The following is a 57,671-nucleotide window of genomic DNA, read 5'->3' as shown; positions in this document are numbered from 1 at the left end:
TTACGCATGGATTCTCCCTTGTGGTTATACGCTGTATTTTTTGTTTAGCTTTATTACAGTCGTAGTAAACCGATGATTGACGCCATACCTTACCAAGCGAATGTGACTTACATCAATTAGTAATTTTAAGTTTCAATTAATAATTGTTTATCTTGTGGCAAATCCTCCAAATGAAACATGATAATTGGCAAATTCGAATATTGAAGCCCAATTAACGGTATTAATATCTGGCAATGATTAAGTGAGATAATAATTTGGGCTTAAGATTGAATAGCGATTTAGCGAGTGGCTTAAATAAAAAAACCGCAAACGTTATCGGTTTGCGGTTCTTTATTTAGCCTTGCGAGGATTTATCCAACAATAAGTTGGTACTCATCGCGTAGAATATCGATCACTTCTTGACGTGGATTTTCACTGAGAGTCAATTTCTCACCAATAATGGTTTCTGCAATACCTACATAAGTATTTGAGATTTCCATCATTACTTCAGTAGGAAGTTGGTTGTCACGTGCCAGTGCAAAACGCTCAGGCATACGTTCTTTGTTCAGCAGAATATCGGGATCTGGGAAGTGGTTTAGTAGCCATTGTCTAAAGCCTTCTTTCGACTTCTCGATGATTTTACCGTTACGACGAGCTTCACCATCCCAAATACGAGATGAATCAGGCGTACCCACTTCATCCATATAGATCAGTTTCTCTTGGCCATTGGCATCTTTTACATAACCAAACTCGAACTTAGTATCGACGAAGATCTGGTCTTGTGCTTCAAGTGCTTCGCTGATCACGTTAAAGCCTTCTTTAAGCAGCTTTTCGTACAGATCGATGTCACTTGCATTATGGAAATTAAAACCTTCTAAGTGACGTTCAAGGTCGGCACGAGACACGTTTACATCATCGGCTTCAGGCACACCTTCCAGACCAGTTAAAACCCCTTTGGTCGATGGAGTGATTAACACTTCATCTAACTTTTGATCTTTTTCTAGGCCTTCAGGCAAGGTAATACCGCAGAAGTCACGTTCGCCTTTGCTGTATGCGCGCCACATTGAGCCAGTGATATATTGTCTCGCAATTGCCTCAACCATAACCGGTTGTGCTTTCTGTACGATCCACACGAATGGGTGGGGTACATCAAGAATATGGCTATCGGCTAAACCTTTCTCTTTGAAAAGCTTGAACCAATGGCTAGAGATAGCATTCAAAGCCGCACCTTTACCTGGTACACCATTTAAGCCATTTTCACCTTGCCAAATACAATCGAACGCAGAGATACGATCGCTGATGACCATGATGGCTAATGGGGTATCAGCAGGAACATCATATCCTTTCTGTTCAATAAGACGGGCACTGTCTTCGGCGGTTAACCAATATACGCTGCGAACTTTGCCTGAATGAACTGCTTTATCGGTACGGATCGGCAGATCATCGTTAACGGCTAAAACTTTGTTTGATTGATTCATAGGGTATTGTTTTTATCATCATGTTAGAGGGTGAAAACTACGGCGGATTTTAGCAGAACTTAAAATTTACAACAGCCTTTTAAGTGACAACTTATTATTAAACAAAGTGTTTCTAAAAAAAAACAATGGGCATTTAATGGGACTTAAGTCACAAAAGTATCTAAATATCAGTGGTTAATGGACAAGTTTTATGTTTAGTTGCTCCTGTTACTGATTGTTACCGATGTTGGCATTTTGTTGTTCATTATTGTAACTTTTCAGAGGGGATTTATGGCTATCTAAAAAAGCGATAAATGGATCTTATCTAAATACAATAATTATAATTAATTCAGCTATATAAATATATATGGAGAATATATGAACAAAAAATTACTGGCGCTACTCATCTCAGCTTCTTTATTTGGTTGTGGTGGAAGTGACGATAAAGATGAAGAAGTTGTAGACCCTATCGTCGTTAATCCTACACCAGAAGTAACCTATGAAACCGGTGTTTTTATCGATAGTGCCGTTGCGGGAATTGGTTATCGCACCACAACGCCTGATGGTGAAATAAGGGACGAAGGGGTCACTAATGAAAATGGTGAGTATGACTATGTCGAGGGTGACAGTGTTACTTTTTTCATTGGTGATCTTGAGTTCCCATCGACTACGGCTACCGGAGTCGTTACCCCGTTAGATATTGCAGGAACCGACAACGTGACCGACCAAAAGGTTGTAAACATGGTTCGTTTGCTGCAGACACTTGACCAAGATGGCGATCCTGAAAACGGTATTACTATTACTGAAACCGCTATCAGTGCTGCAGAGCCTGTGGATTTTAATGTGACTCCGGATGAGTTTGCTGCTTCTACTGCGGTACAGGCTGTGATTGAAAATGGTGGCCAAGATACGGCGGTAACTGAATTAGTTTCAGAGTCGGATGCCGTGGAGCATTTAACCGGTTCTATAGCCGATAATGGTGTTCAAATCGGTGTAGTTGGGGCGTGGGATCAAGCTGAAGTGAATACGGGTGAGCATCAAAATGACCTGTTAACTATCGTCTTTTTTAATAATGGTACATACGTGCAATTTGAAGGCGATATAGAAGCCGCTCCTGGTGATGATGAATATGCAGGTATGGAATGGGGTACATATATTCGTGATAGTGAAACCGGTCAGATTTCTCCTACGCAGATATTCGATGGTAACGATGATCGCGGCTTTACCGACTTTACCGGTGAATCAGGTGCGCCAGAGCTATTTGGTGAGGTCAATGACGGTGTGTTAACGCTTAACGTAGATGAAACTGGCAATGGTGAGATAGATGGCAATGTGACCTTCAACAGTCTACCAAGCGACGGCATCATAGGCGCATGGAAGATCATTGATGACAATGGTGAGTCGGATGCAGATGATTTAGTCATGCTAATCTTCTATAACGATGGCACTTATGTTCATGGAGAATATGATGCAGACGATAACGCAGAAGAGCATGGTATGGAGTGGGGTAACTACACCATAGATAGTGACACTCGTCGTTTAACTACGACACAAATCGCTGATAATAACAGTGATACTGGCTTAAGCGATTTTAGTGCTGATTCAACTGATGCAGAGCTTTATGTGTCTGTGGATGGAGATATCTTGACTCTTGAAGTTAAAGAGTCTGGTTCTACTGAAATAGAAACAGTGACTTTGGCTCGTCAGTAATCGTTAGCTAGTTAAAATAGCGCCTCAATTGAGGCGCTATTTTTGTTTTTAAAAATGTATAAAGCTTAAACTAATTGGCTGCGGCACTGTGGCGTGCTACTAAATTTGCGGTGATCTCTGAGAGGCTGAGATTTTGATCTTCTAGTAGCACCAAGAGGTGATAGATAAGATCTGAGGCTTCGTTAACCAACTCCTCTTTGTCATGGGTCGCAGCTGCTAAGGCAGTTTCTAAACCCTCTTCACCGACTTTTTGTGCGATACGTTTGGTGCCGCGCTCGAACAGCTGAGCCGTGTAGCTGCTCTTTGCATCTTGTCCCTTGCGGGATTTGATGAGTTTCGCCAAGTTGTCGATAAAGGGGTGGGCTTCACCATCGGGCCAGCAGCTTTCGCGTTCTAAGTGGCAAGTAGGGCCATTGGGGATAACCTGAACTAGTAAGCTGTCGTTATCGCAGTCGCTGTCGATGGCGACCAAGTCTAAGGTGTTGCCTGAAGTCTCGCCCTTAGTCCACAGGCGCTGCTTACTGCGACTGAAGAAGGTGACTTTACCGCTTGTTAGTGTTTGTGCCAGCGCGGCCTTGTCCATATAGCCTAACATCAGCACTTTACCACTGAGGTGATTTTGCACCACAGCGGGGATCAGACCCTGTTGTTTTTGCCAATCTAAACTGTCGAAATCTTCTAGGTTTTTCATCTTTAATCCTTGAATACGATAACGCCTATTACAGGCGCATCTGAATACCCTTGTCTTGTAGGTAACGTTTAAGCGCCTGAATGTCTATGATGCCTTTATGAAACACACTTGCCGCCAAGGCTGCATCGACCTTTGCCGCTGAAAACACATCATAAAAGTGTTCCATTGTGCCAGCTCCACCCGAGGCGATAAGCGGTACATCGCAGATGGCGCGCACTATGCTTAGCTGCTTGATGTCGTAGCCTTGGCGGACACCATCTTGATTCATCACATTAAGTACGATTTCACCACAGCCACGTTTTTGTACCTCTTCGACCCAGTCTTGGGTGTACCACTGTGTATCTTTGGTCGCCGCTTCATCACCGGTAAATTGTTTTACACGGTAACTATCACTATCAGCATCGTAGTAAGAGTCGATACCGATTACGATACATTGTCGGCCAAACTCATCCTGTAATCGGTCGATAAGACTGGGATCACTTAACGCTGGCGAGTTGATTGAGATTTTGTCGGCACCAAAAGCCAGCTTTTCTCGCGCCTGAGCGATAGTTTTAATACCACCGGCAACACAGAAGGGGATATCTATCTGCTCGGCAACGCGGCTGACCCAGCTTTTATCGACAACTCTGTCGTGGGCACTGGCGGTGATGTCGTAAAACACCAGCTCATCGGCACCCTCTTGAGCGTAACGTGCCGCCAAAGGTACTATGTCACCCACAATTTCATGGTTACGAAACTGTACGCCCTTAACCACTTTACCTTCGCGAACATCGAGACAGGGGACTATTCGTTTGGCCAGCATGTAATCGCCTCCGCAACGCTAAAGTTATCAATTAACAGGGCCTTACCGATAATAATACCCTTGGCGCCACTGTCACGTACTGCCACTACATCTTCTAAGCTGGCGATCCCACCAGAGGCTTGCCACTGAATATCGGGATATAGAGCAGCGATCTCTTGATATAGCTGAGTGTTACTGCCTTGCAAGGTGCCATCGCGGCTAATATCGGTAACTAGCGCATGTTTTAGCCCAAAAGGCTTGAATGATTCAACTAATGACTCGAGTGTTTTACCACCACCTGACTGCCAGCCCGATACTGCAACGATTTTCTCACCTTGCTCGTTGATATTGACATCTAAAGCTAAACAGATGGCTTCGCTGCCATATTTTTTAAACCAGCTTTGGACTAATTCAGGCTCTTTAACCGCTAGCGAACCAATAACCACTCGCTTAACGCCAATTTCCAGTAATTCTGAGAGTTGTGCTTCGCTGCGAATACCGCCGCCTACTTGAATATTGGCTTCGAGCCCATTAACCAGTTCGGTAATTAATCTGGTTTGACGTTGCTGTGGCTCTTTAGCGCCAGTTAAATCGACAATATGCAGCCATTTAGCTCCTTGAGCTTGATAGGATTGCAGTTGTGCCAAAGGACTTAAGGCGAATGTGGTTTGTTGATTGTAATCCCCTTGGAAGAGGCGAACGACTTGACCGTCGATAAGATCAATGGCTGGAATGATCATTGGTTAGCCTCCAAATTTTTTAGTGAAGAGGTTAGATTTTCGCGGGTCATCGTCATAAAGTTTTTCAAGATCTGCGCACCAATAGCGGCACTTTTTTCGGGGTGAAACTGTACGCCCATAAAGTTATCTTTGGCGATCGCGGCGCTAAATCCTTCTCCATATTCACTTTTGGCCAGAGTGTACTGGCTTAAGGGGGCACGATAACTATGAACAAAATAGACATAGCTTCCCGCTTCGATACCGTCAAAAAGGGGATGCGATGTTGGGGTGATCTGATTCCAGCCCATGTGAGGTAGAGGAAGTCCTTGACTGTCTAGCTCACTGATTTCGGTATCGATTAAGCCCAAACATGCACAAGTGCTGGTTTGAGCTTGATTACCTTGTTCGGTAGAAGAATTAGTCATCATCTGCATGCCGAGACAGACACCCAGCACAGGCTGAGTCAATGATTTAATGACATCGATGAGTTGCTTGGCTTTAAGCGATGGCATCGCCGCTTGAGCACTGCCAACACCGGGTAATACAACTCGAGTGGCGTGGGTGATTTTGTCTATATCATCACTCACTTCGACATCGGCACCAATGCGCTCGAACGCATAGCGCACCGAACTCAAATTGGCGCAACCCGTGTCTATGATCACCGTGGTGTCTTTATCTGTGTTTTTGTCACTACTCATAGCACACCTTTGCTTGAGGGAAGGGCATCCCCTTCAATTTTGACGGCTTGGCGCAGTGTTCTGCCAAGCACTTTAAACAAACTTTCTACTTTGTGGTGATCATTATCGCCGTCGGTACTCAGGTGCAAGGTGCAGCGTAGACCATCGGCAAACGAACGGAAGAAGTGTGGCACCATTTCGGTTGCCATTTCACCCACAGTCTCACGCTCAAACTGACCTTCAAACTTGATAAACGGGCGGCCTGAAAGGTCTAATAAACAACTCGCGCTGGCTTCATCCATGGGAATACTAAAACCAAAACGGGCGATGCCACGTTTGTCGCCTAAGGCCTGCCTAAGGGCATCACCAATGGCAAGTGCGGTATCTTCAACGCTGTGGTGATCATCAATTTCCAGATCGCCATCAACAGTAACATCCATCTTAAAGCTGCCATGTGTCGCAATTTGATCTAGCATGTGGTCGAAAAAGCCGATGCCAGTATTGATAATGCTTTTATCTTGGCTATCTAGATCGATACTGACGCGAATGTCGGTTTCTTTGGTGGTGCGCACCACAGACGCGGCACGGTTGCTACCGAGTAACTGTTTAGCAATGGTATCCCAGTTTAGGGTTTCACGATTGTATTGCAGACCTTGAATCCCCATAGCATCGGCAAGACCTAAGTCGGTTTCGCGATCGCCAATCACCGCTGAGGTGGTGAAATCGATTAAGCCTTTGGTCAAATAGTCTTTTACTAAACCTAACTTAGGCTTACGACAGCTACAGTTTTCATCATTAAAGTGAGGGCAGATCAACACATCGTCAAATTTAATTCCTTGACTGGTTAAGATCTGCATCATCATGTTTTGCGGCGCATCAAAATCATCTTTTGGAAAAGAGGGGGTGCCTAGACCATCTTGATTGCTCACCATGACCAAGCGGTAACCTGCCGTTTGTAGCTTCAATAGGGCGGGGATCACTTGGGGTTCAAATACCAATTTAGCCAGACTATCGACTTGCTTGTCGGTGATAGGTTCTTCGATGATGGTGCCATCTCTATCGATAAAAAGTATTTTCTGCTTCATTTGGTTCTACCTTCAATTCAAATCTTATGTCGCTACTTCAGCTTATAGCTGAGGAACAAAAATGGTTTATTGGTTGAAAAACACTATTGGCTCTTGATATCGATAAGTAGCTCGATGAGCGCATCTGTCTGTTCGTCGCTGGCAAAACTAAAGCGAATACTGCTAGCTAACACCGGGTCTTTATAAGCTCTCGCTACAACTCCTGATTTTTTAAGCCCTGCTTGCACCGTCGCTACATCATTAAAACTGGCTAAGATGAAATTGCCGTGAGCGGGTAATACTTCTGCGCCCATTCGCATTAAGGCTTCGGTTAATCTCAGCCCATTTTGTTTTAACTGACCCACCTGTTGTTTCATAGTGGCAATCCCAGATGAACTCAGTGCCTGACTAGCAAGCTCTGATACAGGTAAGGGCACAGGATAAGGCGCGATGACTCGCATTACCATGTCGATAATGGCTTGATTAGCTAGCATAAAGCCACAGCGAGCCCCTGCTAATGCGAAGGCTTTAGATAAGGTTCGTAACACCACTAAGTTATCATAGCGTTCTATCAGATTAGCCACGCTATAGCCGGGGCAAAATTCGATATAGGCCTCATCTACAACAACCAAACGATCTGGCAATTGCTCGATCACTTGTTCTATCACATCCGTTTCAATGACAGTACCCGTGGGGTTATTTGGATTACAAATAAACACTAACTTACTGTCGCCAACCTGAGACTTAATATCTGGGGGTAATTGATAGTCGCTGGTTAAACGCAGAGCATTAACCCCTACATTGAAGGTTTGTGCGCTGATGGCATACATCCCGTAAGTTGGGCCAAAACAGCTAATACTGTCAACGCCTGGGATACAGAAGGTGCGGATTAATAACTCAATGGCTTCATCGGCGCCACGACTGGTGATCACTTGATCGATTGTTACACCAGCATAATCGGCATAAGCCTTGATTAGTGTCGGAGGCTGACACTCTGGATAGCGATTAAGACCCGCTAGCTCACTATTATTAAAGGGGGATTCGTTAGCATTGATCCAAATTTGCCCCTCGCCACCAATACGTCGAGCCGATTGATATGGCTCTAAGGTCAATAATTCAGGGCGTGCAAGCCGCTTAGCAAGATTGAGATTTTGACTCATTTAAGCACCTTCAGAATTAGCAGAATCAGAGTTAGCAAAATTATCGATAGTGGCTAGACGAAGCGCCACAGCGTTTTTGTGCGCTTCAAGCTGCTCGGCGGCGGCTAACGTCATGACACTCTCGCCTAAACTCATTAAGCCTTGAGCCGAGAGTTCCTGTACCGTGAAGCGGCGGCTAAAATCGGCGAGAGATAGGCTGGAAACCGCGCGACTATATCCATAAGTTGGTAACACATGGTTAGTACCACTGGCGTAATCGCCGACAGATTCAGGGGTATAAGCGCCAAGAAAGACAGATCCCGCAGCACGAATCTGTGGCAACAGTTCACGAGGCGCTTGTGTTTGCACTATCAAGTGCTCTGGACCATAACGATTAGACACTTGTGCTGCTTGTGTCATGTTATTCACCAGCAATGTACGACTACAACTCAGCGCGGTAGTGGCAATATCGGCGCGGGGTAATAGCGCAAGTTGTTGTGCTAAGGCTGTATTTACCTTGTCAGCGAGCACTTGGCTGTCGGTGACTAACATCACCTGTGAGTCGGGGCCGTGTTCCGCCTGTGATAACAGATCGGCAGCCACAAAATCGGCATTTGCGGTGTCATCGGCGATCACTAAGACCTCAGATGGCCCCGCTGGCATATCGATGCACACCACGCAGCGACTGTCTTGAGACACTAAACGCTTGGCCTCGGTGACAAAACGATTACCGGGACCAAATATTTTATCCACAGCAGGGATTGATTCGGTACCGAGCGCGAGTGCCGCGATGGCTTGAGCGCCGCCTACCTGAAATATTTCGTTGATACCGCAAGCGTTAGCCGCATAAATAATGGCATCATCAATAGGCGGTGGACTTACCAAAACTCGCTGCTGACAACCGGCAATTTTTGCGGGTAGGGCAAGCATCATCACTGTGGAGATAAGCGGTGCACTGCCACCTGGGATATATAAACCCACTTTTTCAATGGCTTCACTGCGAAGCTCACAACGTATCCCAGGTTGTGTTTCCACATCAATCGGCTTGAATGCTTGCGCAGTGTGAAAGGCTTCTATGTTGGCCATGGCTTGGGCAATGGCTTGCTTAATTGTGTCATCGACACGTTCACATGCCGCAGCAATTTGCGTTGAACTTAGCGCTAGAGCATCGAGTGTGACACCATCAAAACGTTGAGAAAATGCTTTGAGGGCTTCGTCACCTTGCGCTGCCACGGTATCGATAATATTTTTAACGCTTTGCTCAAGCGCTTGGTCGCCAACTAGAGGCGAGCGTGATAATGCCTGCTTTTGCTCTGCTTGGCTTAACTTATCCCAGTTGAGCTGCTGCATCTGTACATTTGTTGTGCTATTGACTGTTGAGCTTGTCATAGTGTTAACCCATCATCTTCTCAATTGGCATCACCAGAATAGAACTGGCACCAAGTTTGGTGAGCTGCTCCATGGTATCCCAGAACAGATCTTCGGTACTGACGGCGTGGATTGCCACACGATTAGTATTGTCGTTAAGCGGCAATACCGTTGGGTTTTCTGCGCCCGGTAGCAAGGCAACAATTTGTTCTAAGGTGTCGGTTGGCGCGTGTAGCAAAATATATTTGCTTTCTTTGGCACGAACCACACCATTAATACGAGAAAGAATCTTATTGATCAGTGTCTGCTTAGCCGGTGTTTGTTCTTGGGTCGATTGAATTAGGCATGCCATAGAGCGATAGATCACCTCGGTTTCATATAAACCATTAGCTTCTAAGGTTGCACCGGTTGAAACCAGATCGCATATTCCATCAGCTAGTCCTGCTCGTGGCGCGACTTCTACTGAGCCTTTAAGCATACAATCGCGATAGTTTATTCCTTTTTGCTGCATAAAACGGCGTAACAGGTTAGGGTAAGAGGTTGCGATCCGTAGACCTTCCAATGAGCTTGCATCGAGATAATTAAATTCGGTTGGAACGGCTAATGATAAGCGGCAGCCGCCAAAATCAAGTTCTCTTAACTTGACACATTCAGCTGGTTTTCCAAGGGTTTGGCGCTCAATCTGTTCTTCTTCGAGGACATTTTCTCCAATGATCCCTAAATCAACCACACCGTCCATAACCAGGCCTGGAATATCATCATCGCGGACACGGAGTAAATCGATAGGCATGTTGTCAGAGTGGGCAATAAGACGTTGTTCGTTGATATTGAATTTAACCCCGCAGCTTTTTAATAGCTTTAGGGATTCCTTAGACAGGCGACCTGATTTCTGGATTGCAATTCTTAATCTGTTTGACTCTGACATAAGTGACTTCCTCTACATTGATTCAAAATTTATAAAATCTTTAAAAAACAGAATGTTGGTTTAAAAACTAAAAACCCCCGGAATTCCTTCCAGGGGTTTTGATATTCTTGAATCAACCGCCAGAAGGATATAAACCTCCGGCAGTAAGCGTCCGAAGGCTACCGCATATGATGATGACGATGGATAGTGTTCAAACGCTGTTTCATAATTCTTTACTCACAATATTGATATAAATTGGCGATATGTTCGCCTAAGTTGTAATCAAACTAATCAATATTGGATAGTTATGCAACCCTTAATTGTTAATTAAAGCTTAAAAAAATAAATTAAGGCGATTTATTCAATCATACCGTTAGCGAGGTCACATTCACTTGTGCTGAAGATATAAACACGGATAATGCCATCATCAGTTAAATAATAGACCTTGGATTGAGATTGACTAGCACCCGATTAACCCAAGAAGTGCAACGAGTCTTTGCCGATGACGGCCTTATCGCTCGAAGCGTCAATGGTTATAGTTGTCGCCCTCAGCAACACCAGATGGCCAGTGCAGTCAGTGAAGCACTGTGGTTTGGACAAAATTTGGTGGTTGAGGCGGGAACAGGTGTTGGTAAAACCTACGCCTATTTGATCCCTGCATTGCTCAGTGGCAAACAGATCATCGTCAGTACAGGCAGTAAAAACCTTCAAGAGCAGCTGTTTTATAAAGACCTACCAGCCTTGCTGGGCATGCTCGATATCAACAAAAAAGTGGCCTTACTCAAAGGTCGTAATAACTATTTGTGCCAGCGGAATATGGAGCGCCAGCTCAGTGGTGCAGAGGTGATGGACAGTCAAGTGCTTGACGACCTGCTGCGTATCAATCAATGGGCTGGCCAAACCGTGGATGGTGACATCGGTGGGCTCAATAGTGTGTCCGAGAACTCTGCAGCCTTACCATTAGTCGTCAGTTCGAAAGAGTCTTGTACAGGAAAGGCATGCGAACATTACGAGTCTTGCTTTACGCGTAAGGCTCGGCAAAAGGCGATGGATGCCAAAATTATAGTGGTTAATCATCATCTTTTTTTTGCCGATAGTGTGCTAAAAGAAACTGGCTTTGCCGAATTGCTGCCAGATCCCGATGGGGTTATTTTTGATGAAGCCCATCTATTACCTGATATTGCGGTGACCTATTTTGGTCAGCAGCTGAGTATCAAAAGCCTTCTTAACTTAATTGATAGCTTCGTACAGATCTATCGAGATGCCATGGCTGATTCGCCGCAAATTGCACAAATGAGTGCCCGTTGCAGCACTATGGTTGAGCAATGGCAGTCCCAAATGTTTGAAATTGAGCAAACAGATTGGCGCAATTTGCTGGGTAACAAACTCTTGATGCAAGTATCTTGGGCATTAATTGATGAGTTAACCGCCTTTAAAAACATGCTATTAGGCTATATCGGTCGCCATGCTGAATTCGATGATGCGGTTGAAAAGTTAATTGAGCTGCTGAGTAAACTACAGGTGTTTTTTCAATGTGATAACGGCAATAGCGCCTACAGTGTCGAATACGGATATCGTCATCTGATGCTACGAATAGCGCCGATAAATGTCGCTAAAGAATGTCAGGCCTTATTTCATAAAGACACCAGTTGGATTTTTACTTCTGCAACATTGCAAATCAATCGTGATGTCAGTTTGTTTACTCAAGCTTTGGGTCTGAAATCGGTCCATAGCTTGATTTTAGATAGTCCGTTTGACTATGGTCGCCAGGCACTATTTTGTGTGCCCAGACATTTGGCTAGTGTGGGTCATCAAGAAAATGCTACCAAGCAGTTAGTGGATGTTGCAGTGAAGGCGATTAATGCTGCCAAAGGACGAACTTTCATGTTGTTTACCAGCCATAGGATGCTTAATCAGGTCGCCAGTGCACTACAAAGCCGAGTGTCTTACCCGTTATTGGTACAGGGGCAAGCCGGTAAACAAACCTTGTTAAAAAAATATCGCCAATTGGGCAATGCGGTGTTACTCGGTACTGGCGCTTTTTGGGAGGGGGTTGATGTACGCGGTAAACTCCTTAGCTGCGTTATTATCGATAAACTGCCCTTTATTTCTCCCGATGACACCTTGTATAAGGCCAGAGCCGAAGGTATTAGTCGTTCGGGCAAAGATCCCTTTATGGATCTGTCGTTACCTCAGGCAGTAATAAGTCTTAATCAAGGTGTGGGACGTTTGATCCGCGATGAGAAAGACAGGGGCGTATTAATACTATGTGATAACCGTATTGTTAATCGCAGCTATGGACAGGCCTTTATCAATTCTTTGCCCCTGATGCAGCGCACCCGCGATCTTGACAAGGCACTGCAATTTCTTGAACAGATAGATTGATGATTTGCTGACTTTGATTGAACGACTATATTGGCAAAACAAAAGCGGAGCTAGCTCCGCTTTTTCACGTTAAATTTTTGAGCAGACATTAGGATTTAATGCAACTTCATTCGTGGGCGAACCACTCGCATCATTTTTTCAGCTAGCCATAGCGCGAGGGTCTTACTGATGCCGTGGATCGCTTTTTGATGCATACGGTAAAGGGAAATATACATAAAGCGCGCAATCTTACCCTCGACAAACATGCTCTCTTTGGTGAGGTTGCCCATGAGATTGCCTACCGTACTGTAACGAGATAGGTTCACCAATGAGCCATGATCCACATAAGTGTAATGGTTTAACGGCCGTTGGTTTAACTCGGCAAGAATATTAATTTCGACGCACTGCGCCATTTGATGTGCCGACTGAGCTCTTGGAGGGACAAAACTGCCATCGGGTTGCTCACAGGCGCAGCAATCGCCGATGACATAGACTGCATCATTATTGAGACTTTGTAGCGTGGGCTTTACCACAATTTGGTTAGCGCGATTAAGTGACAGTCCGTCAATCTGTTTGATGAACTCAGGTGCTTTAACTCCTGCGGCCCACAGTTTTAGATGTGCATCAATGAGCTCGCCTTCTGAGGTCAAAAAGCCTTGGGCTGTAGCCTGACTAATGCGGGTGTTTTGCCGAACTTCAACGCCCAATTTAATTAACTCTCTGGTGGCCGAATTAGCAATACGTTCAGGCAGTGCCGGTAAAATACGCGGACCTGCTTCAATTAAACTGATACTGAGTTTATCTGCAGTCATTTTACTTAAACCGTAAATTTTCAGTAGGGCGGTAACATGGTAAAGCTCTGCTGAAAGTTCTACACCCGTTGCGCCGCCACCAACAATGGCAATTTTAAGAGCGCCTAATTCATCGGATTGATGCACCCTAGTAAAGCTATCTAATAGTGCATCATGGAAACGATTGGCTTGCTGGTGTGAATCTAAGAAATAGCAATTCTCTTGAACACCTGGAGTGCCAAAGTCATTACTGACACTACCTACGGCCAAGATAAGCTTGTCATAATGCATTTTTCTGCTGGGAAGAAGTTCTTCACCCTGACTATTGACTATGGGGGCGAGGAATACTTCTTGGGTCTGTAGATCGACATTGTTGAGTTCGCCCAGCTGAAATTGATAGCCATGTTTAACCGCGTGAGCAGAATAAACGACGCCATCTAAGTCAGCATCGAGAGAGCCTGTTGCGACTTCATGCAGTAGGGGTTTCCAGATATGAGTACGATTTTTATCGATTAAGACGATCTCGGCGCGACCTTTCTTACCTAGTTTATGACCCAGTTGAGTCGCCAGACCTAGCCCTCCAGCACCACCACCGACAATGACAATCCTCATCTGCTCTGAACTCATACTGTGCTTCCTCATGATGATGGCCTAGGATATTGACCGTAAAAATTGCTTGATATGTTATCTTTTTTTGCTTAGCGATAGTATCGCAATTTGCCCATTTAAAAGGGAAATGTTGAGTCGTTTTTTTATTTGAAATAGTCACTTTCTTTCGAAAACAACAACGGGATTTTTAATGTAAAACTTGTGGCTTGCGCTATACCTGAGCAGTAATTAGGTTATAATCGGCACCATTATTATTGACTTTGTCATCGCTGTATTATCGAACTTTCGGGTTTGCCTTTGATGACATATTTCATTTACTTTGGTTACATTCATGCCTGATAAAACAGATACCGCTAAGCTTACCATCCTCGCGTTAGATACCTGCACCGAATCTTGTTCAGTGGCGTTAACTCATAATGGACAGGTTTATGCCGAGCAGGCGGATGCACCCAGAGAGCACAGTCAGCGCTTGTTACCTATGGTGCAGAATGTACTGAGTGCTGCAAATATTAGCCTTAAAGACGTCGCGCTAATCGCTTACGGTCGTGGACCTGGAAGCTTCACTGGTATTCGTATCTGTACTTCCATGACTCAAGGTTTGGCATTAGGGCAAGATTTACCGGTAGTGGGTATTTCCACTTTGCAGGCAATGGCTCAAGAAGCAATGGATAAACATGGTTCAACACAGGTGGTTGCCGCTATCGATGCTCGTATGGGGGAAGTGTATTGGGGTGAGTTTAAGTTGGTCGAGGGCATTGCTACACTGGTTGGCAATGAGCAAGTGTGCGCCCCAGAAGATGTCAGCCGGGCGCTGGATTATCAACAAACGGTTACTGCTTGCGGTACAGGTTTCGATACTTATCCTGCACTGGTTATCGACAATATGAGATTGTTGTCAGACGTTAAATTTCCGCAAGCCGAAGCCATGCTTGTGCTGGCTTCTCATGCTCACGCTAACGGAGAGTCGACCGATGTTGAAGGGCTTACACCTGTGTATCTAAGAGATACTGTGACTTGGAAAAAACTGCCTGGACGTGAATAAACTCTAAGTTCATCAGGTTTAGGCTACACTTACTCATTTAAGGTTTAATATCCTGCAGATTGTGACTTATGCATTTAGTTCAGATATTAAACAGAATAGTCATTTAACTCAGCTGCGCTAAGCTAGGCTCTAAAGGTGATTTGATGCAGATACATTCTGGTAGTTTACGTAGTGCGTTGACGCAAAATGCGATAAATATCAGCAATAATATTGCGCCAATTCAAGCAAAGCCTAAAGTGATACAGCTCAATGAGGCTGAGTTATTGTCGAACGCACATGATGACGCAGGTGATCAGAAGCAAGCTTATTCTGTACCGCTTACAGATGCCAAGACGTTACTGAATTTGGACCAATTGACCCAGTCATTAGATCGCAAGCTGGATTACGAACAATATATGCCAGCCAGCCAAGGCGCGATATCTGCTTATTTAACCAACCAATATGGACAACAACGTGATGCGATCTCTGCCATGGTAGGCATAGATATATATGCCTGATCTTCGTGCAAACCTCTAGTTCTTATGATTAATTTCTATGTCTATTTCCCCATCGTTTTTTCCTATGATTAAAAGTGATGATGCTAACTATATTAATCATGGAAAGTGTTGTTTATGAAGTCGACCGTAAACTCAACTTCTGTAATTCAGCCCGTCAATTCAATACCTAGTCGCAGTCAATTTATCATCGAACTGTTGATGGCGCTTATCTTAACGCGTATCCCTTACGTCAATGTTCCGTTTAATTGGTTAGAAAGCTATTTTCATGAACTATCCCATGCATTAGCCACTATGTTTACCGGAGGCATGGTTAGCCATATTCAGCTTTTCTCAGACGGTGCGGGTCTGTGTTTTAGTCAAGGTGGTTGGCCTATTTTGATTGGTTTTGCTGGCTATTTTGGCGCTGCCTTGTGGGGCGCATTGTTGTTTAATCTGGCGATTTGGCAGCGAGGGATCCGTTTTAGTTATGCCTTTATGGGCGCATGGGTGTTTATCACTTTGCTGCTGTGGGGGCGAGATATATTGACCATTGTTATTCTGACCGTGTTGGGGCTATTGTTTCTGTTGCCAATAAAGCTTAACCATAACCCTATTTTATCTATTGCGCTTCGCATCATTGCTTTAATGGTGATGCTCAATGCAATGGCGAGCCCTGCGGTGTTATTAGGGATCACTGGTCGAGGTGATGCGATCATGCTCGCGCAGCAAACCTGGTTACCCACTTGGTTCTGGGTGTTTGTTTGGGTAGCGACTAGCGGTGTTATGTTGTGGTTGTGCTGGCGAAGAGTCGATAGGGCAAAAGACAAATTTGGGTAATATTGTTGTTCTTTCGTGAGCTAGCCTGTTAATTTAAAGCTTTATCAGGGAGAAAGTTAATGAAAAAACTAACTATTATGGCCACGCTGTTATTACCTGCACTGTATAGCGCAGTAGGTATGGCTCAAGAAAAAATTAATCCTCAACTGGAAACGGCACTGAGCAATGAATTGCGAATGACAACCAATACCGAGCGAGATATTTACCGCCATCCAGGTCAGACTCTGGCTTTTTTTGATATTAAACCGACCGATACCGTTATTGAACTGTGGCCGGGTGGGCGTTGGTACGCAGAAATATTAGCGCCTTATTTGGCTAAAGAGGGCCATTATATTGCAGCAAATTTCGATGCTTATCCGCCAGAAGGAGTGCAGACTCCAGGTTATCGAATTCGCCTGGGTAAAGCCTTAGATGCATGGTTAGATGACAATCGAACAAGCTTGGGTAAGGCTTCTGCTTTTGCTTATGAACCACCGCGCTTGGCCTCTCTTGGCGAAGCGAACAGTGTCGATGCCGTGCTGACCTTCAGAAATTTGCATAATTGGGCAATGGCAGGTGAATTGGAGAATGTTTTCGATGCCGCTTATCAAGTGCTTAAACCCGGTGGTGTATTTGGTGTGGTAGAACATAGAGCTAAAGCCGGAATGGATATGAAGTCTGGCTATATGTTGCAAGATGAGATGGTGGCACTTGCAGAGAAAGCGGGCTTCAAGTTGGTGGCGAGTAGCGAAGTTAACGCCAACCCAAAAGATACCAAAGATTACGCTAAAGGCGTGTGGACGTTGCCGCCGAGTCTTGGTTTAGGCGATCAAGACAAAGATAAGTATCTTGCCATTGGTGAAAGTGATCGCATGACACTAAAATTTGTCAAAAAGTGATTTCCACTTTGGATTCGATAAGAGTCTCGAGTAGCAATAACGATGAGGTAGCGATAACGCTGCCTCATATTTGTTTAGGTGGGAGGTTATGGGGCTGTGACCATAAGCCCTTACTGCTGGCACTTCATGGTTGGTTAGATAATGCCAACAGTTTTCAGCCTTTATCGGCACATTTATCTGATTATCAGATACTTGCTATCGATTGGCCGGGACATGGTTATTCGCAACATCGTCCAGGTGCCTATCCGCTGCATTGGATTGATTATTTATATGATCTGCAAATGCTGATTGATTATATCAATAGGATTAAACCTATTCATGGCGTAATCGGGCATTCTCTTGGTGGTATCGTTGCCTCGGCGTACAGCGCCGCTTTTGGTGAAAAAGTGCCTCATTGGATCTTTATTGAAGCACCGAGCCCCTTATTTGAACTTCCCGGTAAGAGCCGTGAGCGACTTGTGCGTAGTTTTGCCGACCATCAGCGTCGTCATCAAAATAGTGAGCAGGGCAATAAGCCTGTTTCTTTGGAGGCCGCCATTAAGGCTAGGCATAAATTAACAGGGCTCGACACTCAATGGTGCCGGTTATTGATTGAGAGAAATCTGCAACAAAGCGAGGATAAATTTTATTGGCGAAGCGATCCTAGGTTAAAACTGGATTCGCCTATGCGATTAAACTTCGAACATATTCAAGGCTTAATGCGAGATCATCAAGCTAGAGTTTTATTGATCACTGCGGAAAATGGTTATCGAGGTGTCCCAGCAATTACCAAGCAAGTGTTGGATTGGTATCAAAACCTCTGCCACATTCAACTTGTTGGCGATCATCATCTACATATGGGAAATAGCGAACAGGTTGCCTCAGCCATAATTTGTTTTTTGGCAGAGATTAACCATGATTCACAATAATCTTAGCTAAGCGAAATTGCGCTAGGATTTTTACTCTAATTATGTGATGATGTGAAAATTAAAACGCCCGTATGATTTTTAGGCGCCAATGATAATAAAAAGAGTTAGTTTTAATTTCTAATTTAAGAAATGATGTGTGGGTCAATGATCTACAACTCACTCTACCTGTGATTTAGGAGAGCTAAGTGGAACAGCTTTGGACGAAAAATTTACCCGATGATGTGCCCGCTGTTATTGATGAAAAGCAATACAGTTCGCTAGTTGATTTATTTGAAAGTGCGGTCAGCAAATATCCCGATCAACCCGCTTTTATGAATATGGGGGCGACGTTAACTTATCGTAAGTTAGAGGAACGTAGCCGTGCATTTGCCGCTTATTTACAGAATGAGCTTAAGCTATCGAAGGGCGATCGCGTCGCCATCATGATGCCTAACTTATTGCAGTACCCCATTGCATTATTCGGTATTTTACGTGCTGGTATGGTCGTAGTGAATGTCAATCCTCTTTATACCCCACGAGAGTTAAAACATCAGCTTAATGATTCTGGCGCTAAAGCGATTGTTGTGGTGTCAAATTTTGCTAATACCTTAGAGCAAGTGGTTGATCAAACGCCTGTAGAAAGCGTTATTTTAACCGGACTTGGCGATTTGCTTAGTGGCCCTAAACGCACCTTAGTTAACTTTGTGGTGAAATACATTAAACGTATGGTACCTAAGTATCATTTGCCCCATGCGATTTCGATGCGTAAATCTTTATCTAAAGGGCGTCGTTTGCAATATGTTAAGCCTGTAATTCAAGGTGATGATATTGCCTTTTTGCAATATACCGGTGGCACAACTGGTGTCTCAAAAGGGGCTATGCTGACACACACCAATATTGTCAGTAATGTGCTTCAGGCCGATGCTTCTTATGCGCCGCTATTGAGTGAAGGTAAAGAGTTAGTGGTCACCGCATTGCCGCTGTATCATATTTTTGCCTTAACAGTGAACTGTTTACTGTTTATCCATAAGGGTTCAAATAACCTGCTGATCACTAATCCTCGCGATATTCCAGCATTTTTATCTGAACTGAAAAAGTATCCTTTTACGGTATTAACAGGGGTTAATACGCTATTTAATGCCTTGGTGAGTTCGCCTGAATTTAAAGAGCTTGATTTCAGCAAGCTTAAGCTTTCTATTGGTGGAGGTATGGCTGTGCAGCGCGCCGTTGCCGATAAATGGCAAGGGATCACTAAGAGCCGACTTCTTGAAGGTTACGGTTTAACGGAAGCATCCCCCTTAGTGACTTGCTGTCCTTATAATCTTGATGGCTACAATGGCTCTATCGGCTTCCCCGTTGCTAACACCGATATGCAGGTGCGCGACGATGATGGCAATATCTTAGCCCAAGGTGAAATAGGCGAGTTGTTTACTAAAGGGCCACAGGTAATGAAAGGTTATTGGCAACGGCCAGAAGAGACCGCGAAAGTCATCGATGAGCAAGGTTATTTAGCAACTGGTGATATTGGTTATATGGATGAACAGGGTTTCTTCTATATCGTCGATCGTAAAAAAGACATGATTTTGGTGTCAGGATTTAATGTTTTTCCTAATGAAATTGAAGAAGTTGTCGCCTTGCATCCTAAGGTGTTAGAAGTGGCTGCTGTGGGTGTACCTCATGAAGTCAGCGGTGAATTAGTTAAAGTGTTTGTGGTGCCACGAGATAAATCGTTAACCGAAGAGCAAATAATTAAGCACTGTCGTCAGCATTTGACAGGATATAAAATTCCTAAGCTGGTAGAATTTAGGGAAGAGTTACCTAAAACCAATGTCGGTAAGATTTTACGACGTGAGCTACGCGATGAAGCCAAGTCAGCGTAACTCCATTAGGTATCAACCATATTATGGTTAACTCAAAGCCGGCGCTAATGACGCCGGCTTTGTTTTGAGCCAAGCTCTTGTTAGGAGATAAGTTTGCTACCGTTTCAATATATTGATGATGATGCCAGCTTAGCTGAGTTGGTGGCGCAATACCGTCAAGCCAGTGTGTTAGTGTTAGATACAGAATTTGTGCGTACTCGTACCTATTATGCTCGTTTAGGTTTGATTCAAGTCTATGACGGTAAAACTTTAGCATTAATCGATCCGCTAGCTGTAACCAACCTAAAAGACTTTTGGGCATTATTGCAACGTGAAGACATGATCACTGTGCTTCATTCTTGCAGTGAAGATTTAGAAGTATTAGCTAAATATGGACAGTGCCAGCCTAAGTGTTTATTCGATAGTCAGATAGCTGCGTCATTGTGTGGCATGGGTCATGGTCTGGGCTATGCGAAGTTAGTCGAGCATTGTTTGAGTGTCATCCTTGATAAGGGGGAATCCCGCACCGATTGGCTTAAACGCCCATTAACTGATGCGCAATTGCATTATGCCGCTAACGATGTGGAATACCTCTATCAACTCTATCCACAATTAGTCGAGCAGTTAGAAGCATCGGGTCGCTTAGCCTGGCTCTATGAAGAAGGTGAGCGCATGACTCAAGGGCGCTTAGACTTACCTGAAGGTGAGACAGCCTACCTTAAAGTCAAAAACGGTTTTCAATTAAGCCCTAAACAGTTGGCTTATCTTAAAGTTTTAGCCCAATGGCGCTTAGAAAAAGCCATCGTCAAAGACCTTGCATTGGGCTTTGTCATTAAAGATCATGCCTTGATTGCACTGGCAAAGAAGCAACCTAAAACGGCTGCCGACATTTATAAAATGTCAGAGCTGACCGAACAGGAGAAGCGCATTCATGCTAAGGCCATTATTGCCGTAATGGCGAGCGCTGATTTGGAAAACCTGCCAGCAGCCATCGATGTTATCGCGTTAAAACCCGGTTATAAATCTGCTTTTAAAGCCATCAAGCATTGTTTGACCAGTATTGCTGAGCAGCATAATGTGCCGCTGGAGATGATTGGCTCAAAACGTCATATTCATGAGTTTTTAGAGTGGCGTTGGCAAGGACAGACCGGTGAGTTACCACTATTGCTAACAGGTTGGCGCGCAGCATTAGCAGAAACTCAGTTGAGTCAGTTAGAAATCTAATAAAAAGCCCTCAATCGAGGGCTTTTTTAGGCTTGTTAACTTGGGCTTAAAATTATTTCTCAGGCAAAGTTACATTAAGTTCAAGCACTGAAAGCTTGTCATCATTTTGATCTAATTGTACTGACACCTGATCGGTATCAATTTGTACATATTTACGGATCACATCGATGATCTCTTGCTTCATCGCCGGGAAATAGTCGGGAGCATCACGCTCGCCACGCTGATGGGCAACTATGATCTGCAAACGCTCTTTGGCGGTAACTGCAGTGCTCGGGGTTTTCTTGGTTTTAAAATAATCGAGTAAAGACATAATTAGCTACCAAATATCCTTTTCAGAAATCCTTTTTTCTCTTCGTTGACGAAACGCATTTCAACTTCTTCGCCAGTTAAACGTGCCACACTGTCGCTATAAGCCTTACCTGCATCACTCTCTTGATCGATGATCACTGGTATCCCCGAGTTCGATGCTTTTAGTACTGCTTGAGATTCAGGGATCACACCAAGCAGTGGAATAGCTAGAATTTCTTCAACATCGGCAACGCTAAGCATTTCACCTGTAGCAACGCGGGCAGGGGAGTAACGGGTTAATAGTAAGAACTCTTTAACCGGCTCTAATCCTTCTTCAGCGCGTTTAGATTTGCTTTGCAACATCCCCAAAATACGGTCAGAGTCACGAACTGAACTGACCTCAGGGTTAGTGGTGACAATGGCAATGTCGGCAAAATAGAGCGCCATCATGGCACCGGTTTCGATACCGGCGGGAGAGTCACAAACGATGTATTCAAATTCTTGGCTTAAATCGCTGAGCACTTTACCGACACCATCTTTAGTGAGGGCATCTTTATCACGGGTTTGTGATGCTGGCAGCACAAATAAATTTGGTGTGCGTTTGTCTTTGATTAGAGCTTGGTTCAAATTGGCTTCGCCGTTTATGACATTGACGAAGTCATAAACCACTCGGCGTTCACAGCCCATGATAAGATCAAGGTTTCGTAAGCCAATATCAAAATCAACTACTACGGTTTTATGTCCTTTTAATGCCAACCCAGTTGCGATAGCCGCACTAGAAGTGGTTTTTCCCACTCCGCCTTTACCTGAGGTGACAACAATAATTTGTGCCATGGTTAATTATGTCCTTTTCAATTTTCTATAGCGCTAGCGCTTCTACGGCAAGAGAGTCACCGTCAAGTTTAATACAACCGCTTTTAATTGAGGTATGAGCCTGAAGATTTTCCGTCAGCCAATATTGACCTGCAATTGATACGAGTTCGGCATCTAATGCCTGAGCGATAATGACAGCATTCTTATCGCCATTAGCACCCGCCATGGCTTTACCTCTAAGACTACCGTATATATGAATACTGCCATCTGCAATGACTTCAGCACCATTACCAACAGCACCTACGATGACGAGATCGCTGTTTTTAGCGTAAACCTGTTGTCCAGAACGGATATTCTGTTTGACGATTTTGGTGGCTTTTGGCATTTGAGGTTGGCTGGGACTCTGTTTACCTGACTTGATTAGTGCAAGTCCCAGTTCTTTTGCTTGATTGGCAATCGCACTTGGGGCACCTGTGATGCCGACAATGACTAATTCACGAGAAATCAGTAGTGTTTTTAGGCCGGCTAAATTGTATTGCGGATCCGTTATGGCACTGAGGTTAACCACCAAAGGAGCACCGATGAAAAATTGTGGTGCTATGGCTAATTTACCATCTAATTCAAGCGCAACTTTATCAAGATCGGCATGATTAATATGCAGTACTGACAGTGTAAAAGAGGAGCCTTTTAATTCGAGGCTAGGTTTTTGCATTCCTAAATTTGCTCTTTATAAAAACCAGCCGAAACTGGTTAGATATTATTATAATCCTAGTCCTCATGGTATAGTGTGCCGTATTTGCTGGCAAGTTGAATAGACTGGAAATTTCATAGAATATGATTTGTGCTGTATATAAGAGTCGCTTAAAAGTTGACTGCTATCTGTTTATTGAAAAACGTAATGAATTCGAGCGTGTACCAGAAGCCTTAATGAAGATGTTTGGCGTACCTGAATTGGTCATGATACTGCCATTAGATAAACGTCAACACTTAGGTATTGCAGATATCAATAAAGTAAAAGTTGAACTGCAAGAGAAGGGATATTATCTTCAATTACCCCCACCGCCAGTTAACATGCTGGATGAATATAAAAAAGAGATAGGTTATAGTCGAGATTAATCATTTATAGGGAAAGTGTATGTTTTTTAAGAAAGCTTTGCTTGGTAATTTACTATTAAGTGGCCTTTTATCTGTCCATTTAGCCCAAGCAAACTCAAGCGACATCAGTTTTTCACAATACCTTGATAGCTTAAAAGAACAAGCACAAAGAGAAGGGATTTCTCAAGATACTACCGACAGTTTATTTCTTAACATCAAGCTTTTTAAGAAAGCTTTGGTTAGTCAACAAGACCAATCACCGCCGCAGACCTTAGAAGATTATTATCCCAGCCTGGTCCCTGAAACCTTAGTTAATCAATCACGAGATCTGTATGCTGAACATTCGATTAAGTTCGAGAAACTAGGTAAGCAATATGGTGTGCAACCGCGTTTTGTTATCGCCCTGTGGGGCTTAGCTTCTTCATTGGGTAAAGATGTTGGTGATTATCCATTACTGACAGTGATGGCATCAAATGCCTATCGTGATGATCAAACTCACTCGCGCGAGGAGTTTATTGCGGCAGTTAAAGTTTTTGAAAAGCGTAAACTCAATTTTGATGATTTAAAGAGTAATTGGTCGGGGAAAATTGGCTATCCTCATTTCTCGGTGGGAGAATATGACAAGTATGCCATTGATGGTGATGGCGATGGCCAGATTGATATCTGGCATAACCTCTCAGATGCTTTTGCATCAACGGCCAATTTTTTAAAGCAGTCGGGTTGGAACGATCAAGTGACGTGGGGTCGCCAAGTCCAAGTACCTAAAAACATCGATGTTGCCTCGAGTGGATTAGCGATCAAGAAGAGTTTTGACCAGTGGCAATCGCTTGGAGTAAGACGTTTTAATGGTAATGACTTACCAAACCGAAGTGACATGAAAGCTTCTTTGATTATGCCTGATGGCATTCTTGGTCGAAAATATTTGGTGTATGACAACTATCGAACCCTCGTAAAGTGGAACGACTCTCCCTATTATGCCCTTTCTTTGACCTATCTGTCGGAACGCATCAAGTATCCAGCAATTAATTAGTGTAAAATGGCCTCTGTTTATTAAGTTGTAGATAGAATCGAATGGCGTTTTGGAAAGAGAAGAGCTTAGCTCAGTTAACTGCCCATGAGTGGGAACAGCTTTGTGATGGCTGTGGTAAATGTTGTCTTAATAAGATAATCGATGACGATACCGATGAACTTTATTACACCAACGTAGCGTGTAAATTGCTCGACGACCAAGATTGCCAATGTGTTCATTATCAACAGCGTTTTAACTTTGTGCCTAGCTGCACCAAAGTCACTATACACAATATTGCCGAATTAACTTGGCTTCCCGATAGTTGTGCCTATCGCCGTTTATATCTCGGTCGTGATTTGCCCAGTTGGCATCCATTACTCACCGGCAGTAAGCAAGCGATGCACGATCTTGGTATCTCTATCCGCCAAAAAGTGATTAATGAAACTAAGGTGAAATACCTTGAGGATCATATTGTCATGTGGCCGTTAAAAGATTGCGAATAAAAAACGCCCGAAAGGGCGTTTTTTATGGCTTTGATTTGATGGCACTAGATTGTTTCTATCTTTGATACCACTCAAAGTAAATTAGTGATCAGCCCGTTTGTAACAGAAAAGGACGCAGTAAAAATTGTTGAAAACAAGGCGTAAATTACAGTCACTAGTTATTCTAATTACAAAATTTACAACACGGTTATCGGCGATTTTAACTAGCAAAAATGATCAATAAATTACTGCGATTTGTATGATACTTCTATTTAGCTTTATGGTTTGCCTTTAATGCTGGGACAATGAAAATCACTAGGGCAATGAGATAAACACTAAAGCCAACGATCATCCATTGTGCCATGGTAATGCCAAGGGCTTGCCAAGGAGTATCGGTACACATTCCCGTAGGCATAAATATAGACGGTAGCCATTCATGTAAAGGCATCCAACTTGGAAACTCTGGTAAAAACGAGCAAGTCGAAAACGGGTTTGAATTAGTTTGAATCTCTACTAATTCTTGAGCCAATTTGAATCCCCAACCTGCGCTCACTGCCCATACGGTAACTCCTATGAGTCGAACTAAGCGATATTGACAACCTATTATTCCGACGAGGCCTGCGAGCATGATGCCCAATACGGCAACACGTATATAAATACACATAACACAAGGATCGAGTTTCATCACATATTGAAAGAATAGTGCGCTTAGTTCGAGGCCTAAGGCACTTATAAATAAAACGATCCATGCTTTACGCGATTGTGCAAATGAGGTTAGCAGGCTCACAAATTACTCCTATTTAATAGCCATCCAATAAAAAACGCCTCTGTTCACGAGAGGCGTTTTTAAGACTTTACGAAACTAGCTTAGTTCAGTCAATCAACAAATTAATGAGCGCCAATAACACCTTTAGCTGCTTCTGCGGCAGAATGATGAATTAACAGATGTGAGTCATAAAAATATTGTGTCATATCGGATAGATATCCTGTTTCAATCGCCAATACACCGACAATTGACAACACAATAGTGTAGGGCAGTGCCATCCATACCATACGTCCATAAGAGAGACGAATTAGCGGAGCAATGGCTGAGGTCAATAAGAACAGGAAGGCTGCTTGACCGTTAGGTGTTGCAACCGATGGTAAGTTAGTCCCAGTGTTAATCGCCACTGCAAGTAAGTCGAATTGATCGCGGGTGATTTGGCCATCCAATAGGGCAGCTTTAACCTCATTGATATAAACAGTACCCACAAACACATTATCACTGACCATAGACAGCAGGCCGTTAGCGATGTAGAAGATCACTAATTGAGTATTCCCCTGATAACTTAATGCCCAGTGAATAACTGGGGCAAACAGTTGTTGGTCGATAATCACTGCCACTACCGCAAAGAATACTGCCAGTAACGCAGTGAATGGCAATGCCTCTTCAAATGCTTTACCCAATTGGTGTTCGTTGGTCACGCCATTAAATGCGGTGGTAAAGATGATTACCGATAACCCAATTAGTCCCACGGAGGCAAGGTGTAAAGCTAAACCTGCGATTAACCAAACACCGACAAAGGCTTGAATAACTAATTTAATTTTGTCGTGATTGGTGCGGTGTGCATCTTCATGGGTCGAATAGTCGACTAAGATTTTATGTACCGCGTCGGGAAGCTGTTGACCGTAACCGAAAATAGCAAACTTCTCGACAAGAAAACAGGTGGCAATACCGGCAAAAAATACAGGTACAGTTACTGGACTCATGCGGATAGCGAACTCTCCAAATTGCCAGTTAGCCTGAGCCGCAATGATGAGGTTTTGTGGCTCACCCACCATAGTACATACGCCACCCAGTGCAGTACCAATACCGGCATGCATTAACAGGTTTCGTAAGAATCCACGAAAGGCTTCTAATTCATCTTGGCATAATGAGTGGCCTTCACCATGATGATCTGAGGTGTGATCATGATCATCTGAAAAGGTTTTACCTGATGCAACCTTATGATAAATAGAGTAAAAGCCTACAGCGACTGCAATGATAACTGCGATAACAGTTAAGGCATCAAGGAAAGCTGATAGGAAGGCCGATGCAATACAGAACATCAAAGAGACCACGATTTTTGAGCGGATCTTAGTGATCATTTTAGTAAATACAAACAGCAGCAGCTGCTTCATGAAGTAGATCCCTGCGACCATAAAGATCAACAGCAATAACACTTCAAGATTGGCCTCTATCTCATGTAGTACCTGACTAGGTGAGGTCATACCTATGATGACCGCTTCTATGGCAAGTAAGCCGCCCGGTTGGAGGGGGTAGCATTTGAGTGCCATTGCTAATGTGAAGATAAATTCAACAACAAGCAACCATCCAGCAACGAATGGATTGATATAAAAAATAATGGGGTTGATCACTAGAAACAATAATATTGCGATTTTGAACCACTTAGGTGAATTTCCTAAGAAGTTATCAATAAACGCCTGACTCATGGTCACAGGCATGGCACCCTCTCAATTTGTATAATAATTTTTACTAGAAAGTTAAAACGATCTTTAAGGTCGGCTTCAGTTTAGCTTAATGGAATGTATAAATTAATACCTTTGTTAAGCTAACGTCTTAAAACTGTCGACTGAATCAATATGTATCTCACGGGGTTATGATTGATAGCTCATTTTCGGCATAATTGAGAGCAGAGTCATCCATCTTGAACAGTAATATCACAGATTAGGTTTCCATTTTTCCCTGCTCTGGTATGATCAGTTACTATATAACTCTAATTAATTTGGAAAAGTGGCCTGATGACGACTGTCCCCCAAGCACCTGTAACGCCGAAAGACAAAGATATTATTGAAGCGAAAGGTCCTGCCAGCTTTGCCGAGAAGTACATTGTACGTTCTATTTGGGAAGGCAAATTCCCTCCAGGTTCTATTCTACCCGCCGAACGTGAGTTGTCTGAGTTGATTGGCGTCACTCGTACCACATTAAGAGAAGTGTTACAGCGTTTAGCCCGTGATGGCTGGCTAACCATTCAACATGGTAAGCCGACTCGCGTAAATGATATCTGGGAAACTTCTGGACTGAATGTGTTAGAAACCATCGCCGACTTAAACCCCGCTGGGGAGCCGGTGTTATTAGAGCAACTATTATCGGCTCGCACTAATATCAGCGCTATCTACTTTAAAGGTGCAGTGCGTTACAACCCCGAAAAAGTGATTGAGGCGTTAGCACCATTAGCGACCTTGGAAGATGATGCTAAAGCTTATATCGACTTTGATTACCAATTACATCACACCTTGGCTTATCATTCGGGTAATCCATTGTACGTATTGATTTTAAATGGGTTTAAAGGTTTATATAGCCGTGTGGGGCAGGAATATTTCTCAATAGAAAAAGCCCGTGAATTGGCATTAGACTTTTATCAAGCTTTAGAAGCATTAGCTAAAAACCATAACCATAATGACGTGCCAGTTTTGATGCGTAGCTATGGTATTAACAGCGGTAAGGTGTGGCAGCGTCATAAAAATGATCTACTGACTAATGCTGAGCACGCTTAGCGATTAGCTTTATTACTGCAAAACCGCTCTAAGGAGCGGTTTTTTTGTGGCTTAAATTACATCAGCTTAGGTGACTGCTCTACTGATACAAGTTTAATCGATATTAAAGTTGTAATAGATATCGAGCGATTTTTCGACCGCGCTGGATACAGTTTCTAAATAGAGTTGTGACATTAAGTAGTAGCGTACTGTCATCTCATAACCTGGAGTAAATACCCCAACACCATATTTGACCATGAGGTTTTCACCAACATAACCGCTGATGGCCACTTTTCCTTCATCGTTTGTATCAAGCTGAACATTGGATATCCCCAACTTTTCGATAACGCCTGTAGCCGTACTACTGATACTGTTGATCTCGCCATTACCTAATTGGTTACTTAAGGTTAGCGCCGCTCCTAACATGAGTGAACTGTTTTGGTCGCCGCTATTACTGTTAATCCCAGTACCTTTGATGATGTAAGACAAAATCTCTGCATGTTCCATTGTCGGTGTTGAAAACAGGGTGACAATTGGCTTAAGCGGAGTTCCAGTTATTCTCACGCCTGCGGTGACATCTTCAGCTTTGATCTCCCTAACGGCAACAATATTAAGGTTAGGGACTTCAATTGGGCCAATAAATTGCACCTCTCCGGTTTTGATCGTGAGTGTTTGCCCCATAAACTTATATGAACCATCCACTACTTTAACATCGCCATAAAGGTGAGGTGGGTTAAAAGGCTCTTGGCGTAAATCGAGTGTGCCTTGTAATTTTCCTCTTAGTCCCATGCCATCAATGAGCAGCTGATTGCCGACATTGATTTTAATCTTACTGGTTATGGCTATGGGGTGTTTTACTTGGGAGTCATCACTCAAGCTGTCACTGAAAATTACATCATTAGACTCGGCAATGCCCCCTTCTGGGAGCTGAACAATTTTTATGTGGCCAGAAGGTACATCCACTTGGCCCTTAATATCGATACTATTGCTGCTAAACAATATTTCCAGAGATGGGCTGACATCTAGAATCACCATCGGAGGTTGAATAACAGCTAATTTTTCGCCATTAAGGTTAATTTTGCCTTTTAGCTTTTCACCTCTCCAGTCCATATTGCCATTTAGGTCGGCTTTACCATCGCCCATCTTCCAACTGCCCTTGATGTCGGCATATTGGCCCCCCAAGCTAACGGACATATTGATGTCATCTAACTTGGTTGGGTTTGATGTCGCCAGTAATTGTCCCTCTATAAGGGTGAGTTCACCGACAATTTGTGGTTTTTGTAAGCTGCCAGACAGGCTTAAGTGGCTGGATACCATTCCCTCGATAATTTCTAATTGTGGGGTTAATTGGGCTAAGGCATTTAAATTTACATCGCTGATATTGACCTCACCAGAAAGGGGGTTATCTGGTGTAACGCCTATCTCTATGTGACTGTTGATATTGGCTAGGTTATCCGATTCAAACAGCGCTTTTATTTGCAGTAACTTTTCATCTAAAGTCGCCGAAAGTTGGACACTATGATAACCCGTGTCGACTTTACGTTTAGTGGATTGCACCGTAATTTTGCCGGGAGTCATATTGAATTCAACATTGGCCTGAGGCTTTTTCTGCTCTGCCCAACTGAAGTGTGAATCTAAGGTTGCGGGGCCGTACCAGGTCACTTCTTGCGGTAGTAGCGGTGCCAGCAAGGCACCTATATCACCGTCAAAGGTCACGCTGGTATCACCAGTGTCACTCAATTCTAGAGTATCTTTAACACACAAATTTCCGTGTTGATGTTGCCAACAAAATGGGGTTAAGCTGCCTTGTTGTTGCTTATTATCCCAAGCGACAATGATCGGCTTATCCAATTGGAGCAATCCTAACATTGAGTCGAAATTGAATTTACTGATCGCGAGATCTAATTTTTCGGTTTCGATATCGAAGCGGGAGTCGACAATGATATCTAGGTTAACACTCCCCTGAGTTTGTAGGCTGAGTTCTTGAAGTGCCTGATCGCCCTTGAGGTGAAGGTTTACAGTGTCGAGAGAAAAGTTTCTACGCTGAATATCGTCTGCGTCAATAAACAGGGCGAACTGTTGTTGGCTTAAAGGGCGATAAAAACCTTTGAGTTTGGCTTGCAGTAAACTGATATCGGTAAACTCTAGGGCTGAGGTATCACCATCTAAGGTGATCATTGGGTTATCGTTACTACCCGTGACATTAACGTTTACATTGATAGCGCCAGCAGCATCAGGATGCCAAAGACTTAAATCTGGTACCGAAAGGTGTCCCTCTAATGCCCAGAGATCGGCAACACTGCCAGAAAGCGAAAACTCTGACTGTAGTGCCTTTAACAATAGATGATTGGCGTTGAGGTGATATTGCTCATTGGCACTCACATCTCCTTGTAACTCTAATGGGTAATCATCAATGTTGCCCTTGATATCAGCTTCACTGATCCCAACTAGCCAATGTTTATCTTGTAGCTTTCCTTGGCTCCGTAAGTGTCCCTCGATCAAGGTGTTAGGGATGGTGATATCATCGCCCAAATTTAATCTTTGCAGCTGCAATGCTTGGGTGTTGAGTGAAACATCCCAATGAAGCTCATCGCCATAGGCGAGTAACCCATTGAGTTGAATGCTGCCCATGGAGCTACTGACATCAAGTTGTTTGATATCAACTTGTTGCTCTGCATGGCTAAGCTGCGTATCGATTTGCAACGGTGGTTGATAAGGCGTTTGTATTTCACCAGTAAATGAAGCCGTTTGCTGTAGAAGACTGCCTTGCGAGTCAAGAGTTATCTGTTTGGCTTCGTAACTAGGGGATTGCAGCGGCCACATAATATGATCGCTATTAAGGTGTAATGAATAGGGCACAGTCGGCACTGTGAGATTAGTTTGGCTGGCCAATTGAAAATTAATATGTCCATTACCGAGCGCATCAAGCTTAAGGTCTGTTAGATCGCCATTGAGTTTGGCATCAATATGTTGTTTTTCTAATTGTGGCAACTCTTTAACCTGCTCAAGTAGCAGATCTAGGTTTAGTGCCATCGGATAGTGATCTTTTAAGCTAATATGACCATCGAGTCGCAATTGACCATAATCATGCTCGATCAGAAGTTGATCGAGATTAATACGATGACCCACATAGCTGCCTTGAAGTACGGCTTTGGCAATATTGTCTTGGCGTTTACCGAGTATGATTTGGCTGTCGAACATTAAGGCATCATCGATAAAAATTGGCATCGGGATGGCCACTTGTGGCATCTGCGCAAGTAGCCAGCCGGTATCATCTTTTTTATCCTCGGCTGATGACGGATTGTCATTGATAGGGATATTAACTATTACCCCTTGTGTTGATAATTGATTGACTCGTAGACCGGTTGAAAGCCAACTCGCTTGCGTATGAATACTGTTGGCCGCAAAGTGCATCTCATCTACACGCACATTAATATTTCGTAGTGCGGCTTGAGTTAGGCTGATACCTATGGGCAGTTGCAGTTCGCCATTCTCTATTTCAATCTGCTCAGGAGCTGTATCTTGTGCTTGATTTGGATTTTCTGCAGTCGCGGATTCGGATAAGGCTTGTTCAATTGCTGCGATATCAATTTCGACATTGGCTTTTGAGGTCTCCAGCCCATTAACACACAACTGTTTTTGAACCAAACATAGTGGTCGCCAATCGAGTTGTAGATCGTCAATCTCTACTTTTATGCCAGCCATAGACCAATTAGCATAATCGAGTTTAAGCTCACTGTTTAGGGTACCCGAGTGATAGCTGACTTCAAGGTTAGGCACAAAGGCATCGGCTAAGTTGACGGCAATACGAGTGCCCAGTGGAGTACCGATAAAAATAGCTAATAACACTAATAACAGCAGGGGCAGATACAATATCACCCGCAGGGTATTTTTAAGCCAAGTTAAGCATCGTCTGAAAATGCTGCGAGGTGGTGTGGCCTGGGCACTCGCTGTCACAGTTTCCCTTAATTCACTGGTTTTATTGGTACCTGAGGTCATAGCTCTGACCCCATAGTGAGATGGATGCGCCACGAACGATCGACGGTTTCGGTTTCTTTAAGACCCACACCGACATCTAATCGAATGGGACCTATGGGTGTGATCCAATGAATGCCACCACCCACAGAGACGATAGGTTCAATTTGGTCGATATCAAATGCATTACCCGCATCGACAAAGGTTGCTACACGCCAGCTTGGAGTCAAATAATATTGATACTCAAGACTGCCCACCAACATATAACGCCCACCGACCACCATTCGTGCCAGTTCATTATCTTCATTGACATAATCGATATAAGGGCCGAGTTCATTGTAGGCATAACCGCGAATACTCTGATCGCCACCGGCAAAATAACGTAATGAGGGAGGGACGTAGGCAATATCTTCATCAGCTACAATATTGGCACCTATGTCGAGCCTAGCAACGATCCTATGCCTATCAAAGAAAGTATCTATCCATTTAAATTTCGCTTGTAAGCGAGTTAATCGGACATCTGAGCCGGTATTGGGGTCGGCATATTCGAGGCTGTAATATTGAAAATAGCCTGACTTAGGGTCAAGGGTGGTATCGCCACGATGAGTGTACGATAGACTGCTACCTAAAATTAAAAAGCGTGGGTCGTAGTCAATATCCGACTGAGTGTAAGACTCGTCCAAAGCATCAATCGAGTAAGTTAATATCCAGCGGCTCTGTAACCGTTTTTGTCTGACCACGCCTACGGTATAAATAGTAGATTCGAGTTCGCCGGTATTAACATAATCGCGCTTCCCTGCATCGTAGACTTGATCTACTCCATATTTATCCCGCAGCAAGCCTAAACGAATTTTTAGCTGATCGTCTAAGGGATGCGTCAGTGGAATGGTGTAAGTGGTTAAAAATTTAGGTCGATCCGGGGACCACTCGAGCCGAGTTTCCTGCGAGTGACCATAACTATTAATCTGCGGAGTACGCCAAGTGACTCGAACTCTTGGCTCAATGCCTCCATCATCAGAGTTACCCACATCGGCACCAAAACCCAGTTCGATGGAATGGCTAGATTTAGGTGTGAGTTCCACTTTAACTGGAACGGTTTCGTTCTCTGTCTTATCCAGCTGAGGGATCACTTTGATATTGCTAAAATAACCAGTATTGACTAATTGTTGATTTAGGGAACCCAGCCGGGCAGTACTGTATTTGGCATTAGGCTGGAAGGGAACCAATTTGTCCAAAAAACCGGGCTGTAAGGTATGGCCGCTGAAGTTGACATCACCCAGGTGATAACGATGACCAGATTCATAATGTAGATTAATTTTGGCAGTATTTAAGTCTCGGTTCACCACGATACTATTGGTAACATATCGCCCGTCGAAATAACCTCTCGCCAATGCTAATGTGAGTAACTGCGACTTCACATCCTCATATTGACCGTGATTGAGAATGTCACCAGGTTTCATGGCGACATTATTGAGCCACTGATTCACGGCATTATCGTTTTGGATCTCGCCTTGAAGCTGAATATCAACCCATTGAATACGTGTTGGTTCGCCTGCTTTGACTGTAATGTTTAATTGCCAAGGTGCATCTTCAGGACTGAGTACTTGTTGCTTAATTTGGCCATGATAATAACCCAAGGAGTGCAGAGCCGCTTCAATGTTATCTTCGGCGTTGAAGATGAAGGCATTACGTTGGGTCTTGGATTTAGGTAACTCGCCCAAATGGGCTGTAATGTTACGAGTTAGAGCTTCGTCGGCTCCAGTCACTTTGACCTCCAGCCAATTGTTAGCCGAAGCAGAGAAAGCACTTAAGCTAACTGCGATAAGCAACAGGCGAATGACCACAGGTGAAATGAAAAAAAATCGCAACAAAAATGGGCTCTATCTATTTGAAGATATTATTATCGGCTATTGTCGCAGATTCTCTCAGGCAAGCAAGAATATGATTGTAATTAATGGCTAATATGGCTACAAATAAATAAAAAATTCATAAGGAATTCCGATGAGTATAAAAATTAAACAACTCTATTTAGGCTCGTTAATTGGACTGAGTTTAGTGGGGAATGTGTGGGCACAAAATGAGCCATTTGCCATCGCAATTCATGGCGGAGCCGGAACCATTTCAAAAGCCAAATTAACCCCTGAGCAGCAGAAGGCTTATCGTGAAAAACTCAAGCAAGCGGTCGATGCGGGCTATAAAGTATTAGAAAAAGGCGGGGATAGTCTGTCTGCGGTCACTGCGGCAATTCATATTTTGGAAGATAGTCCGATGTTTAATGCTGGACTTGGGGCGGTTTATACTTATGACGGTAGCCATGAAATGGACGCCTCAATCATGGATGGTAACACCATGAATGCCGGTGCTATTGCTGGGGTAAAGCATATTAAAAACCCGATTGATCTCGCCCGTAGCGTGATGGATAACTCGGCCCATGTGATGTTATCCGGTAGTGGTGCAGAAGAGTTTGCGTTAACACAAAACTTTACTTTAGTACCAACGACCCATTTCGATACTAACAGCCGTTATCAGCAGTTGCTGGATGCAAAACAGAAATTAAAAGCCTTCGATGAACAAAATGAAGCTAAAGTTGACCATCAAGCTGCTCTCGATTATCTCGACCTAGATTACAAGTTTGGCACTGTGGGTGCTGTTGCGCTGGATAAACAGGGCAATTTAGCCGCGGGTACTTCAACCGGAGGTATGACTGCAAAACGCTTTGGCCGCATTGGCGATTCGCCCGTCATTGGCGCCGGGACTTATGCCGAAAATGGTGTTTGCGCCGTGTCTGCGACGGGTCATGGTGAGTATTTTATTCGCTATCACGTTGCTGGTGATATCTGTGCTAGGGTCAAGTATCAGCAAAAGTCGATCATTCAAGCTGCCGACGAAGTTATCAATCAGCGTTTAATTACCGCAGGTGGTACAGGCGGTGTAATCGCCATCGATCAGCGCGGTAATATTGCGACACCATTTAATACCGAAGGCATGTATCGTGCGACGCGCAAAAGTGGCGAACAAGCACAGGTGATGATCTGGCAGGATAATTAATCCACACACTAATTAATCAGACGGTATATTGTAAAAAAGAGGCGATTTTTGCCTCTTTTTGTCTTTAGCAGATACTTATTTCAATTCTAAGTTAGTTTCTCTAAACCTCGCTATTTCAGCTTAGTGTTATCTTCAAATAGATATTTTATATAACATCAATACATTCAACTTATTAGCTTGAAGTTTGAGTGGCCTCGCGGCTTTTTAGCGCAGAATGGACAAAAAATCTAATGTATTAGGCTAAAGGGTTCTATTAAACAATCATGCTTGTTTTCATATATTTGCCTGTAAAGCCAATGAAACTGGGACTTTGACAATTTTTTTGTGGCTTCTCCTTGACTACAATTAGGTTCTTACACTATGTGAGATTGAAGTTATGGATAGCTATCAAAGATTGTTAGTCGTCATCGACGAACATGATTTTAGTCTTAAGGGAATATCTAGAGCATTGTACATGGCCAGTAGAACCAATGCGGTGGTCATAGTTATGTTGCTTCAGCACGGTAACTTTGTCAGCCGACTTGTAGACACGTTCGAGCAGAGTGATTCAGAATCATTACCAAATACTAAACATCTAACGATTGAAAAAAAGCGTCAGTGTATAAATGAATTTATTAAGTCAACTTGTCAGTCTGGGTTAAGTATTTCACAGGCGGCGATCAACTGTACTAGTTGTGACGATGTACTGACGTTTTGTGATGATTTTAAAGTCGATGCTGTGTTTATAGCCGCTTCAAGACATAAGTTATGGAACTGGCTAACAATAAAAGCGCTGGATATTCGCTTGATCAGAGAATCAACCAGACCCGTAGTTGTAGTTAAAGATCATCTATGGGAGCCAGGGGGACGGATCATCTCCTTGATAGAACCTTGTACAGAAGATATAGAGCACAAAGAGCTCAACGAGACTGTGTTACAAACTACGGCGCATTTTACTCAGTTGCTTAAAGGTGATTGTCATCTGGTTGATTGTTATTTTGGTGAGACTCCGAGTATCTCCTTTCACCAAGCCATGACTCCTGAATCAAATGAAGGTTATCATTTTGAGCAAATGTCCAAATACACCAGTCAGTATCACCTGTTACCGTCCAATGTGAAAACCGTTAACGAACATTTTCATTTGGCAAAAGAGTTACCCGAAGATGCGATCGAATCGTTGTCGAAACGGGTTGACTCAGAATTAGTGATCTTAGGGGATAAAGGTACACCAAATCTGTTGTCTAACTTATGCGGGAATGTGGCAGAGCAGGTTATCGATCGTATTAATTGTGATTTGTTAGTGGTAAAAAAATCCAGTTCAGCATTTAATTAAAAGCCCCATATAAAACCATTAAAAAGGCGCACTAAGGCGCCATTTTTGTACATGGATGATAATCGTTAGATTATTTCTTAATCCATTTTCCTTGTGGCGTTTGAATATACTCGCCTTGTGCCGTTGCCTCTATTGCCTTTTGAGCGGCAAGTTTGGCAACATCATCGACACTAATACCATTTTTTTTGGCAATCTTTTCATAGTGTGCACGGCGTTTACTGTTCACCGATTTAGCCAGCGCTTGCGCTTCACTGCTATTGACCACAACACCCAAGTAGCCATCGGTTTGCTCACCCACTAAGCCTTGGCTTTTCGCATCATGTAGGGAAATAGCAAAGGCGTTGAAGCTGAACACAAGAGCGGTGACTAGCAATAATAATTTATGTTTCATTTTTCCTCCTTTGCTTAAAACAGCTCGTCGTTGCTGATTAACTCATCGAGTTCTTTATCCACTTTAATCTTAATCTCATGCTCAATTTTAACGTTGAGATTAATGACAATGGGTTTGTCGGGCGGCTCAATTTTTACTGTTGGTGTGCAGCCTGTTACGCTGAACAGTATCGTAGCGCCCAATATGGCAGTAGCTAAGTTTGGCAATATCTTCACGAATGATTCCTTTTAAATAGCTATATCTCGAGCCTGTTGGCCTATGAATAACACTAGCTTACTCTTGCTAAGATGACGATAAGCTGAACGTTAAAAATATTGGCTTTGTTAAATCAAAACTATTGGCCCATGGCATTTTCTATTTGATTTTGTAACGTGTCGCCAATCTGTAAGCTCTTGAGTAGTTGTAACATATTTTCTTCCTGAGTGTAGTTCAAGTGGATAGGTCGTTCTATATCTTTGGCGCGACCTTTGACGTTGACCTTAAGCAAAGCATCGCCATTTTTATCCATATCGAAACTGCTGGATAGCTCGCTGTAGTGCAGCTCTTCTAATGCCGAAAAGGCAAAGTCTAAATAGGGCTGTGATAAACGCATTTGCATCACCGCGGGATTATCATCGACTTTGATTAAGCCGCCGGGAGGGCGGGCAGCCAATCGGCCACCACTGACAGAGACTTTATTGTCTGCCAGTGAAACAGGTAATACACCATCGAAAATCCCATCGGCATAGATCCCCACTTGAGGCTGCACTTGCATGAGCTGCTGTAATTCGAGGCCTTGAAGAACCAAGTACGCATCAGAGGGAGAATTTAGGTTTAAATCGAATAGTGGCAACAACAGTTTGCCGCCTAGGGTCTCCGCGGTGGCGGTAAAATCGATATCGGCGGTTTGTTTTGTGTTGATTGAATTGGCAGCGACCAATTTGTCAGAGTTTAATGAGGTATCAGTTAATAGCCCATCGATAGTTCGGTTATCTATGTTGATTTTAGCTTGACCGCTGACATTTGTTAGTAACACACCAGGATTAAAGGCTTGAATAGATAAGGCTAAGCTATCGCAATAAAAGTGTCGTAAGGGGGAAGGTGTTAACTCAGATGCGTCAAATAGACATTGACCTTTCAGGTTTGCTTGTTCGAAGGGAAACTGGTTGAAACTGCCTTCACTGATACTGATACTGGGGGTAAAGCTCGCATGTATTTCACTGCCACCCTGGTGCCACACTTGTTGATGCTGAGCGGCAAGGGAGAGATCGCCGATCGCCGTTAATGGTAGTGAGAGTTTGAACCACTGCTGCAGCTGTTTGGTTAAATCACCTAAGTCACTGTTGAACTGAAACTCACCTTTTAAACTCGCTAGGGATTGTCCTTTATCGCTGTATTGGTCGGATTCAATCGTCTTTAACAGTTTATTTGATAACGTTAACTGATGTTGGCTTTGTAGGTTTAGCTTATCCAACTTCCAATCTTCCCGAGTCTGTAATTGCGAGGCATTCAAACCTGGCTTCCAATTGAGTTGCTGTTCAAGATTGAAGGTTTCAAATTGAGCACGGGTGCGTATCCGCTGTTTGCCCAATAAATAAAAATGATCTGTAGTTATGAGTCCTTCAACATCATATTGAAACTGGCTTTGCCAAGCTTGATTGAGCAAGCCGATGGTTTGTGGCTTGCCTTTTTCTGTTGTTGCTGGCTGTTGTGGCGTTTTAATCAGGGTGAACGGCGTTGTATTTAACGAAATGGCATTTATATGAGTCTGGCGTGTTAAGGTTTGTTCTGCCGTACCTAAGTGCTGAGTGAGTTCGCTAGCCGTTAATTTTATAGCGATAGCAGGGATTTGTGCTTGAAGTTTAAACCAGCTTGATTGATTGCTGTACTCATCTCGCTTTGAAGCAATACTCAGTTTGTCTTGGCTGCTAAGTGTAAATTGTGTGCTGTTCATTTCGGCAACAGGGGAGAAGCCCTGCACAGATTGATATGGTTTCTTGTTGTACAGCTTTATGTTTGGAGCTGTGGTGGTCACAATCACAGGCTCTAGCATTAAGCGCGCAAGTTGACCTTGGCCTAACTGGAGTTGACCGCCGTCTAGCTGTAGCCGTGTTTGATCACTGGAAATAGCGATCTGTGTTTGTTCTGCTGATTCTAAATCACTGAGATTAAGTTTGTTTCCAGCTATCGTCAGCTGAGTCTTACCCCAATCAAACTGGGTTAAATCTGTGATGGTCGCGTTTTGTTGTAACTGTAGCGCTATTTGTTGGGCCTCAAGATGCAACTTGGGCTTGTTGAACTTTGGTGATATGAGACGTAACTCGCTGCCATCAGCAATACTGACAGTCGATGATAATGAATTGCTGTCAGGTTGAGTGGCATTATTTTGATGCATCAAGCTGAGATGTCCTGTGGCATTAACAGTGAATGTTTTAACACTGATGGCTTGTGCTGTGGCTTGTATCTTAGTTGCTTTAGCGCAGTTTGAAGACAGTGATAGTGATTCAGTGGCCAGTTGATCTAGCTCGATACACAGAGGATTGCGGCGATTAAAATTAAGCTGCCATAGAGCTGTAACTTGATAACCAGAATCGAGATGATGAACTGCCAGCTCGTTGATTTGGCTACTCAATTGATTGACTGCGTTTTTAGCGTCAGAGTTTTCATCTAATGAGACGATAAGTTGTAATTCTGGCACCGTTAATTGCTGTGAGGTTAATTGATAGTTTAAAGGTTTTAACAATGACAAATCGATCAGCATTGTTGGATTTTCTGCAGGAAATCTTGATTTTACCTGCTTTGAGGGTGATGCATTTTGGTTCGACTTTTTTGATAGCTGATTAATGATTTCGACTATGTTCTCGGCTAATGGCTCATTAATATGTGTAGTTAAAGCCTGTAGTTGTTTAGGTGTTAACCCTAAAGAAATCGCCATAGGTTTTAGGCTGAAGATCAAATCACTCAAGGGACCTGCAAGAGAAAAATCAACCTTATGTTCAGTGGCTGAGTTTATATCTGATTCGAAAGATTGTGGCTTTAACACTATGGCTTGCTCAAGCTGTGTTTGATTAATCTTTGCTGCCGAAATATAGCTCTGTTGCAGTTGATGTTGTGAATCAAGCACAAAAGTATCGAGGTTCAGATTGATTGTGGAGTGAAGTGTTCCACCAAAGCTGAGCTGAAAGGCTTCGACTAACTCTTGTAGGCTTGCGAGTGCTTGTAGCTGTGATGGCTTTGGTTGCTGCGGATGTTGTGATGAGTTACCGAGTTCCTTAAGTGTTAACGCCGAAAACAGCAAGTCTTTAAAGGTATCTAGAGATAATTGAGTTTGTGCATGCCAATCTTGCTCGCCCAGTTGGGCATTAATATCGATTAAGCGCTTATCTTGGTGACTGATGGCACTGAGTAAGTGACCTTGGCTATCCAAGCTCAGATAATTAAGATCTAGGCTAAGTTGATTGTTTTCTATCGCAGCCAGATTTAGCTGCGCCTTACCGACGGCGATTAACGGCAAGGTTTTTAATTGCGCGGCAAAATCGCTGGCAGCGGATTGGCTTGATGTCGATGGCGAATCAAATATTGTCGGTGATAGCGAAACTTCAATATTATCCACGGCTACCGATTTGATATCGGCAAGAGACAAGGCGTGCCAAGAAACCTTATCACGCAGACTTATTTGAAGTTTTTCAATATGAATTATGTTGCCATTAATATTAAGGGTAATGGCACCGACTTTACCGCGCAGTAAGGCATCGGGAGTGATGGACAGTGAGATGATTTGACTATTGTAAGGCGCAAGAAGCTGATTAACACTCGCTGTGGTGATTCCTGCAAAATGAGTGTAAGTTACTGAAAGCGTTATCGAGACTGCCGCGATCAGCAGCAAGCTTACCATAATGATCAGCCGACTCGTTTTAGAAAGGCGTTGCCACATCTATCCCTATCTCTTGACCTGTCCGTTGGATTTACTTGAGTCTATCATCGCTAATGACTGAAAGGATAATTTACTATGAGTTTCACGACATTTAGTCTGCTGTAAGCTAATTATTGAGTAGCAAAAAAGGTCGCTGTTGCGACCTTGAGATTGATAGCTACTCAGCCCAGCCGATAATGGTAGTGAGTCTGTGCTGGCCATTAGGCTCGAGGATCACTTGATCTTCTAATACATTCGCCGCTTCCAAGCACACCATAGTCAGATAATCGTCGTCATTAAAGCGTGACAGCCATTTAGATTTATCTATCCAAGGGTTCCACAGCACAGCCGAATGACTGTTCTCGCGTGCAACATTAATAGTCCCCTGAGGCGTATGCAGTTGTTGTTGGGGTTCTAGCTGGGTATAGACTCGGTCAGTTTCTTTATCGAATTTAACCTTGTCACCTTGTTGTGGGTAAGGACCTTCACCAAACTCAATGTATTTTGCCCCTTCAAATCCACTGGCTTGCAGTTGATGAATATCACCGATAGGGAAATAGGTGTGTAGGGCTTGAGTTAGACTAAGGGTTTCTTCACTGAGGTTGGTGTTGATTAAAGTGGCTCTGAGGGTATCGGTTAGAGTGAAAACCATTTCAACTTTAGTGTTATAGGGCCAGTATTGTTTGTCAGCTTCGCTAAGGGGCAAGCTAAAGACTAATTCAACCGCTTGATCTTTCATCTGTACCGAATCTAATGACCAAATACGAGTACGAGCAAAGCCATGTTGCGGCCAATCAGAGTTTGTGTGCATGCCAAACCAAGGCCAGCAGATGGGGATACCACCACGAATTCCGTTACCAGGCTGGTAATCATCGGCGCTAGACACCCATAATAAAGGCGCTTTCCCTTTAGGTATGAAGGTGTCTATTTGAGCGCCTTGCAAAAAAATCCTAGCCTGACAAAGGTCTGTATCGACATCGACATACTCTAAGCCATTCGGGTGTTTCTTGGTGGTAACTGAAGCCATTCGCTGTAACCTTATTCCTTGATGCTGGCCATTGGCCGGAATGAAGATATTAGCTTACAGAGTTTTAACAAAAAGAATAAGCACTGTGTTGATTGATATTGCGATTTTGCTGTTCGTTTTCGCAAACAAGGGATAAATCCTAGTGACAATGCAAGGGTTAACACTTATCAAACTGCAATAAACGGTTGTTGGCTGGCATAGTATGGTCGGCTGTTAAGCTTAACCCCGTTTTGTTTGCAAGCTCAATGATCCATTCGATATCGCGAATGCCACTGTGGACATTTCGCTCTTTTAGCCAGATATCAAACTGACGGTTACTCTCGCTGGTATAGTGATTGTTGTAGTTAAATGGCCCATAGATACAACAGCTTCCACCGGCAACCAAATGTGTTGCAATACCGTCAAAGCAAGCCTCGACCATCTCCATGCTCATGATATGTAGCGTATTAGCACTGAAAATTCCGTCAATGGCATCTGACTGGCATTGCCAAGGCTGGGTGACATCCAGTGAAATGGGCGTGGCAATATTCTTGCTGCCTTCAAGGGCTATTCGTATAGCAAGGGACTCAATATACTCTTGCTGATCACTGGGCTGCCACTGTAGATGGGACAAATGTTTGGCAAAGTGAACCGCATGTTGTCCGGTACCGCTTCCTATTTCAAGGATGTGATTTTTATTGGCAAAACTGGCTTGTAAGACTTCCAGAATCGCGTGCTTGTTATTTTCACTTGCTTGAGAGAAGGGAAGTTGATTGAGTTCGCTCATTAATTTTGCCTGTTATCTGGTTAAGGGTTATTTGTTTAAGGGCAATCAGTTTTAGATGCTTGAGTGCTATTAGAGTATGACAATGATGAATAGATGAAAAGTCATTACAATGCTGGGAGTTAAGCCCATTATTCAACATGAGTTTATTGGAACACTGCAGCAAAAATAAAGCACGCTAGTGCGTGCTTTATTCAGATATTTTATCAGCCCGTTATTTGGCTAATAAACCTCGGCTGCGTAGTAGTGGCTCGATTCCGGCTTCTTTACCACGGAAACGCTTGTACAACAGCATAGGATCGTCGCTACCGCCTTGAGACAATACATTGTTTTTAAATGCATCGGCTGTGGCTTTATCGAAGATCCCATTCTCTTTAAAGGCTTCGAAGGCATCCGCGCCTAAGATATCGGACCATAAATAGCTGTAATAACCTGCTGAATATCCACCCGAGAAGATGTGTGAGAAATAAGTGCTGCGATAACGCGGCGCGATTTCGTTAATCAGCCCCATGTTACTCAAAGATTCAGCTTCAAACATAGCGGCATCTTTAGGTGTGGTATCGCTAAGTGAATGCCAATCTAAGTCAAGTTTAGTCGCGGCCATATATTCAACGGTAGCAAAGCCTTGGTTGAATTGGCTGGCAGCGCGGATTTTCTCAACGAGTGATTGTGGGATCACTTCACCTGTTTTGTAATGCTTAGCGAAATGGTTAAGCACTTCAGGTTGCGTCATCCAGTTTTCCATCACCTGAGAAGGAAACTCAACATAATCTCGAGGAACCGAGGTACCTGCTTGTGAAGCATATTCCACATCTGACAACATGGTATGCAACGCGTGACCAAACTCATGGAACAGGGTGCTTGCTTCATCGAAGGTCAGTAGCGCAGGCTCATCGCCGATTGGGCGAGGATAGTTTAATACGTTGACGACGATAGGAATGGTATTTGCGCCGTTGACACGTGATTGTGGACGGTAAGAGTTGTTCCATGCGCCACCACGCTTGCTATCTCGCACGTAATAGTCACCCATAAAGATGGCCATTAACTTGCCGTCCTTGTCATACACTTCCCAAGTGCGTACATCTTGGTTGTATTTAGGTAGATCGTCGCGTTCTTTTACCGTTATCCCGTATAAACGGTTTGCGGTATAAAACACGCCTTTTAGGGTATTTTCTAAAGAGAAATAAGGTCGAGTTTGCTGCTCATTAAAGCTGTATTTAGCGACACGGATCTTATCTGAATAATACCACCAATCCCATGCTGCAAGTTTAAAGTCACCGCCTTCGGCATCAATTAGCTTCTGCATATCGGCGACTTCTGCCTTAGCTTGGTTTAAGGCTGCTGGCCAGACGCGATCTAATAACTTGTAAACATTCTCAGGCGTCTTAGCGGTACGCTCTTCAAGTACATAATGGGCATGAGATTTGTAACCCAGTAGCTGAGCACGTTCGGCGCGCAGAGCGGCTTCTTTGGCTAGGATCTGTTTGTTGTCGTTGGCATTATTGTTATTGCCTCGCTCGATATAACCCTTGTAGATCTTTTCACGAAGCTCGCGATTGTTTGCATAAGTTAAGAATGGCGTGATAGAAGGGCGGTGAGTGGTAAATACCCATTTGCCAGCGTGGCCACGTTTAACCGCGGTTTGCGCCGCAGCGTCAATCACATCTTGTGGTAGGCCAGCCAAATCGGCTTGGTTATCGATCACCAGTTCGAAACTGTTGGTTTCGGCTAACAAGTTATCACCAAAAGCCAAGCTCAGTTTGCCAAGTTCTTCATTGAGTGCACGCAGTTTGATTTTATCAGCTGGATTAAGATTAGCTCCGCCGCGGGTAAATGATTTGTAGGTATCTTCAAGCAGTTTTTGCTGGGCGACCGTCAAGCCTAATTGGTCTTTTTGTTGGTATACGCTTTTTACTCTTTGGAACAGTTTGTCGTTAAGGCGGATATCGTCACGCGCAGCAGATAACAGCGGGGAAACCTCTTTCGAGATGGCTCTTAATTCATCACTGGTATCGGCACTGGTTAGGTTATAAAACACTCTTGCTACTTTAGTCGTCAGCTCACCAGAATGCTCCATGGCTTCAATGGTATTGGTAAAAGTGGCTGGCTGAGGATTATCGATAATCGCTTGGATTTCGGCTTTATGCTCTGCGATACCCGCTTTAAATGCTGGAAGATAATGCTCTGGCTTGATATGAGCAAAATCTGGCATTTCCATAAAGGTGTTGTATGGCTTAAAGAAAGGATTGGTGGCGTTATTTTTAATAATAGTTTGTGCCACTAACTGTTGCTCACTGACGCTTTGGCTTTGATTTGCTGAATCGTCTGATGAGCTACTACAAGCGCTTAGGGCAAATGTCAGTGCCATTGCCGATACTAAAGGTTTGAGGGTGTATCCCTTCATATTAAAACTCCCAGAATGGTTAACCATTGTTGATGTTTTTGCTTGTTTTATTTGAGTTAGGCTAAGAGGCTAGCTTGCCAAAAAAGCGGTCACGACAAAAGAATCTTTTGACGAAATGAATGCATAATTATCGCGGTTTTAGCGGTGAAATCTATCAAATTTGTGTTTAGTTTGTAACAAATGTTGTGAAGGTAGCGATGTTATGTTTTCAAACTTAAAATCTGTGGCAGAATGAGCTTTCCCTGTCGTTAATAATAATATTCAACAATATGATTCGTTTACCTTCTTTGTTTATGTCCAGTTTACTGGCGATTTCTTGTGCAGCCATTTTTACTCCTTTACATAACGCTCATGCCAATACGGTTCAATTGCAGCCGATCTCGGCCATCACAGATAGCGTCGCAGAATATGCGGTGCAGCAATATGGTCCTCAAACCGTAGACAGTCTGGCTAAGTTAGTCAGTTTCAATACTGAGGCCGTTGACGGCTTAACACCAGATACCAACCCTGAGTTCATCAATTTTAAATTGTCTCTTAAACAGCTGAGTCAAACATTAGGGCTCGATTATGCCGATCATGGTTATGTCGTTTTGATTGGTCTGGGAGACAAAGAAAGTAAACTGGGGGTGATCACCCATGGAGATGTTCAACCTGCCGATCCTAAACTGTGGCAAAAGAGTCCCTATGAACTCGATACCACCACGACACCGGGACTGCTTATTGGTCGTGGTACTGAAGATGATAAAGGCCCTATTGTCACCGCTATGTACGCCATGAAGGCGATAAAAGATAAAGGTTTAACTTTAGACAGACGTATCGAATTGATGGTGTATATGGCTGAAGAATCTAATTGGGAGCCATTGAAACAGTTTCTGACAGGATTCACGCCTGCCGATATCAACATCACTATCGATGCCGAATATCCAGTTGTGACTGCGGAAAAGGGCTGGAGCATGATAAGTTTTACCGTGCCAAAGGTTAAAGATGCAGCTGAAACAGAAACGAAACCAAGTATAAGCGCTTTTAGTGGCGGATCGTTTGCCAGCCAAATTCCTCAGCAAGCCCGAGCGACGTTACAGCATGTAGATGCCAAGTTGTTACAACTATTAAAACAGCGCGGCGCGTTACAACAAGGGATGCGCTACCAGTTTATCAGTGATAATGGTTCACTGACGATTTTAGCCGACGGTAAATCGGCACATTCTTCCACCCCTGAAGATGGCATTAATGCGGTAACCCATCTAGCAGAACTGCTCTCTGGCTTCGATTGGCCACAGACTCAGGCAGCCTTGACGCAGAACTTTATCGCCGAAATGATTGGCCTTGGCTTAAATGCTGAGCAGTTTGGTGATATTGGCTATAGCGATGACTTTATGGGGCCGATGACGCTTGCACCGACTGTGATCAAACAAGACGATAACGGTACTCAAGTGATCATCAACCTAAGACGTCCCATAGGTAAAACCCCTGAAACTTTGGATAAGCAGGCTCATGCGGCAATCAAACAGTGGCAGGCTAAACATCATGTCACTCTGGCCGATGTCAAAACCTATTGGGGTGAACCTAAGGTGATGGATAAGGCACCGCATTTAAATACCTTATTGTCTGTCTTTGGCCATTTCACTGGCGAGAAAAATCCTCAGCCCGTGGCAATTGGCGGTTCCACTAATAGTAAACTGTTCCCTAATGCTTTGAGTTTCGGCCCAGCCATGCCTGGTGTGGAATACACAGGCCACAGCGAACATGAGTTTATTAGCCACAAGCAATTTATGCTGAACCTTAAAATGTATACCGCTGCATTTATCGAGTTGGCAGTTGAGCCAAAATTACTTAACTAAATCTCTTTACTAACGCTTTGGAGTAAAGCATTGCAGTAAACAGGGTATTGGTTCAAATAATCCAAAGGGAAGCTAACGCTTCCCTTTTTTAATTCCTATTTTCAGGTCTAAATAACCTGAGCTCTGGATAAGCAGAGCCGCTGAATAGGCATCTTTGCGTGCCTCTCTGCGTTGCTCTGCCTAACCATAGCTCGCTATGGTGTACGACAGAGTGCCTTGATATGCCCAAAAATCTGCGCATTCAGTCAGGAAAGAGACTTTCCTTTTAGAACTAATCCTTTATAGCATTGAATTAGCTTGTTAAATTTAGATTTTCCGACACTCGTTATCCCGAGTTCAGGTTAAATAGTGAACCTAATAGCCTAACGCTTCACTGCCTGCGCGCCTAGGATCTGAAGCACCATAAAGACCTTCGTCGGTGATCATAATGGATTGTGTCGAGCCCATAGCGCTGCCGACTTTCACTTTCTGGCCTTTAGCTTCGAGCAATCTAATTGTGTCGATATTCAGGCTCTTCTCTGCACGGATCTCATCGGGTAACCATTGATGATGAATGCGTGAGGCATAAGTGGCTTCGGCTATATTCATGTGATGGTCAATTACATTCATGATGATTTGCAGTGTGGTGGTGATGATCCGCGAACCACCTGGACTACCCGTGACGATAAAAGGTTTACCCTCTTTCATCACGATAGTAGGGCTCATCGAACTTAATGGGCGTTTCCTGCCTTCAACCGCGTTGGCAGTACCGCCAATTAAACCGTAGCCATTAGGCACACCAGGTTTGGCTGAAAAGTCATCCATCTCGTTATTAAGCAAAATACCGGTGCCATTAGCCACTAAGCCCGAACCATAACTGAAATTCAGTGTGTAGGTGTTGGCAACGGCATTGCCCCATTTGTCCACGACAGAGTAGTGAGTCGTTTGCGGACTCTCATAACCGGCAATCTGACCCGGTGCTATCTCACTGCTAGGCATAGCGCGATCGAGGCTAATCGCTTTAGCACGGGTTTTGGCATAAGATTTACTGATAAGCTGCTTTACAGGGACGTCGATGAAGTCAGGATCGCCTAAGTATTGACTGCGATCGCTATAGGCTCGTTTCATCGCCTCACTCATGAGGTGAATAGTATCTGCGCTGTTATGACCCATTGATCCAATAGGATATGGCTCAAGCATATTGAGGATCTCAATAATATGAATGCCACCAGAAGAGGGCGGCGGCATAGATACAACTTGGTAGCCTCGATATTCACCTTCAACCGGTTGACGCTCAACCACCTGGTATTGTTTGAGATCATTTAATGTCATGATCCCACCAGCCTGATTCACAGCGGCAACAATTTTGTTGGCGGTTTCACCTTGATAAAAGCCTTTGCTGCCATGCTGACTGATTAATGACAGCGAATGGGCTAATTCGGGCTGCTTTAACACTTCTCCAATTTGATAGTCGCTGCCATCAGGTTTGTAAAAAATTGCTTTTGAACTGGGCCATTGGCTAATTCGGCGCTTAACGCCTGTGAGTGAGTTAGCCAGATCAGCAGTGACACTAAATCCTTGTGTGGCGAGTGCTATTGCGGGCGCCAGAACTTGTTCCAAGGTCATGGTGCCATAATGTTTCAACGCGTATTCCATGCCCATGACAGTGCCGGGCACCCCCACGGCTAAACCATGTTCACGACTCAGTTTTGATACGGCATTCCCTTGTTCATCGAGGAAGATATCTTTATCGGCACTTGCTGGCGCGACTTCGCGGTAATCGATAGCTAAGGTTTTATTTTCCTTTGCAAGGTGGACTAACATAAATCCACCGCCACCAATATTTCCAGCGCGAGGTAAGGTCACAGCCAGAGCAAAACCTACACCCACAGCTGCATCGACGGCATTGCCGCCTTGTTTAAGGATCTCGACACCCACTCGTGTCGCTACCGACTCCTGACTGGAAACCATGCCATGTTTTGCCCAGATGGGTTGGACGGTGGCGCTATTGCTGTATATTGAAGATTCGGCTTTATGAGCTGGCGCTGCTCCATGAGCAAATTGACCGCTAACGAGAGTTAACGACAGTGTCAGTGCGCTCAGTAGCATTTTTGTAGGATGCACATCAATTCCTTGGTGACTGATTCTGAGAATAGGTTTGATCTCAATGTGCCGATTATTAAATGTAAAATCAACCCGTTATTACAGGAGCTGCAGTGGCTGCGTTATTTAAATTCAGTTATGTCAGCGAGATAGGTCAGTTGGCTAAGTCTGATTGGGATCGCTTAATGGCTGAAGATAATCCATTTACAGCATATGATTTCTTGCATGCCTTAGAATCCAGTGGCTCGGTTTGTGCTGAAACGGGCTGGCAAGCTATGCACTTAACCATGCATAGGCAGACTCAGGTTGACGACTCAGACTCAGAGCTCGTTGCTATGATGCCGCTTTATTTAAAAACTCATTCTTATGGCGAATATGTATTTGATTGGGCTTGGGCTGAAGCCTATGAAAGACATCAACTGGATTATTATCCCAAGCTGGTTAGCGCTGTTCCATTTACCCCGATTTCTGGAACTCGGCTTGGGCTAAGCGAAACATTGACGGCTGAAGATAAACTGCAACTGGTTCGGCAGTTAACCGACTTTTTAGCACAAACGCTACAAGCATTAGCGGGCTCTAGTTGGCATATCTTGTTTCATCACAAACAGGAACAGCAATTGTTCCAACAAGTGGGTCATCTCACAAGGCTAGGAACTCAGTTTCATTGGTTTAATCGTGATTATCAGCATTTCGATGATTTCTTGGCTAGCATGAGCAGTCGTAAACGTAAGAATATTGCTAAGGAGCGGCGTCAGCTACAGGAGAAAAATCTTAATTTTCGCTTTATTGAAGGCTCGGATATCAGTGAGTTTGATTTACAACATTTCTATCGCTGCTATCAAACCACTTACCTTAAACGCTCCGGTCATGGTGGTTATCTTAATATTGCGTTCTTTCGTGAGCTGATTGAAACCATGGCCAGCAGTGTCAGGCTGCTTATCGTCGATCAAATCAGCGAAGAGGGGGCGTTGCCGATTGCGGCAGCACTCTATTTTGTGACTCAGCAAACCCTGTATGGCCGCTATTGGGGATGTTTAATGGAGATAGAAGGACTGCATTTTGAAACTTGTTATTACCAAGGTATCGAGTATGCCATTGCTCAAGGGCTTAAAAAGTTTGATGCAGGCGCTCAGGGGGAGCACAAGGTACTGCGAGGTTTTGAGCCAATTGAAACCTATTCAGCCCATGAAGTGTTACATCAGGGATTTCGCGAGGCGATAGCGGCGTTTACGGAACAAGAGAATGTGCAGATCCATAGCTATATGGCACAGCTCAAGCAGATTTTGCCTTATAAAAAGCTTGCTAATGATAATTAAGGAATAAATTGCTTGTCTTAGCTAGGGTTAACCAAGAGCTAACCAGAACCCTACACCAAGCATTAAACTGCCGGCGATTCGATTCATCCACTTGATGTTGTCACCTTGGCTTAAAAATAATCTGAGAGACTTACCACCGCTGGCGTAGGCTAGCATGCTGGTAAATTCGGTCAGCATGATCACCGATAACAACATCAAAAGTTGTGGTGCGATAGCATTTTCAACATTGATAAACGGCGGCAGTAGGGAGATCATAAATGCCCAGCCTTTAGGATTCGCAATCGCCGTGACAAAACCTTGGGTGATTAAGGCGCGATTACTTATGGTGCTCTCTGTGTTATCTAGCTTGGCCATTTTGCCTTTCGCTCGCCACATCTGTATGCCGATATAAGCCAGATAAAGCCCGCCCAACCACTTTAAGATTTCAAAAATTTGCGGATAGTTAAGCATCATACTGGCTACCCCCATTACTGCTGCGATAGCGACCAGTGCGACACCAACCAGTTCACCTATCATCATCCACAGGGTGCGTCTAACACCTATGCTCATGCCTAATGTCATGGCTAAGGTCATGCACATTCCCGGCGTAATTGAGACAAAAAAGAAGGTGGGTAAAAATACCGCAATAAGAATATGATCTGACATAACCGCCATCGGACACAGGGTAATAAAACAGCTTGCTAGTGTAGAGATTTATGGCGTTGCTGCAACAAAAAACCAGCTTGAAAGCTGGTTTTTTTATCGCCATTACAGCTTTAGGTTGTTGTTTAAAGCACACCACGGCGAACTTGATCGCGCTCGATAGATTCAAACAGTGCTTTAAAGTTACCTTCACCGAAACCTAAGTTGTTTTTACGTTGGATGATCTCAATAAAGATCGGACCAAATAGGTTTTTAGTGAAGATCTGCAACAGGTAACCGTCTTCATCGCCATCGACTAGGATTTGGTGATGCTTGATACGCTCTCTGTCTTCAGTTACTTGAGGTAGCTTTTCGAAAATGGTGTCGTAGTATTCAGGAATAATATCTAAGGTCTGAATTGAACTACCTTCCATCGCGTCTAATGAACCAACAATATCTCGGCTACGGAATGCTAGATGCTGTACTCCAGGGCCATTGTATTCTTGTAGATATTCATCGATTTGGTTTTTGTCATTGCCTTTACCTTCGTTAATCGGGATGCAGAAACTGCCATCCGGTGAACGAAGTGCATAAGAGATCAATGCAGTTTGCGAACCTTTGATGTCGAAGTAGCGAACCTCGGTGAAACCAAAGATATCTTTATAGAAGTTTGACCAATGCTCCATAGTGCCTTTGTAGACATTATTGGTGAGGTGGTCGACTTCGATAAAGCCTTTCTCTTGTGTGATCACTGGCGCGCTTAGATCTTCAAAATCATTGTTGTAGATATTGTTGTCGTCACCAAAGGTATCGATGAAATAGATTAAGCTGTCACCGATGCCATAAATAGCTGGATAGGGCAGATCTTTATCTTCATCACTTGCCGCTTTAGCACCACGAGCAACGGCGCCTTCGAATGCAAAGTTAGCATCTTCAACGCGCCAACCCATAGAGCTGATAGCTGGGCCGTGTGACTTAGCAAACTCCGCAGAGAAACCTTGCTTCTCGTTATTGAGTAAGAAGTTAATATCATTTTGCTTGTAGTAAATGATCTCTTTTTGCTTGTGCTTTTTCAGCATTGAAAAACCGAAATCAATAAACACTTGGTGCATAAAATCACTGTCTGGAGTACAAAACTCGGTAAATTCAATGCCTAGTAATCCGAGTGGATTTTGTTCGCTTGCCATGTGTATTTCCTCACTTCATTTATTGCGCTGCAGTTAGCTTGCTGTAGCTGTGTATTATTCGCGTCTTGGCTCAGTATTAACTTGCTGAGTTAAGGTTATTCTTCTATCCAAGAGCGGTTATATTCCTGGCTCATGCAACTCTGCACATGCTCGGTTAAGTTCAGTGGGGCGAATGTGTCGACCATCACTGCGTATTCATAGGTTTCTGTTTTGCCGATAGAGGCTTCTGTTCGTCCCGGTTGTGGCCCGTGTGGTACCCCTTTCTGATGCAGCGTCATGTAGCCTGCTTCAATTCCTGTACGGCTCATAAAGTCGCCATCGACGTAGTAAAGTACCTCGTCACTGTCGATATTATTGTGGTAATAAGGCGCAGGAATTGACTGTGGATGGAAGTCATAAGGTCTAGGAACAAAGTTACAGATCACGAAGTTGTGTGCTGTAAAGACAATATGATCTGATGGGGGAAGATGGATTTTACCCACTTTAGGTGCGTAGTCTTGGATATTAAACGCCCATGGATAGACGCAACCATCCCAACCAACTAAATCAAATGGATGCCATTGCAATTCGGTTAATTGATATTTATCACCAAATTTCGACACCAAAGGAAACTGTCCTTGTTCGACGATAGCCTCTTGTAAGCTAGGCACTCGAATATCGCGTTCACAGTAGGGTGCAGACTCGGTGAGCTGGCCATATTCATTGCGGAAATGTTTAGGAACTTCCACCATAGAGAAGGCTTCGATAATAAATAAACGCACGTTGGTTAAATCATCGAATTTAAGCTGATAAGTGGTGCCTCTAGGAATGACTAAGTAGTCCCATTTTTTCACCTCTAATGCGCCATATTCACTATAAAGTGTACCTTGGCCCTCATGGACAAACACCACTTCATCGGCATAGGCGTTACGGTAAAACTCGTTAGTGTCTTGAGTCACCTTGGCGCTGTACATGGCCACATCGTTATTAAAGAAGATCTTGTTACGAGCGCTAAAAAAGTTACCGGCGCAATCGAGCTGTTTGGCATCAAGCTTATAGTTTTGAATAAGGCTGTCTTGCCACTGTTTACCATGGCTTAAAGGATAAGCTTCAACCTTTAACGCCTTCGTTGGCATGTTGTGGTGATACTTATTCGAATAGATGTTGGAAAAGCCGTGGGTTGAAAATAATTCCTCACGATAAAGCTCACCACTTTCCTTTTTAAAAGTGATGTGACGTTTATGGGGGATTTGCCCTTGTTTTACATAAAATGGCATAGCTAAAATCCTTGCTGTGTTAGCGAGCACAGGCATCTATTTTGTGATCTAGCTAACAATCTAGTTGCTGTAATGACCAAAAAAAAGAATAATAAATGGCTTATCATTATCAAATAATTTGATGGTGTTGTTTTGTTTACAGTTGGGATTTGCGATGAAAATTGATGTAGAGGCTTTTCGGGTGCTTGAGATCTTGGTCGAAGAGGGCAGTTTTGCTAAGGCTGCCGAGCGTTTACATAAGGCGCAGTCGGCGGTGAGCTACCAAGTGAAGAAACTGGAACAGCACCTTAGTGTAAAGCTTTTTTGTCGCGACCAGTACCGAGCAGAATTAACGCCAGAAGGACAAGTGATCTTGGCCGAGGGTCGCAGGTTACTGCAATACCTAGGTAATATCGAACATTTGGCGAGTCGTTTTAGTCAGGGTTGGGAACCTAAGTTAGTGGTTGTCGTCGACGGAGCGTTACCGATGGAACCTATTATGCGCGCATTAAAGCAGATGTCTCTGCACAATATTCCCACTAAGATTCAGTTAAATGTAGAGTTTTTGGGGGGAGTTCAACATAGATTTGAGCGGGACAGTGCTGACTTAATGCTAGTGAAAGACTACCAGAGTGGACCGAGTTATCGAGCGCAGTCATTACCTAACATTAATAGTATTTTGGTGGTATCTAGAGAACATCCATTAGCGAACATTCAGCCTGTGGGATTATATGAGCTGTTACAGCATGTTGAGTTGACCATAGAAGACTCTTCACCGGGAAAACAACACAGCGATGAATTGCAGTTTGGTGGCGATAAGGTATTTTACTTATCTGGCTTCATCATGAAGAAAAATGCCCTGCTGATGGGGCTCGGTTTTGGCTGGATGCCAGATTTCTTAATTGAATCAGAGTTAGCCAGTGGTGAATTAGTTGAGCTAGATTTTGCCGGCGGTAGCCGATATAGCTTTACACCACAGTTAGTTTCTACGCTAGATAGGCCGCTAGGCCGAGCCGGTCAGTTGTTTACTGAGTTAATTCTAAAAGAGTTTCAATAGCTTAAGCTCTGTTAATGGGTCATCATTATAAATTATCGATTTAACAATTTTATCGGTATTTGAACTGTCTGATCTTCTGATCTAAAAATCGAGCCGAGCGACTCATATAAGCTTGGCTTTTCTTCAGCCATTTTCTCGCCCAAGGATATTCCAGACTTAAAATCGCTAACCCTATAGGAAGCAGTAACCATGCAGGGCCAGGCATCACGATAAGGAGTAAACCTAGAATAGTGACAATGCCTCCAACTAAGGTAATGGTGGTTTTACGTAACATTGGTTAATTCCTCTCTTTGATTACATTGTCACTCTAAATCTATGCCGCAAGGGACAAATCCACTTTAGGTATCGGCGACTATAATGAGTCTTACTTGACTATTTCTATAGTCGCTCAGCTTCTTCATGCCGTAAGGATATCGTTTTTATGTCATCCCTTTTTCGTGGCGTTTACAACAGGCACATTCATAGCAATTCAAAACTTAGCCTCAAGGTTGGTGTTTCTCTATTGCTGCTGTGTATTGGCCTGATGAGTATATCGCCCATAAAAGCGGCTACTTTGACGCTGTCATCGCTTAATTGGCCACCTTATACGGGTGAGCAAATATTGGCTGGTGGCGCCTCGGTTGAAGTCGTACGTGCCGCATTAAAGGCGGTGGGGCACGATCTTAAAGTAGATTATTACCCTTGGAGTCGTACCATACGAATCATCAAACCTGCTCACAGCATTTATAGTGGCTACTTCCCTGAATATCATTTCCCCAGTGACGAATATGTTTTTTCAGACCCTATCGGTGTCAGTCCTGTTGCATTGATAGAGCAACAACAGTTTCCTATCCGCTGGTCAAACGTCAAAGACCTCAATCAATATCGCCTTGGCGTGGTTCATGATTATCAAAATACACTCGAACTCGACGCCATGATTGCCAGTGGCATGCAACCCGTTGAAAAGGCTAATTCAGATGAACATAACATTCAAAAGGTGGCCACAGGTCGTATACAGGGCGCGGTGATCGATAAATATGTGTTTAATTATTTGATTAAGCAGACACACCTCAGCGAGTTACATAAAAAAATCCAGCTCAATAAACAGTTACTAGAAACTCGTACTCTACATATCGCCTTTAAAAATACCGCCGAAGGACGTGAGTGGCGGCAGGCGTTAAATAAAGGACTTAAGATGATCGATAAAGACAAGATAGTGCAGCAATATTTGTCTACTATCGAATAGGATGAATCTTAAGTCACTCAATCATTTTAAACCGTTAAAAATCTATCTATGGCGATTAACCACTGGTTTTTGCTGTCACGGTTTGTCCTATTGGTGTCAAGCTCAATAGGGCTAATTTCAGATGCTGAATCCCAAAGGGAATGCCTATGATACTGACAAAGCAAGCGAGAGCATGACCAATATGACCAATTGCCAACCAGATCCCGAACAGTAAAAACCAAACGATATTGCCTATCATACCTAGGGGGCCAGTACCGAAATCTTCGATTCCGGTGATGTTTTTACGATTGCGACTCTCTTGACCAAACGGCCAAAAGGTCATCTCACCAATAACAAAACAGGCGCGCCCAAAGGGGATACCGATAATGCTGATAAAGCAGAGCAGTCCGGCCAACCACCAGGCTAGACCCATGATGAAGCCGCCCAAAATAAACCATGCAATGTTAAAAATTAATCTAAGTAGCGCCATTTAATTCTCCAGCTGATGTAACTATCTCGTTATCTCGTTTGAGTTAACTCGATAAGTCGGATGTTATTCTTATTAACAAGTAATAAGCGAGAATTATGCCAGTTTATAAGTTGCTGTTTTCTTTGTGTTTGATAATGTGGTGCGCAAACTTGTTAGTAAGTTAGACCTAAAGTTAGTCAAAAGCGTTAGCTCCATTGCTCAAGCTTTAAACCTGAGTGTAAACTAGCGTTTTAGCCTTGTGGCCACTTGGATTGTGATGAAACTAGCCCAAACTCCAGTTGATAAAATTTGCTTTGAACAACACCAGATTTTTGTTAAACGAGATGATCTGCTTCATCCTGAGTTTTCGGGTAATAAAGCAAGAAAGTTTGCCTATTTTCTTGCTAATGATTTTCCTGGGATCACTAAGCTGGTGGGGTATGGTTCGCCGCAGGCTAATTCGCTCTATTCTATGTCGGCATTGGCCAAGCTAAAGGGCTGGCAGCTCGATTTCTATGTGGATCATATCGCAGGCTATTTACGCGCTAATCCGCTAGGGAATTATCAAGCCGCATTAGTTAATGGTGCCAATATCATCGATTTGTCTCTGCGTGCAGATAGGAGCAAGCGTGACACGCTAAGTTACATTGAGCAATCGGTTATGCCTGTTGGGCCTAAGGCGCTATTTGTGCCTGAAGGAGGGCGCTGTCATTACGCAGAATATGGCGTGCGCCAATTAGCCTGTGAAATTATAGATTGGAAACAGCAACAAGAGTTATCAGAACTGGTGGTGTTTTTACCCTCTGGAACGGGGACGACGGCGCTGTATCTCAGTAAATCGTTTAAACAGTTAGATGCTAGTATTCGTGTTTGCTGCTGCGCGGTAGTCGGTGGTGAAGATTACCTTAAGCAGCAATTTACCCAGCTTGAAACCGATGTTAGTTTACATCCACAAATACTCGATACCCATAAGCGTTATCATTTTGGCAAATTATACCCAGAGTTTTATCAGATATGGCAGCAGCTAAAAGATACAGGTATTGAGTTTGAACTGCTATATGATCCATTAGGCTGGATGGTGCTGAGTCAACATTTAGCGGAGTTTGGATCTCAACAAGTCCTTTACCTGCATCAGGGCGGTTTGCTTGGCAATCAGTCGATGTTACCAAGATACCAACGCAAATATGGTGT

At 43.7% G+C, this 57,671-nt stretch carries 50 protein-coding genes (2 of these 50 only partly in view); 20 read left to right on the top strand and 30 right to left on the bottom strand.

Going from position 1 to position 57,671, the window contains the following annotated elements:
• Both L1D21_RS07805 and L1D21_RS07800 read right to left on the bottom strand, forming a co-directional pair.
• Positions 1-8, bottom strand: the 5' portion of a protein-coding gene (locus L1D21_RS07805; protein WP_239844673.1) for a M3 family metallopeptidase. Its footprint begins 2,131 nt before the window's first position; 8 of the gene's 2,139 nt are visible here — the first part of the coding sequence; its start codon is at positions 6-8; its stop codon lies beyond the left edge, outside the window.
• A gap of 342 nt (positions 9-350) precedes the next feature.
• Complete coding sequence (locus L1D21_RS07800) at positions 351-1,457, bottom strand: phosphoribosylaminoimidazolesuccinocarboxamide synthase (RefSeq protein ID WP_239844672.1); 1,107 nt, start codon at positions 1,455-1,457, stop codon at positions 351-353.
• 357 nt (positions 1,458-1,814) lie between these two features.
• Here L1D21_RS07800 and L1D21_RS07795 point away from each other — a divergent pair, with 357 nt between their 5' ends.
• Entirely contained in the window at positions 1,815-3,146 is a 1,332-nt protein-coding gene (locus tag L1D21_RS07795) for a hypothetical protein (RefSeq protein WP_239844671.1), read from the top strand.
• A gap of 70 nt (positions 3,147-3,216) precedes the next feature.
• Here the strand turns inward: L1D21_RS07795 and hisIE are convergent, their stop codons facing one another.
• From hisIE to hisG, 8 genes are all read right to left on the bottom strand, one after another.
• Positions 3,217-3,837: a bifunctional phosphoribosyl-AMP cyclohydrolase/phosphoribosyl-ATP diphosphatase HisIE gene (gene hisIE, locus L1D21_RS07790; RefSeq protein ID WP_239844670.1), complete on the bottom strand. Its 621-nt coding sequence runs from the start codon at positions 3,835-3,837 to the stop codon at positions 3,217-3,219.
• A 28-nt stretch (positions 3,838-3,865) separates the two neighbouring features.
• Positions 3,866-4,639: an imidazole glycerol phosphate synthase subunit HisF gene (hisF, locus tag L1D21_RS07785; RefSeq protein WP_239844669.1), complete on the bottom strand. Its 774-nt coding sequence runs from the start codon at positions 4,637-4,639 to the stop codon at positions 3,866-3,868.
• Positions 4,621-5,358, bottom strand: a complete 738-nt coding sequence (gene hisA, locus L1D21_RS07780; RefSeq protein ID WP_239844668.1) for a 1-(5-phosphoribosyl)-5-[(5-phosphoribosylamino)methylideneamino]imidazole-4-carboxamide isomerase — start codon at positions 5,356-5,358, stop codon at positions 4,621-4,623. The genes hisF and hisA overlap by 19 nt, the downstream gene beginning before the upstream one ends.
• Complete coding sequence (gene hisH, locus L1D21_RS07775; protein ID WP_239844667.1) at positions 5,355-6,035, bottom strand: imidazole glycerol phosphate synthase subunit HisH; 681 nt, start codon at positions 6,033-6,035, stop codon at positions 5,355-5,357. The genes hisA and hisH overlap by 4 nt, the downstream gene beginning before the upstream one ends.
• Positions 6,032-7,099 carry a bifunctional histidinol-phosphatase/imidazoleglycerol-phosphate dehydratase HisB gene (gene hisB / locus L1D21_RS07770; RefSeq protein WP_239844666.1) on the bottom strand — a complete coding sequence of 356 codons (1,068 nt, stop codon included), beginning with the start codon at positions 7,097-7,099 and terminating at the stop codon, positions 6,032-6,034. Before hisB ends, hisH begins: the two co-directional genes overlap by 4 nt.
• A gap of 83 nt (positions 7,100-7,182) precedes the next feature.
• On the bottom strand, positions 7,183-8,238 hold the full coding sequence (hisC, locus tag L1D21_RS07765; protein WP_239844665.1) for a histidinol-phosphate transaminase: 1,056 nt from the start codon (positions 8,236-8,238) through the stop codon (positions 7,183-7,185).
• Positions 8,239-9,567, bottom strand: coding sequence for a histidinol dehydrogenase (gene hisD, locus L1D21_RS07760; protein ID WP_239844938.1), 1,329 nt, complete (start codon positions 9,565-9,567; stop codon positions 8,239-8,241).
• Between the two features lie 43 nt (positions 9,568-9,610).
• The gene (gene hisG, locus L1D21_RS07755) at positions 9,611-10,510 is read right to left on the bottom strand and encodes an ATP phosphoribosyltransferase (protein ID WP_239844664.1); all 900 of its coding nucleotides are present in this window, start codon (positions 10,508-10,510) and stop codon (positions 9,611-9,613) included.
• Positions 10,511-10,945: 435 nt separating this feature from the next.
• On the opposite strand from hisG, the gene L1D21_RS07750 reads away from it, so the two are divergent.
• A complete protein-coding gene (locus L1D21_RS07750) occupies positions 10,946-12,874 on the top strand; it encodes an ATP-dependent DNA helicase (protein ID WP_239844663.1) in 1,929 nt (642 codons plus the stop codon).
• A gap of 95 nt (positions 12,875-12,969) precedes the next feature.
• Here L1D21_RS07750 and L1D21_RS07745 read toward each other — a convergent pair whose 3' ends face one another.
• A complete protein-coding gene (locus L1D21_RS07745; RefSeq protein ID WP_239844662.1) occupies positions 12,970-14,271 on the bottom strand; it encodes an NAD(P)/FAD-dependent oxidoreductase in 1,302 nt (433 codons plus the stop codon).
• A gap of 313 nt (positions 14,272-14,584) precedes the next feature.
• Here L1D21_RS07745 and tsaB point away from each other — a divergent pair, with 313 nt between their 5' ends.
• The 7 genes from tsaB (at position 14,585) to rnd (ending at position 21,456) form a co-directional block, all read left to right on the top strand.
• Positions 14,585-15,295 carry a tRNA (adenosine(37)-N6)-threonylcarbamoyltransferase complex dimerization subunit type 1 TsaB gene (tsaB, locus tag L1D21_RS07740; protein ID WP_239844661.1) on the top strand — a complete coding sequence of 237 codons (711 nt, stop codon included), beginning with the start codon at positions 14,585-14,587 and terminating at the stop codon, positions 15,293-15,295.
• Positions 15,296-15,438: 143 nt separating this feature from the next.
• On the top strand, positions 15,439-15,792 hold the full coding sequence (locus L1D21_RS07735) for a hypothetical protein (RefSeq protein WP_239844660.1): 354 nt from the start codon (positions 15,439-15,441) through the stop codon (positions 15,790-15,792).
• A 114-nt stretch (positions 15,793-15,906) separates the two neighbouring features.
• Entirely contained in the window at positions 15,907-16,608 is a 702-nt protein-coding gene (locus L1D21_RS07730; RefSeq protein WP_239844659.1) for a M50 family metallopeptidase, read from the top strand.
• Positions 16,609-16,667: 59 nt separating this feature from the next.
• Positions 16,668-17,486: a methyltransferase gene (locus L1D21_RS07725; protein ID WP_239844658.1), complete on the top strand. Its 819-nt coding sequence runs from the start codon at positions 16,668-16,670 to the stop codon at positions 17,484-17,486.
• 8 nt (positions 17,487-17,494) lie between these two features.
• A complete protein-coding gene (locus L1D21_RS07720; RefSeq protein WP_275658936.1) occupies positions 17,495-18,394 on the top strand; it encodes an alpha/beta hydrolase in 900 nt (299 codons plus the stop codon).
• Positions 18,395-18,579: 185 nt separating this feature from the next.
• Positions 18,580-20,253 carry a long-chain-fatty-acid--CoA ligase FadD gene (gene fadD / locus L1D21_RS07715; RefSeq protein WP_239844657.1) on the top strand — a complete coding sequence of 558 codons (1,674 nt, stop codon included), beginning with the start codon at positions 18,580-18,582 and terminating at the stop codon, positions 20,251-20,253.
• A gap of 93 nt (positions 20,254-20,346) precedes the next feature.
• Positions 20,347-21,456: a ribonuclease D gene (gene rnd / locus L1D21_RS07710; protein ID WP_239844656.1), complete on the top strand. Its 1,110-nt coding sequence runs from the start codon at positions 20,347-20,349 to the stop codon at positions 21,454-21,456.
• A 52-nt stretch (positions 21,457-21,508) separates the two neighbouring features.
• On the opposite strand, the gene minE is transcribed toward rnd, so the two are convergent.
• Genes minE through minC form a run of 3 tightly spaced genes read right to left on the bottom strand, consistent with a single transcriptional unit; the run spans position 21,509 to position 23,269 of the window.
• Positions 21,509-21,766 (bottom strand): cell division topological specificity factor MinE, encoded by a 258-nt coding sequence (gene minE, locus L1D21_RS07705; protein ID WP_239844655.1) that lies wholly within the window; start codon positions 21,764-21,766, stop codon positions 21,509-21,511.
• A 2-nt stretch (positions 21,767-21,768) separates the two neighbouring features.
• Positions 21,769-22,578: a septum site-determining protein MinD gene (minD, locus tag L1D21_RS07700; RefSeq protein WP_239844654.1), complete on the bottom strand. Its 810-nt coding sequence runs from the start codon at positions 22,576-22,578 to the stop codon at positions 21,769-21,771.
• A gap of 25 nt (positions 22,579-22,603) precedes the next feature.
• Positions 22,604-23,269, bottom strand: a complete 666-nt coding sequence (gene minC / locus L1D21_RS07695) for a septum site-determining protein MinC (RefSeq protein ID WP_239844653.1) — start codon at positions 23,267-23,269, stop codon at positions 22,604-22,606.
• A 122-nt stretch (positions 23,270-23,391) separates the two neighbouring features.
• Here minC and L1D21_RS07690 point away from each other — a divergent pair, with 122 nt between their 5' ends.
• Genes L1D21_RS07690 through L1D21_RS07680 form a run of 3 tightly spaced genes read left to right on the top strand, consistent with a single transcriptional unit; the run spans position 23,392 to position 25,164 of the window.
• Positions 23,392-23,673: a YcgL domain-containing protein gene (locus L1D21_RS07690; protein ID WP_239844652.1), complete on the top strand. Its 282-nt coding sequence runs from the start codon at positions 23,392-23,394 to the stop codon at positions 23,671-23,673.
• A gap of 19 nt (positions 23,674-23,692) precedes the next feature.
• Positions 23,693-24,682 (top strand): lytic murein transglycosylase, encoded by a 990-nt coding sequence (locus L1D21_RS07685; RefSeq protein WP_239844651.1) that lies wholly within the window; start codon positions 23,693-23,695, stop codon positions 24,680-24,682.
• A 41-nt stretch (positions 24,683-24,723) separates the two neighbouring features.
• Complete coding sequence (locus L1D21_RS07680; RefSeq protein ID WP_239844650.1) at positions 24,724-25,164, top strand: YcgN family cysteine cluster protein; 441 nt, start codon at positions 24,724-24,726, stop codon at positions 25,162-25,164.
• A 247-nt stretch (positions 25,165-25,411) separates the two neighbouring features.
• On the opposite strand, the gene dsbB is transcribed toward L1D21_RS07680, so the two are convergent.
• Positions 25,412-25,930, bottom strand: a complete 519-nt coding sequence (gene dsbB, locus L1D21_RS07675; protein WP_239844649.1) for a disulfide bond formation protein DsbB — start codon at positions 25,928-25,930, stop codon at positions 25,412-25,414.
• Between the two features lie 101 nt (positions 25,931-26,031).
• Positions 26,032-27,627: a sodium/proton antiporter NhaB gene (gene nhaB, locus L1D21_RS07670; protein WP_239844648.1), complete on the bottom strand. Its 1,596-nt coding sequence runs from the start codon at positions 27,625-27,627 to the stop codon at positions 26,032-26,034.
• 297 nt (positions 27,628-27,924) lie between these two features.
• Between nhaB and fadR the strand changes: the two genes are divergently transcribed.
• Positions 27,925-28,680 (top strand): fatty acid metabolism transcriptional regulator FadR, encoded by a 756-nt coding sequence (gene fadR / locus L1D21_RS07665; protein WP_239844647.1) that lies wholly within the window; start codon positions 27,925-27,927, stop codon positions 28,678-28,680.
• A 93-nt stretch (positions 28,681-28,773) separates the two neighbouring features.
• Here the strand turns inward: fadR and L1D21_RS07660 are convergent, their stop codons facing one another.
• Both L1D21_RS07660 and L1D21_RS07655 read right to left on the bottom strand, forming a co-directional pair.
• Positions 28,774-32,658, bottom strand: coding sequence for a translocation/assembly module TamB domain-containing protein (locus tag L1D21_RS07660; protein WP_239844646.1), 3,885 nt, complete (start codon positions 32,656-32,658; stop codon positions 28,774-28,776).
• Positions 32,655-34,505: an autotransporter assembly complex family protein gene (locus L1D21_RS07655; protein ID WP_239844645.1), complete on the bottom strand. Its 1,851-nt coding sequence runs from the start codon at positions 34,503-34,505 to the stop codon at positions 32,655-32,657. The genes L1D21_RS07660 and L1D21_RS07655 overlap by 4 nt, the downstream gene beginning before the upstream one ends.
• 130 nt (positions 34,506-34,635) lie before the next feature.
• Between L1D21_RS07655 and L1D21_RS07650 the strand changes: the two genes are divergently transcribed.
• The gene (locus tag L1D21_RS07650) at positions 34,636-35,682 is read left to right on the top strand and encodes an isoaspartyl peptidase/L-asparaginase (protein WP_239844644.1); all 1,047 of its coding nucleotides are present in this window, start codon (positions 34,636-34,638) and stop codon (positions 35,680-35,682) included.
• A gap of 376 nt (positions 35,683-36,058) precedes the next feature.
• Entirely contained in the window at positions 36,059-36,994 is a 936-nt protein-coding gene (locus L1D21_RS07645) for a universal stress protein (protein WP_239844643.1), read from the top strand.
• Between the two features lie 70 nt (positions 36,995-37,064).
• Here the strand turns inward: L1D21_RS07645 and L1D21_RS07640 are convergent, their stop codons facing one another.
• The 6 genes from L1D21_RS07640 to L1D21_RS07615 form a co-directional block, all read right to left on the bottom strand.
• Complete coding sequence (locus L1D21_RS07640; RefSeq protein ID WP_239844642.1) at positions 37,065-37,385, bottom strand: YdbL family protein; 321 nt, start codon at positions 37,383-37,385, stop codon at positions 37,065-37,067.
• A gap of 14 nt (positions 37,386-37,399) precedes the next feature.
• Positions 37,400-37,594, bottom strand: a complete 195-nt coding sequence (locus L1D21_RS07635; protein ID WP_239844936.1) for a YnbE family lipoprotein — start codon at positions 37,592-37,594, stop codon at positions 37,400-37,402.
• Between the two features lie 125 nt (positions 37,595-37,719).
• Positions 37,720-41,298, bottom strand: coding sequence for a YdbH domain-containing protein (locus L1D21_RS07630; RefSeq protein ID WP_239844641.1), 3,579 nt, complete (start codon positions 41,296-41,298; stop codon positions 37,720-37,722).
• A gap of 157 nt (positions 41,299-41,455) precedes the next feature.
• Positions 41,456-42,304, bottom strand: a complete 849-nt coding sequence (locus L1D21_RS07625; RefSeq protein WP_239844640.1) for a D-hexose-6-phosphate mutarotase — start codon at positions 42,302-42,304, stop codon at positions 41,456-41,458.
• 157 nt (positions 42,305-42,461) lie between these two features.
• Positions 42,462-43,070: a DUF938 domain-containing protein gene (locus L1D21_RS07620; RefSeq protein WP_239844639.1), complete on the bottom strand. Its 609-nt coding sequence runs from the start codon at positions 43,068-43,070 to the stop codon at positions 42,462-42,464.
• Between the two features lie 211 nt (positions 43,071-43,281).
• Entirely contained in the window at positions 43,282-45,471 is a 2,190-nt protein-coding gene (locus L1D21_RS07615) for a M3 family metallopeptidase (RefSeq protein ID WP_239844638.1), read from the bottom strand.
• A 293-nt stretch (positions 45,472-45,764) separates the two neighbouring features.
• On the opposite strand from L1D21_RS07615, the gene L1D21_RS07610 reads away from it, so the two are divergent.
• Positions 45,765-47,309 (top strand): dipeptidase, encoded by a 1,545-nt coding sequence (locus L1D21_RS07610; protein WP_239844935.1) that lies wholly within the window; start codon positions 45,765-45,767, stop codon positions 47,307-47,309.
• Positions 47,310-47,663: 354 nt separating this feature from the next.
• On the opposite strand, the gene ggt is transcribed toward L1D21_RS07610, so the two are convergent.
• On the bottom strand, positions 47,664-49,397 hold the full coding sequence (gene ggt, locus L1D21_RS07605) for a gamma-glutamyltransferase (RefSeq protein WP_239844934.1): 1,734 nt from the start codon (positions 49,395-49,397) through the stop codon (positions 47,664-47,666).
• A 107-nt stretch (positions 49,398-49,504) separates the two neighbouring features.
• Between ggt and L1D21_RS07600 the strand changes: the two genes are divergently transcribed.
• Positions 49,505-50,707 carry a GNAT family N-acetyltransferase gene (locus L1D21_RS07600; RefSeq protein WP_239844637.1) on the top strand — a complete coding sequence of 401 codons (1,203 nt, stop codon included), beginning with the start codon at positions 49,505-49,507 and terminating at the stop codon, positions 50,705-50,707.
• A gap of 27 nt (positions 50,708-50,734) precedes the next feature.
• Here the strand turns inward: L1D21_RS07600 and L1D21_RS07595 are convergent, their stop codons facing one another.
• The 3 genes from L1D21_RS07595 to L1D21_RS07585 form a co-directional block, all read right to left on the bottom strand.
• Positions 50,735-51,352 (bottom strand): LysE family translocator, encoded by a 618-nt coding sequence (locus L1D21_RS07595; protein WP_239844636.1) that lies wholly within the window; start codon positions 51,350-51,352, stop codon positions 50,735-50,737.
• 122 nt (positions 51,353-51,474) lie between these two features.
• Positions 51,475-52,515: a 4-hydroxyphenylpyruvate dioxygenase gene (hppD, locus tag L1D21_RS07590; RefSeq protein ID WP_239844635.1), complete on the bottom strand. Its 1,041-nt coding sequence runs from the start codon at positions 52,513-52,515 to the stop codon at positions 51,475-51,477.
• Between the two features lie 95 nt (positions 52,516-52,610).
• Positions 52,611-53,771 (bottom strand): homogentisate 1,2-dioxygenase, encoded by a 1,161-nt coding sequence (locus L1D21_RS07585; protein ID WP_239844634.1) that lies wholly within the window; start codon positions 53,769-53,771, stop codon positions 52,611-52,613.
• Between the two features lie 154 nt (positions 53,772-53,925).
• Here L1D21_RS07585 and L1D21_RS07580 point away from each other — a divergent pair, with 154 nt between their 5' ends.
• Positions 53,926-54,807: a LysR family transcriptional regulator gene (locus L1D21_RS07580; RefSeq protein WP_239844633.1), complete on the top strand. Its 882-nt coding sequence runs from the start codon at positions 53,926-53,928 to the stop codon at positions 54,805-54,807.
• A 49-nt stretch (positions 54,808-54,856) separates the two neighbouring features.
• Here L1D21_RS07580 and L1D21_RS07575 read toward each other — a convergent pair whose 3' ends face one another.
• Positions 54,857-55,081: a PGPGW domain-containing protein gene (locus tag L1D21_RS07575; RefSeq protein ID WP_239844632.1), complete on the bottom strand. Its 225-nt coding sequence runs from the start codon at positions 55,079-55,081 to the stop codon at positions 54,857-54,859.
• 147 nt (positions 55,082-55,228) lie between these two features.
• Between L1D21_RS07575 and L1D21_RS07570 the strand changes: the two genes are divergently transcribed.
• Entirely contained in the window at positions 55,229-56,032 is an 804-nt protein-coding gene (locus L1D21_RS07570; RefSeq protein WP_239844631.1) for an ABC transporter substrate-binding protein, read from the top strand.
• Positions 56,033-56,087: 55 nt separating this feature from the next.
• Here L1D21_RS07570 and L1D21_RS07565 read toward each other — a convergent pair whose 3' ends face one another.
• Positions 56,088-56,501, bottom strand: a complete 414-nt coding sequence (locus L1D21_RS07565) for a YccF domain-containing protein (RefSeq protein ID WP_239844630.1) — start codon at positions 56,499-56,501, stop codon at positions 56,088-56,090.
• A 256-nt stretch (positions 56,502-56,757) separates the two neighbouring features.
• On the opposite strand from L1D21_RS07565, the gene L1D21_RS07560 reads away from it, so the two are divergent.
• A protein-coding gene (locus L1D21_RS07560; RefSeq protein ID WP_239844629.1) for a pyridoxal-phosphate dependent enzyme crosses the window boundary here: on the top strand, positions 56,758-57,671 show its 5' portion. It continues 10 nt past the right edge of the window; the window shows 914 of its 924 coding nt (coding positions 1-914); its start codon is at positions 56,758-56,760; the stop codon falls past the right edge of the window.

This window comes from Shewanella sp. Isolate11, assembly GCF_022398315.1.
Classification (GTDB): Bacteria; Pseudomonadota; Gammaproteobacteria; order Enterobacterales; family Shewanellaceae; genus Shewanella.
Note: the sequence above shows the minus strand (reverse complement) of the source record. Positions and strands in the feature narration are given on the sequence as shown.

Excerpts from the sequence above, each read along its gene's own strand:
- L1D21_RS07800 (WP_239844672.1), bottom strand. The coding sequence starts at position 1,457 with ATGAATCAATCAAACAAAGTTTTAGCCGTTAACGATGATCTGCCGATC.
- L1D21_RS07795 (WP_239844671.1), top strand. The coding sequence starts at position 1,815 with ATGAACAAAAAATTACTGGCGCTACTCATCTCAGCTTCTTTATTTGGT.
- hisIE (WP_239844670.1), bottom strand. The coding sequence starts at position 3,837 with ATGAAAAACCTAGAAGATTTCGACAGTTTAGATTGGCAAAAACAACAG.
- hisF (WP_239844669.1), bottom strand. The coding sequence starts at position 4,639 with ATGCTGGCCAAACGAATAGTCCCCTGTCTCGATGTTCGCGAAGGTAAA.
- hisA (WP_239844668.1), bottom strand. The coding sequence starts at position 5,358 with ATGATCATTCCAGCCATTGATCTTATCGACGGTCAAGTCGTTCGCCTC.
- hisH (WP_239844667.1), bottom strand. The coding sequence starts at position 6,035 with ATGAGTAGTGACAAAAACACAGATAAAGACACCACGGTGATCATAGAC.
- hisB (WP_239844666.1), bottom strand. The coding sequence starts at position 7,099 with ATGAAGCAGAAAATACTTTTTATCGATAGAGATGGCACCATCATCGAA.
- hisC (WP_239844665.1), bottom strand. The coding sequence starts at position 8,238 with ATGAGTCAAAATCTCAATCTTGCTAAGCGGCTTGCACGCCCTGAATTA.
- hisD (WP_239844938.1), bottom strand. The coding sequence starts at position 9,567 with ATGCAGCAGCTCAACTGGGATAAGTTAAGCCAAGCAGAGCAAAAGCAG.
- hisG (WP_239844664.1), bottom strand. The coding sequence starts at position 10,510 with ATGTCAGAGTCAAACAGATTAAGAATTGCAATCCAGAAATCAGGTCGC.
- L1D21_RS07745 (WP_239844662.1), bottom strand. The coding sequence starts at position 14,271 with ATGAGTTCAGAGCAGATGAGGATTGTCATTGTCGGTGGTGGTGCTGGA.
- tsaB (WP_239844661.1), top strand. The coding sequence starts at position 14,585 with ATGCCTGATAAAACAGATACCGCTAAGCTTACCATCCTCGCGTTAGAT.
- L1D21_RS07735 (WP_239844660.1), top strand. The coding sequence starts at position 15,439 with ATGCAGATACATTCTGGTAGTTTACGTAGTGCGTTGACGCAAAATGCG.
- L1D21_RS07730 (WP_239844659.1), top strand. The coding sequence starts at position 15,907 with ATGAAGTCGACCGTAAACTCAACTTCTGTAATTCAGCCCGTCAATTCA.
- L1D21_RS07725 (WP_239844658.1), top strand. The coding sequence starts at position 16,668 with ATGAAAAAACTAACTATTATGGCCACGCTGTTATTACCTGCACTGTAT.
- minE (WP_239844655.1), bottom strand. The coding sequence starts at position 21,766 with ATGTCTTTACTCGATTATTTTAAAACCAAGAAAACCCCGAGCACTGCA.
- minD (WP_239844654.1), bottom strand. The coding sequence starts at position 22,578 with ATGGCACAAATTATTGTTGTCACCTCAGGTAAAGGCGGAGTGGGAAAA.
- minC (WP_239844653.1), bottom strand. The coding sequence starts at position 23,269 with ATGCAAAAACCTAGCCTCGAATTAAAAGGCTCCTCTTTTACACTGTCA.
- L1D21_RS07690 (WP_239844652.1), top strand. The coding sequence starts at position 23,392 with ATGATTTGTGCTGTATATAAGAGTCGCTTAAAAGTTGACTGCTATCTG.
- L1D21_RS07685 (WP_239844651.1), top strand. The coding sequence starts at position 23,693 with ATGTTTTTTAAGAAAGCTTTGCTTGGTAATTTACTATTAAGTGGCCTT.
- L1D21_RS07680 (WP_239844650.1), top strand. The coding sequence starts at position 24,724 with ATGGCGTTTTGGAAAGAGAAGAGCTTAGCTCAGTTAACTGCCCATGAG.
- nhaB (WP_239844648.1), bottom strand. The coding sequence starts at position 27,627 with ATGCCTGTGACCATGAGTCAGGCGTTTATTGATAACTTCTTAGGAAAT.
- fadR (WP_239844647.1), top strand. The coding sequence starts at position 27,925 with ATGACGACTGTCCCCCAAGCACCTGTAACGCCGAAAGACAAAGATATT.
- L1D21_RS07660 (WP_239844646.1), bottom strand. The coding sequence starts at position 32,658 with ATGACCTCAGGTACCAATAAAACCAGTGAATTAAGGGAAACTGTGACA.
- L1D21_RS07650 (WP_239844644.1), top strand. The coding sequence starts at position 34,636 with ATGAGTATAAAAATTAAACAACTCTATTTAGGCTCGTTAATTGGACTG.
- L1D21_RS07645 (WP_239844643.1), top strand. The coding sequence starts at position 36,059 with ATGGATAGCTATCAAAGATTGTTAGTCGTCATCGACGAACATGATTTT.
- L1D21_RS07640 (WP_239844642.1), bottom strand. The coding sequence starts at position 37,385 with ATGAAACATAAATTATTATTGCTAGTCACCGCTCTTGTGTTCAGCTTC.
- L1D21_RS07630 (WP_239844641.1), bottom strand. The coding sequence starts at position 41,298 with ATGTGGCAACGCCTTTCTAAAACGAGTCGGCTGATCATTATGGTAAGC.
- L1D21_RS07625 (WP_239844640.1), bottom strand. The coding sequence starts at position 42,304 with ATGGCTTCAGTTACCACCAAGAAACACCCGAATGGCTTAGAGTATGTC.
- L1D21_RS07620 (WP_239844639.1), bottom strand. The coding sequence starts at position 43,070 with ATGAGCGAACTCAATCAACTTCCCTTCTCTCAAGCAAGTGAAAATAAC.
- L1D21_RS07615 (WP_239844638.1), bottom strand. The coding sequence starts at position 45,471 with ATGAAGGGATACACCCTCAAACCTTTAGTATCGGCAATGGCACTGACA.
- L1D21_RS07610 (WP_239844935.1), top strand. The coding sequence starts at position 45,765 with ATGTCCAGTTTACTGGCGATTTCTTGTGCAGCCATTTTTACTCCTTTA.
- ggt (WP_239844934.1), bottom strand. The coding sequence starts at position 49,397 with ATGCTACTGAGCGCACTGACACTGTCGTTAACTCTCGTTAGCGGTCAA.
- L1D21_RS07595 (WP_239844636.1), bottom strand. The coding sequence starts at position 51,352 with ATGTCAGATCATATTCTTATTGCGGTATTTTTACCCACCTTCTTTTTT.
- hppD (WP_239844635.1), bottom strand. The coding sequence starts at position 52,515 with ATGGCAAGCGAACAAAATCCACTCGGATTACTAGGCATTGAATTTACC.
- L1D21_RS07585 (WP_239844634.1), bottom strand. The coding sequence starts at position 53,771 with ATGCCATTTTATGTAAAACAAGGGCAAATCCCCCATAAACGTCACATC.
- L1D21_RS07580 (WP_239844633.1), top strand. The coding sequence starts at position 53,926 with ATGAAAATTGATGTAGAGGCTTTTCGGGTGCTTGAGATCTTGGTCGAA.
- L1D21_RS07575 (WP_239844632.1), bottom strand. The coding sequence starts at position 55,081 with ATGTTACGTAAAACCACCATTACCTTAGTTGGAGGCATTGTCACTATT.
- L1D21_RS07570 (WP_239844631.1), top strand. The coding sequence starts at position 55,229 with ATGTCATCCCTTTTTCGTGGCGTTTACAACAGGCACATTCATAGCAAT.
- L1D21_RS07565 (WP_239844630.1), bottom strand. The coding sequence starts at position 56,501 with ATGGCGCTACTTAGATTAATTTTTAACATTGCATGGTTTATTTTGGGC.